Source organism: Microbispora sp. H10836 (genome assembly GCF_012999525.1).
In the GTDB taxonomy this organism is placed as follows: Bacteria; Actinomycetota; Actinomycetes; order Streptosporangiales; family Streptosporangiaceae; genus Microbispora.
Genome location: NZ_JABBWU010000024.1, coordinates 57672 through 112732 on the forward strand (window position 1 = coordinate 57672; position 55061 = coordinate 112732).

At 71.3% G+C, this 55061-nt stretch carries 59 protein-coding genes (2 of these 59 cut by a window edge); 27 read left to right on the forward strand and 32 right to left on the reverse strand.

From position 1 onward, the window contains the following. The 10 genes from HHX30_RS33350 to HHX30_RS33395 all read right to left on the reverse strand — a co-directional run. Positions 1-324 carry the beginning of an ATP-dependent DNA helicase gene (locus HHX30_RS33350; RefSeq protein ID WP_169987147.1) on the reverse strand. It extends 2880 nt beyond the left edge of the window, so 324 of the gene's 3204 nt are visible here — the first part of the coding sequence; its start codon is at positions 322-324; its stop codon lies off the left edge, out of view. A gap of 193 nt (positions 325-517) precedes the next feature. Then, the gene (locus HHX30_RS33355; protein ID WP_211592976.1) at positions 518-928 is read right to left on the reverse strand and encodes a DUF6010 family protein; all 411 of its coding nucleotides are present in this window, start codon (positions 926-928) and stop codon (positions 518-520) included. A gap of 259 nt (positions 929-1187) precedes the next feature. Beyond that, positions 1188-1664: a signal peptidase II gene (locus tag HHX30_RS33360; RefSeq protein ID WP_249350714.1), complete on the reverse strand. Its 477-nt coding sequence runs from the start codon at positions 1662-1664 to the stop codon at positions 1188-1190. 93 nt (positions 1665-1757) lie between these two features. After that, positions 1758-4655 carry a CDP-glycerol glycerophosphotransferase family protein gene (locus HHX30_RS33365; protein ID WP_169987153.1) on the reverse strand — a complete coding sequence of 966 codons (2898 nt, stop codon included), beginning with the start codon at positions 4653-4655 and terminating at the stop codon, positions 1758-1760. A gap of 239 nt (positions 4656-4894) precedes the next feature. Beyond that, on the reverse strand, positions 4895-5206 hold the full coding sequence (locus tag HHX30_RS33370; protein WP_211592978.1) for an MGMT family protein: 312 nt from the start codon (positions 5204-5206) through the stop codon (positions 4895-4897). Next, positions 5203-5571 (reverse strand): hypothetical protein, encoded by a 369-nt coding sequence (locus HHX30_RS33375; RefSeq protein WP_169987157.1) that lies wholly within the window; start codon positions 5569-5571, stop codon positions 5203-5205. Before HHX30_RS33375 ends, HHX30_RS33370 begins: the two co-directional genes overlap by 4 nt. 115 nt (positions 5572-5686) lie before the next feature. Then, positions 5687-6856 carry a S8 family serine peptidase gene (locus HHX30_RS33380; protein WP_169987158.1) on the reverse strand — a complete coding sequence of 390 codons (1170 nt, stop codon included), beginning with the start codon at positions 6854-6856 and terminating at the stop codon, positions 5687-5689. Continuing rightward, the gene (locus tag HHX30_RS33385; protein WP_249350716.1) at positions 6850-7755 is read right to left on the reverse strand and encodes a hypothetical protein; all 906 of its coding nucleotides are present in this window, start codon (positions 7753-7755) and stop codon (positions 6850-6852) included. Before HHX30_RS33385 ends, HHX30_RS33380 begins: the two co-directional genes overlap by 7 nt. A 9-nt stretch (positions 7756-7764) precedes the next feature. Then, positions 7765-9033, reverse strand: a complete 1269-nt coding sequence (locus tag HHX30_RS33390; RefSeq protein ID WP_169987160.1) for a S8 family serine peptidase — start codon at positions 9031-9033, stop codon at positions 7765-7767. Then, positions 9027-9746 carry a hypothetical protein gene (locus HHX30_RS33395; RefSeq protein WP_169987162.1) on the reverse strand — a complete coding sequence of 240 codons (720 nt, stop codon included), beginning with the start codon at positions 9744-9746 and terminating at the stop codon, positions 9027-9029. Before HHX30_RS33395 ends, HHX30_RS33390 begins: the two co-directional genes overlap by 7 nt. 149 nt (positions 9747-9895) lie before the next feature. Between HHX30_RS33395 and HHX30_RS33400 the strand changes: the two genes are divergently transcribed. Both HHX30_RS33400 and HHX30_RS33405 read left to right on the forward strand, forming a co-directional pair. Then, positions 9896-10360 carry a hypothetical protein gene (locus HHX30_RS33400; RefSeq protein WP_169987163.1) on the forward strand — a complete coding sequence of 155 codons (465 nt, stop codon included), beginning with the start codon at positions 9896-9898 and terminating at the stop codon, positions 10358-10360. Further along, complete coding sequence (locus HHX30_RS33405) at positions 10360-10671, forward strand: transcriptional regulator (RefSeq protein ID WP_169987164.1); 312 nt, start codon at positions 10360-10362, stop codon at positions 10669-10671. The genes HHX30_RS33400 and HHX30_RS33405 overlap by 1 nt, the downstream gene beginning before the upstream one ends. Before the next feature lie 61 nt (positions 10672-10732). Here the strand turns inward: HHX30_RS33405 and moeZ are convergent, their stop codons facing one another. Both moeZ and HHX30_RS33415 read right to left on the reverse strand, forming a co-directional pair. Continuing rightward, positions 10733-11911: an adenylyltransferase/sulfurtransferase MoeZ gene (moeZ, locus tag HHX30_RS33410; protein ID WP_169987165.1), complete on the reverse strand. Its 1179-nt coding sequence runs from the start codon at positions 11909-11911 to the stop codon at positions 10733-10735. 98 nt (positions 11912-12009) lie between these two features. Continuing rightward, positions 12010-12924 carry an alpha/beta fold hydrolase gene (locus tag HHX30_RS33415; RefSeq protein ID WP_169987166.1) on the reverse strand — a complete coding sequence of 305 codons (915 nt, stop codon included), beginning with the start codon at positions 12922-12924 and terminating at the stop codon, positions 12010-12012. 393 nt (positions 12925-13317) lie between these two features. On the opposite strand from HHX30_RS33415, the gene HHX30_RS33420 reads away from it, so the two are divergent. The 6 genes from HHX30_RS33420 to HHX30_RS33445 all read left to right on the forward strand — a co-directional run bounded on the left by HHX30_RS33420 (position 13318) and on the right by HHX30_RS33445 (position 19405). After that, on the forward strand, positions 13318-13905 hold the full coding sequence (locus HHX30_RS33420; protein WP_169987167.1) for a hypothetical protein: 588 nt from the start codon (positions 13318-13320) through the stop codon (positions 13903-13905). A 404-nt stretch (positions 13906-14309) separates the two neighbouring features. After that, positions 14310-14918: a hypothetical protein gene (locus HHX30_RS33425; protein WP_169987168.1), complete on the forward strand. Its 609-nt coding sequence runs from the start codon at positions 14310-14312 to the stop codon at positions 14916-14918. 650 nt (positions 14919-15568) lie between these two features. Then, the gene (locus tag HHX30_RS33430) at positions 15569-16042 is read left to right on the forward strand and encodes a hypothetical protein (protein WP_169987169.1); all 474 of its coding nucleotides are present in this window, start codon (positions 15569-15571) and stop codon (positions 16040-16042) included. Positions 16043-16725: 683 nt separating this feature from the next. Then, positions 16726-17256, forward strand: coding sequence for a hypothetical protein (locus HHX30_RS33435; protein WP_169987170.1), 531 nt, complete (start codon positions 16726-16728; stop codon positions 17254-17256). A gap of 650 nt (positions 17257-17906) precedes the next feature. Further along, on the forward strand, positions 17907-18464 hold the full coding sequence (locus tag HHX30_RS33440; RefSeq protein ID WP_169987171.1) for a hypothetical protein: 558 nt from the start codon (positions 17907-17909) through the stop codon (positions 18462-18464). A gap of 641 nt (positions 18465-19105) precedes the next feature. After that, the gene (locus tag HHX30_RS33445) at positions 19106-19405 is read left to right on the forward strand and encodes a hypothetical protein (protein ID WP_169987172.1); all 300 of its coding nucleotides are present in this window, start codon (positions 19106-19108) and stop codon (positions 19403-19405) included. Between the two features lie 206 nt (positions 19406-19611). On the opposite strand, the gene HHX30_RS33450 is transcribed toward HHX30_RS33445, so the two are convergent. After that, entirely contained in the window at positions 19612-20535 is a 924-nt protein-coding gene (locus tag HHX30_RS33450; RefSeq protein ID WP_169987173.1) for a Ku protein, read from the reverse strand. Between the two features lie 104 nt (positions 20536-20639). Here HHX30_RS33450 and ligD (HHX30_RS33455) point away from each other — a divergent pair, with 104 nt between their 5' ends. The 5 genes from ligD (HHX30_RS33455) (at position 20640) to HHX30_RS33475 (ending at position 23736) form a co-directional block, all read left to right on the forward strand. Next, entirely contained in the window at positions 20640-21569 is a 930-nt protein-coding gene (ligD, locus tag HHX30_RS33455) for a non-homologous end-joining DNA ligase (RefSeq protein WP_249350718.1), read from the forward strand. Next, entirely contained in the window at positions 21566-22450 is an 885-nt protein-coding gene (gene ligD / locus HHX30_RS33460; RefSeq protein ID WP_169987177.1) for a non-homologous end-joining DNA ligase, read from the forward strand. Before ligD (HHX30_RS33455) ends, ligD (HHX30_RS33460) begins: the two co-directional genes overlap by 4 nt. Before the next feature lie 67 nt (positions 22451-22517). Continuing rightward, positions 22518-22718 (forward strand): hypothetical protein, encoded by a 201-nt coding sequence (locus tag HHX30_RS33465; RefSeq protein WP_169987179.1) that lies wholly within the window; start codon positions 22518-22520, stop codon positions 22716-22718. A 72-nt stretch (positions 22719-22790) separates the two neighbouring features. After that, positions 22791-23411, forward strand: coding sequence for a TetR/AcrR family transcriptional regulator (locus tag HHX30_RS33470; protein ID WP_169948767.1), 621 nt, complete (start codon positions 22791-22793; stop codon positions 23409-23411). Between the two features lie 94 nt (positions 23412-23505). After that, on the forward strand, positions 23506-23736 hold the full coding sequence (locus tag HHX30_RS33475; RefSeq protein ID WP_169987181.1) for a DUF3107 domain-containing protein: 231 nt from the start codon (positions 23506-23508) through the stop codon (positions 23734-23736). A 509-nt stretch (positions 23737-24245) separates the two neighbouring features. Here the strand turns inward: HHX30_RS33475 and HHX30_RS33480 are convergent. Then, complete coding sequence (locus tag HHX30_RS33480; RefSeq protein ID WP_169987183.1) at positions 24246-24905, reverse strand: ferritin-like fold-containing protein; 660 nt, start codon at positions 24903-24905, stop codon at positions 24246-24248. A gap of 421 nt (positions 24906-25326) precedes the next feature. On the opposite strand from HHX30_RS33480, the gene HHX30_RS33485 reads away from it, so the two are divergent. From HHX30_RS33485 to HHX30_RS33495, 3 genes are all read left to right on the forward strand, one after another. After that, positions 25327-27291, forward strand: a complete 1965-nt coding sequence (locus tag HHX30_RS33485) for a DEAD/DEAH box helicase (RefSeq protein ID WP_211592984.1) — start codon at positions 25327-25329, stop codon at positions 27289-27291. Positions 27292-27597: 306 nt separating this feature from the next. Beyond that, entirely contained in the window at positions 27598-28482 is an 885-nt protein-coding gene (locus HHX30_RS33490; protein WP_169987187.1) for an alpha/beta fold hydrolase, read from the forward strand. Positions 28483-28492: 10 nt separating this feature from the next. Beyond that, positions 28493-29404 carry an oxygenase MpaB family protein gene (locus HHX30_RS33495; protein ID WP_169987189.1) on the forward strand — a complete coding sequence of 304 codons (912 nt, stop codon included), beginning with the start codon at positions 28493-28495 and terminating at the stop codon, positions 29402-29404. Here the strand turns inward: HHX30_RS33495 and HHX30_RS33500 are convergent. From HHX30_RS33500 to HHX30_RS33510, 3 genes are read right to left on the reverse strand one after another with little or no spacing between them, the layout of a single operon-like run. Next, on the reverse strand, positions 29355-30293 hold the full coding sequence (locus tag HHX30_RS33500; protein WP_311922974.1) for a PD-(D/E)XK nuclease family protein: 939 nt from the start codon (positions 30291-30293) through the stop codon (positions 29355-29357). The genes HHX30_RS33495 and HHX30_RS33500 overlap by 50 nt on opposite strands. 4 nt (positions 30294-30297) lie before the next feature. Continuing rightward, entirely contained in the window at positions 30298-31008 is a 711-nt protein-coding gene (locus HHX30_RS33505) for an MBL fold metallo-hydrolase (protein WP_169987191.1), read from the reverse strand. A 14-nt stretch (positions 31009-31022) separates the two neighbouring features. Beyond that, a complete protein-coding gene (locus HHX30_RS33510; RefSeq protein ID WP_169987193.1) occupies positions 31023-31667 on the reverse strand; it encodes a DUF6758 family protein in 645 nt (214 codons plus the stop codon). Between the two features lie 72 nt (positions 31668-31739). Between HHX30_RS33510 and HHX30_RS33515 the strand changes: the two genes are divergently transcribed. Then, positions 31740-32147 (forward strand): NUDIX domain-containing protein, encoded by a 408-nt coding sequence (locus HHX30_RS33515; protein ID WP_311922975.1) that lies wholly within the window; start codon positions 31740-31742, stop codon positions 32145-32147. Here the strand turns inward: HHX30_RS33515 and HHX30_RS33520 are convergent. The 3 genes from HHX30_RS33520 to HHX30_RS33530 all read right to left on the reverse strand — a co-directional run bounded on the left by HHX30_RS33520 (position 32134) and on the right by HHX30_RS33530 (position 37471). Continuing rightward, the gene (locus HHX30_RS33520) at positions 32134-35235 is read right to left on the reverse strand and encodes a hypothetical protein (RefSeq protein ID WP_169987197.1); all 3102 of its coding nucleotides are present in this window, start codon (positions 35233-35235) and stop codon (positions 32134-32136) included. The two genes, HHX30_RS33515 and HHX30_RS33520, sit on opposite strands and share 14 nt — an antisense overlap. Before the next feature lie 135 nt (positions 35236-35370). Next, a complete protein-coding gene (locus HHX30_RS42960) occupies positions 35371-36504 on the reverse strand; it encodes a CPBP family intramembrane glutamic endopeptidase (RefSeq protein WP_169987199.1) in 1134 nt (377 codons plus the stop codon). Between the two features lie 28 nt (positions 36505-36532). Next, positions 36533-37471 (reverse strand): CoA ester lyase, encoded by a 939-nt coding sequence (locus tag HHX30_RS33530; RefSeq protein ID WP_169987201.1) that lies wholly within the window; start codon positions 37469-37471, stop codon positions 36533-36535. A gap of 35 nt (positions 37472-37506) precedes the next feature. On the opposite strand from HHX30_RS33530, the gene HHX30_RS33535 reads away from it, so the two are divergent. Continuing rightward, the gene (locus tag HHX30_RS33535) at positions 37507-37899 is read left to right on the forward strand and encodes a hypothetical protein (protein WP_249350720.1); all 393 of its coding nucleotides are present in this window, start codon (positions 37507-37509) and stop codon (positions 37897-37899) included. A gap of 3 nt (positions 37900-37902) precedes the next feature. On the opposite strand, the gene HHX30_RS33540 is transcribed toward HHX30_RS33535, so the two are convergent. After that, entirely contained in the window at positions 37903-38847 is a 945-nt protein-coding gene (locus HHX30_RS33540; protein WP_169987203.1) for a DMT family transporter, read from the reverse strand. Positions 38848-38932: 85 nt separating this feature from the next. Between HHX30_RS33540 and HHX30_RS33545 the strand changes: the two genes are divergently transcribed. Genes HHX30_RS33545 through HHX30_RS33555 form a run of 3 tightly spaced genes read left to right on the forward strand, consistent with a single transcriptional unit; the run spans position 38933 to position 41786 of the window. Further along, positions 38933-40138 carry a magnesium transporter MgtE N-terminal domain-containing protein gene (locus HHX30_RS33545; RefSeq protein ID WP_169987205.1) on the forward strand — a complete coding sequence of 402 codons (1206 nt, stop codon included), beginning with the start codon at positions 38933-38935 and terminating at the stop codon, positions 40136-40138. Beyond that, positions 40135-40629 (forward strand): DUF1003 domain-containing protein, encoded by a 495-nt coding sequence (locus HHX30_RS33550; protein ID WP_169987206.1) that lies wholly within the window; start codon positions 40135-40137, stop codon positions 40627-40629. Before HHX30_RS33545 ends, HHX30_RS33550 begins: the two co-directional genes overlap by 4 nt. Positions 40630-40646: 17 nt before the next feature. Further along, a complete protein-coding gene (locus HHX30_RS33555; protein WP_169987208.1) occupies positions 40647-41786 on the forward strand; it encodes an Mrp/NBP35 family ATP-binding protein in 1140 nt (379 codons plus the stop codon). Positions 41787-41790: 4 nt separating this feature from the next. On the opposite strand, the gene HHX30_RS33560 is transcribed toward HHX30_RS33555, so the two are convergent. The 4 genes from HHX30_RS33560 to sigE form a co-directional block, all read right to left on the reverse strand. Continuing rightward, on the reverse strand, positions 41791-42138 hold the full coding sequence (locus HHX30_RS33560; protein ID WP_169987211.1) for a sec-independent translocase: 348 nt from the start codon (positions 42136-42138) through the stop codon (positions 41791-41793). Positions 42139-42214: 76 nt separating this feature from the next. Next, positions 42215-43558: a S1C family serine protease gene (locus tag HHX30_RS33565; protein WP_169987213.1), complete on the reverse strand. Its 1344-nt coding sequence runs from the start codon at positions 43556-43558 to the stop codon at positions 42215-42217. Positions 43559-43685: 127 nt separating this feature from the next. Then, the gene (locus HHX30_RS33570; protein ID WP_169987215.1) at positions 43686-44249 is read right to left on the reverse strand and encodes an anti-sigma factor; all 564 of its coding nucleotides are present in this window, start codon (positions 44247-44249) and stop codon (positions 43686-43688) included. After that, positions 44246-44854 (reverse strand): RNA polymerase sigma factor SigE, encoded by a 609-nt coding sequence (gene sigE, locus HHX30_RS33575; protein ID WP_211593026.1) that lies wholly within the window; start codon positions 44852-44854, stop codon positions 44246-44248. The genes HHX30_RS33570 and sigE overlap by 4 nt, the downstream gene beginning before the upstream one ends. Positions 44855-45039: 185 nt before the next feature. Between sigE and HHX30_RS33580 the strand changes: the two genes are divergently transcribed. Continuing rightward, positions 45040-45669: an O-methyltransferase gene (locus HHX30_RS33580; protein ID WP_169987219.1), complete on the forward strand. Its 630-nt coding sequence runs from the start codon at positions 45040-45042 to the stop codon at positions 45667-45669. A gap of 22 nt (positions 45670-45691) precedes the next feature. Here the strand turns inward: HHX30_RS33580 and HHX30_RS33585 are convergent, their stop codons facing one another. Continuing rightward, positions 45692-47140, reverse strand: a complete 1449-nt coding sequence (locus tag HHX30_RS33585; RefSeq protein WP_169987221.1) for a leucyl aminopeptidase — start codon at positions 47138-47140, stop codon at positions 45692-45694. Between the two features lie 78 nt (positions 47141-47218). Continuing rightward, positions 47219-47386, reverse strand: coding sequence for a DUF3117 domain-containing protein (locus tag HHX30_RS33590; RefSeq protein WP_076433904.1), 168 nt, complete (start codon positions 47384-47386; stop codon positions 47219-47221). A gap of 180 nt (positions 47387-47566) precedes the next feature. Here HHX30_RS33590 and HHX30_RS33595 point away from each other — a divergent pair, with 180 nt between their 5' ends. Both HHX30_RS33595 and HHX30_RS33600 read left to right on the forward strand, forming a co-directional pair. Further along, positions 47567-48340 (forward strand): PaaX family transcriptional regulator C-terminal domain-containing protein, encoded by a 774-nt coding sequence (locus tag HHX30_RS33595; RefSeq protein ID WP_169987223.1) that lies wholly within the window; start codon positions 47567-47569, stop codon positions 48338-48340. After that, positions 48327-49121: an enoyl-CoA hydratase-related protein gene (locus tag HHX30_RS33600; RefSeq protein ID WP_169987225.1), complete on the forward strand. Its 795-nt coding sequence runs from the start codon at positions 48327-48329 to the stop codon at positions 49119-49121. Before HHX30_RS33595 ends, HHX30_RS33600 begins: the two co-directional genes overlap by 14 nt. A gap of 88 nt (positions 49122-49209) precedes the next feature. On the opposite strand, the gene HHX30_RS33605 is transcribed toward HHX30_RS33600, so the two are convergent. Next, positions 49210-49788, reverse strand: a complete 579-nt coding sequence (locus HHX30_RS33605) for a DNA-3-methyladenine glycosylase I (protein ID WP_311922976.1) — start codon at positions 49786-49788, stop codon at positions 49210-49212. After that, positions 49785-50186, reverse strand: coding sequence for a hypothetical protein (locus HHX30_RS33610; RefSeq protein WP_169987229.1), 402 nt, complete (start codon positions 50184-50186; stop codon positions 49785-49787). The genes HHX30_RS33605 and HHX30_RS33610 overlap by 4 nt, the downstream gene beginning before the upstream one ends. Before the next feature lie 43 nt (positions 50187-50229). On the opposite strand from HHX30_RS33610, the gene HHX30_RS40950 reads away from it, so the two are divergent. Beyond that, the gene (locus HHX30_RS40950) at positions 50230-50502 is read left to right on the forward strand and encodes a hypothetical protein (RefSeq protein WP_211592988.1); all 273 of its coding nucleotides are present in this window, start codon (positions 50230-50232) and stop codon (positions 50500-50502) included. Here HHX30_RS40950 and HHX30_RS33620 read toward each other — a convergent pair. Together HHX30_RS33620 and HHX30_RS33625 are read right to left on the reverse strand one after the other, a co-directional pair. After that, positions 50499-51077 carry a TIGR00730 family Rossman fold protein gene (locus tag HHX30_RS33620; protein WP_169987231.1) on the reverse strand — a complete coding sequence of 193 codons (579 nt, stop codon included), beginning with the start codon at positions 51075-51077 and terminating at the stop codon, positions 50499-50501. The genes HHX30_RS40950 and HHX30_RS33620 overlap by 4 nt on opposite strands. Positions 51078-51086: 9 nt before the next feature. Next, positions 51087-51833: a TIGR00730 family Rossman fold protein gene (locus HHX30_RS33625; RefSeq protein ID WP_169987233.1), complete on the reverse strand. Its 747-nt coding sequence runs from the start codon at positions 51831-51833 to the stop codon at positions 51087-51089. 122 nt (positions 51834-51955) lie between these two features. Here HHX30_RS33625 and HHX30_RS33630 point away from each other — a divergent pair, with 122 nt between their 5' ends. Both HHX30_RS33630 and HHX30_RS33635 read left to right on the forward strand, forming a co-directional pair. Then, complete coding sequence (locus tag HHX30_RS33630; protein ID WP_169987235.1) at positions 51956-52498, forward strand: hypothetical protein; 543 nt, start codon at positions 51956-51958, stop codon at positions 52496-52498. A 19-nt stretch (positions 52499-52517) separates the two neighbouring features. Continuing rightward, positions 52518-54716: a bifunctional polysaccharide deacetylase/glycosyltransferase family 2 protein gene (locus HHX30_RS33635; protein ID WP_169987237.1), complete on the forward strand. Its 2199-nt coding sequence runs from the start codon at positions 52518-52520 to the stop codon at positions 54714-54716. 75 nt (positions 54717-54791) lie between these two features. On the opposite strand, the gene dapE is transcribed toward HHX30_RS33635, so the two are convergent. Further along, positions 54792-55061, reverse strand: partial view of a succinyl-diaminopimelate desuccinylase gene (gene dapE / locus HHX30_RS33640; RefSeq protein ID WP_169987239.1) — the end only. The gene runs 786 nt beyond the window's last position; 270 of the gene's 1056 nt are visible here — the last part of the coding sequence; its start codon lies beyond the right edge, outside the window; its stop codon occupies positions 54792-54794.

The following is a 55061-nucleotide window of genomic DNA, read 5'->3' on the forward strand; positions in this document are numbered from 1 at the left end:
GGGACCGGTGAGCAGGCGCGGCGGCGGCTCACCGGCCAGCACCGCCTCCCGGCGCAGCAGCGCGTACGCGTAGCTGTGGAAGGTGAGGGCCAGCGGGGTCCTGGTGGTCCTGCGCATCCGGGCGGTGATCCGCTCGCGCAGCTCGCCGGCCGCCTTTCGGCTGAACGTGAGGACGAGCACGCGCTCGGGGTCCACGCCCCGGCGCTCGACCCGGTCGACGACGGTCTCCACGATCGTGGTGGTCTTGCCGGTCCCCGGCCCGGCGAGCACGAGCAGGGGCCCGCTCTCGTGCCCGACGACGGCCCGCTGATGTTCGTCAAGCACGGGAGCCGAAGGGCGCCACACCCCGCCACGCCGTACCAGACGGTAGTTCTGACCACTCACAACACAGCATTCCACCAGATCACTGGGGCAGATCGTGCCCGAACGCCCAGTACAACCGTTTACACAGCCAGACGACGACCGTAGCCGAAGCGAGACAAGGCACCACGAGAATCGTTGGAAGGAAGCACACGCTCTAGGAGGAAATCGAATTCGCCGTGTGCCGCCGGGTGACTCGGGTCCGGACGAGACCGATGAGCGAGGGACCGCCCCAGAAGCACCACAGGGCGATGACGGGATCGCAGATGGCGCAGCCGAAGGACGAGTCGTGGGCGAAGGGAATGATCGGGCTGCCCTTGAGGTGGTGGAGGATGTCCCACCCGGTGTGCAGCAGCCAGGCGATCCCGATGAACGTCCACGACTCCAGGCCGCGGTAGGCGCAGTACGCGACGAGGGCGGTGAAGGGGAACTCCCAGCCGCCGAGGCCCCCGCCGCCGAGGTAGGCGGCCCCCGCTCCGGCCACCATGATGGCGTTGAAGCGACGTCGGTGCGGTTCGGGGATCAGTGACATCAGCACGGCGTAGGCGAGGCCGATCAGGATCGGCATGACAAGACTCATGATCGTGCGGCTTTCTGGAATGGCTCTCGATGGCGCGAGCAGACGGCCGGCACTGCGAACGGTGACGGCGAACCCGCGTCAGAAAGCCAACCAGCCGGCCGGCGCCCCTTCCCAGGGGAATTGACGACATATGCCGACGGGATCCCGCCAGGCGCCGCGGCCAAATGCCGCGCCCTGGGCCGCGTGGAGACGGGCCCGGGGCGTAGCAGGCTTACCGGCCAGGAGGAGAACCGCCGGAGCGGTCCGCCTACGCGGAGGGATGCGCCTTGTCAGGCACGCCCCCGAGGGGGACATCGCGCAGGCTCAGCAGCAGGAGGAGGGCGCAGCCGCCCACGAGCGCGATATCGGCGACATTGCCGACGAACAGGCCGCCGTAGTCGATGAAGTCCACGACATGGCCCTGGGCGAAGGCGGGCGGGCGGAAGAGGCGGTCGAGCAGATGGGATGTGGCGCCCCCGAGCAACGCACCCAGCACGATGGTCCAGGCCGGCGACCGCAGCCGCCGCCCGACGTGCAGGATGCCGGCGACCGCGGCGGCCGCCGTCAGGGTGAACACCCACGTCGCGCCCTCGCCGATCGAGAAGGCGGCGCCGGCGTTCAGCAACAGCCGCAACCGGATCAGCTGCGGGATCACCGTGATGCTCTCACCGCTGGAAAGCGCGGAGATCGCCCAGAGCTTGGAGGCCTGGTCCACGAGAAGAACCACCGCGGCCAGCACGAGCATCCGCCCATACGGCCGCATACCTGGTCTCGTCCCCTGCGAACCTCGTCCGTCCGACACCCCTACCTCGCAATCCGCGACGTTCTGCGGTCTTCGTCAGGACGTGAAGACGTGGTCGATGACGCGGGCGGTGGCCTTGCCGTTGTCGTGCGGCGCGTAGGTCCGCACGAAGGACGCGTAACGGTCGGCCAGCTTGGCGGTCACGGCGTCGATGTTCCGCAGGGCCTCGACGACCTCGGGCGAGGTCTCCAGGCGCGGCCCCGGGCGCTGTGACTCCAGGTCGAGGTACAGCCCGCGGGACGAGCGATACTTGCCCAGGTCCGGCGTGAACAGCACGACCGGCCGCCCGGTCGCCACGAAGTCGAACATCACCGACGAGTAGTCGGTGACGAGCACGTCGGCGATCAGCAACAGGTCGGCGGTGTCGGGGTAGGTCGTCACGTCGATCGCGAAGCCGTCGTGCGCGTTCACGTGCGGGAAGGCCTGCATCATGTGACCGCGCACCAGCACGACGTGGTCGGCGCCGAGCGCCCGCTTCGCGTCGGTGAGGTCGAGCTTGACCACGGCGTTCCTGCGGTCGTAGTCGCGGTAGGTCGGCGCGTACAGGACGACCCGCTTGCCCTCGGGGATGCCGATCCGGCGCCTGATCTCCGCGGCCAGCGCGTCACGGTCGCCGCAGACGAGCAGATCGTTGCGCGGGTAGCCCGACTCCAGGATCTCGCCCTCGTAGCCGAAGGCCTTGCGCAGCACGCCCGACGCCCACGGGCTCTGCGACAGCAGCACGTCCCAGCCGCGCACCTCCACGGCCTGGCGGTGCCACACCGGAGGCCGGGGCTCGCGCTTCATGTGGGCCTGGTCGCGGCCGATGTGTTTGACCGGCGTGCCGTGCCAGGTCTGCAGGCACACCTGGTCTTCGCGGGTGCGGAACCACTGCGGCAGGAAGCCGTTGGAGACGACGTAGCGGGCGCGGGCCAGCGCCTCGTAGTGCTCCCGGCTGCCCTCGCGGACGACCGTGGGCGTCACGCCGTCGCCGAGGCCCAGCTCGCGCGAGCCCGGCGGCACGAACGCGCCGTCCCTGACGACCCAGATGTGCTCGCTCTCGTCGCCGCGCCGCAGCCGCTCCTCGTAGATGGCGCGCGGGTTGTCCGAGTACGCGCGGCCGTCGAAGGAGACGTAGACGGTGGCCTCCCGCAGGGGCCGGGCCCGCTCGGCGGGGTAGAAGGTGCGGCTGAGCGCCCAGACACCCGCCGCGCTCCGCTCGTCACCCGGCCGGTCCTCGGCCGCCACCAGCACCGGCACGTCGTAACGGGTGGCGACGAACCGGTAGACCCGGCCGCCGATGGCCCGCGGGCTCTCGTCCAGGGCGTCGAGGCCGGCGTGGTCGAACCGGGCGGGCACCATGGCGGGGCCGTACCTGCCGGGCGGGGCCACCGAGATGTTCCAGCTGCCCTCGGCCAGCGGCACGGCCGACCCGAAGCGGGGCATCGCGCCGGGCGACAGCCGCACGGTGAACCGGTCGCCGTCGCGCTCGACCGGCACGCGGATCGTGAGCCCGCCCCGGTGCCGCAGCACGAGCTCGCGCGGGCCCTGGTCGGGGTCGGGGTAGCGGCCGGTGAGCGTGATCGACTCGTCGTGCCACTCGGCCGAGGTGATGACGGGCAGGATCTTGTGGCCGGAGATGACGACCCGGTCGCGCCGGTCGCCCTGAACCGTCACCTCGCGCTCGCCGACGAGGAGACGGGTCTCCTCCGCGCCCTCCAGCATCACGGCCGCGGCCGGGTCGCCCTTGGGCTCGACCCACAGCCGCCGGGACTCCGCGTTGAGCAGGGTGCCGACCGCGAGCGACAGCGAGAAGCGGCTGCCGCCCTCGACCGGGGTGAAGTCGGCCGACATGCGGTGCCCGCCGACGCGGGCCTTGCCCTTGGTGATGGGCCGGCCCGGCAGGAAGCCGGTGAGCTCGACGCTGTCGCCGTTCAGCCGCACTCCGGTCAGCTGGGCGCGGGTCGGCTGGTAGACCACCTGCAGCGCCTTGTCGGAGGTCCACACGGGCCGCAGCCACCAGCGCGGGCGCACCTGCAGCCCGGCCGGGCGCTCGGTGCGGCCGATCACCGGACCTCGCAGCACGCCCTTGGCGCGGGCGGCGCGGCTCCAGATCACGATCTCGGCCCGCCAGGTGGTGGTGTCCTGGACGATGTGGCGGCGGCGCAGCACCCGCTTCGTGCCGCGCACCAGGGCCCGCACGCCGGCACGCCAGCGCAGGGAGAAGGGGTGCACTTCGGCCGTGAAGCCCGCCCAGTCGTAGTTGCACCCGGGCTCACGGGCCGCGTGGGTGGCCTCCGGGCGGTAGGTCCTGCGGGTCCTCATCCGGACCCGGGGCAGCCACCGGGGGCCGTGCAGCACGACCGTGGCGCGGTTGAAGCGGCCGCTGCGGACCGACAGGCCCGCGATGTAGGCGTGCCCGGTCACCCGCAGGCGGTTGCCCACCCAGGTGATGTCGTCGATCTGCGTGACCGGCACGAGGTCGGCGGCCCGCAGGCGCAGCAGCGAGGGGTCGGCGACCTCGACCGGCAGGTCGGCGTACCACCGCAGGCCCCGCCTGACCCGGCGGGAGGGCTCGGCCGCCGCGGCGGCGAGCTTGCTCAGTGCGTCGCTCTCGGCGAGCTCGCCCGGGTCCTGGGTCTCGATCAGGTGGCAGGCCACCCGGCGCCCGACCGGAAGCTCCCCCTTGACCTTCGGGTCGACCTCCGCGAGGTACGGCCGGAGCACGTCGATCGCCTGGCGCCGGCGGGCGGGCCCGCGCTTGGCTGCGGCGTCGAGGCGCAGACCGAGGGGACCGGCGATCGCCTCGCGGTCGACCTCCCGGCGCTGCGCGGGGCTGAGCCCCTCCGCGCGTACGAGCGCGACCAGCGCGTCTATCGGCTCGCCCCGGTCGTAAAGCTCCTGGACAGCCCGCAGTCGCTCGGCGACGGCATCGCTCGTGGGTGCGGGTGTCATACGGGAGGCACCACCCTTCGCCAGACCTGTGTTCAGAAAATGGTAATGCCCTCGGAACACTGCCGGACCTGACTCGCGCAAGCCTGTGGATTTCCTGTGAATCACCGGGTGACACCCCTGTGGCACGGGGTGACGAGCGGCACTACGCGGGGACGGAGACGCTCGTCCGACCGATCACGGTGCGGCTTGTCATCCCTCCGGTCAGGGCCGCGGGACGGCTACGGTGATGACCACGACGGTCAGGCGCGGCCGTCCCAGCGCGCCGCGCGCATGTCGGCCCTGGCGCCGCGGACCGGGGTTCCTTCGTCGCGCCAGTGGGCCAGGCACTCGGCCTCCAGACCGGAGGCGGGGGTGCCGTCGGCGTGGATCACCCGCCACCACGGCACGGCTCCGCCCCACAGCGACATGACACGACCGACCTGCCGGGGGCCGCCCTCACCGAGATATTCGGCGACGTCCCCGTACGACATCACCTTGCCGCGCGGGATCCGCTCGACCAGGTCGAGCACCCGCTCCGCGTACGGCGGCGGCTGGCCGCGGCCGTCCCTCAAGCGCTCCACTCGGTCGGCCCGGCCGCGATGATCTCTTCGAGCTTGCCGAACTCGTACGACGACGATCCGTTGATCTGCTCGACGACGCCGTTCCTGATGCCGTACGCCTCGCCGTCCTCGCCCAGGAGCCGGGCCCCCATGAGGTCGGTGAGACGGGCCAGCTGGGCGACCTGCCAGTCCGATCCCGGCTGGCCGAAGAGCCGGCCCGACCAGGTCGCGACCGGGTGCACGGAGTCGCCGTGGCGCGCGACGATTTCGCCCGCCTCGTGCGACCCGCGCAGCTCGAATCCGGCCTGCGCCGAGACACTCGCGAGTTCGGCGTAGGCGAGCGGTGCATCACGCTCTACGCGCAGCTCGTACCCCATGAGCCGCGACCTTAGCGAAACTTGACCCGGCCGTGTCACCGGAAACACCAACATCGGGAGTACCGCGTCCGAAATGCTGCGAAACGGCTGCCAACATGTGATCACCGGCATTCGGTTATCGGCGGAGCAGCGCGACGGCGCCGGCGCAGAAACCGCCTATTCCGAGCAGGACGGCGATGCCGTAGATCCAGAGCCTAACCGGATCCGGCCCCGGGCGCGCGGGGCCCTGCGAGACCGGGCCCTTGCCGAAGTGCGCGTCGTCCTGGACCGCCGAGGCGGGGCCGTATCCGGTCAGTTCTCCGGCCTTCCGCAGGGCCGCCGCCGCGTCCACCACTCCGAATCCGATTTTGTCGTCATAACCCGCGGACGGGTGAGGCCGGGAGGTCGAGGTCAGAGCGCGCGACACCAATTCCGGCGGCAAATCCGGATATTTCGCCTTTATCAGTGCAATAGTTCCCGCGACGATCGCGCTGGCCACTCCGGTCCCCGACACGGTCCCGTGGCGGCCGCCGGCGAGAGCGACCGGCACCCGGTCCCCCGGTGCGGCGACCAGGACCGAGAGGTTGTCGCTGCTGCCCGCGGTCTTGGCGCCCCGGCGGTCGACGGCGGCCACGCCGACCACCCCGGGGTAGCCCGCGGGAAAGGCCCAGTAGGAGGTGCCGTTCTGCCGGGCGTAGGGCGACCGGCCCGCGTCCCCCGCCGCCGCCACGAGCACGACGCCCCTGGCCAGCGCGAAGGAGACGGCGTCCCGCTCCGCGCGGTCCACGGCGTATACGGGGACGGGCAGGCAGATGACCTTGGCTCCCCGGCCGATCGCGTAGCGGATGCCGCGCGCGATCGGGCTGTCCTGCGACTCCCCCGCCGCGCTCTCGGGATCGACGGAGCCGCCCTGCGGCCGCCCGGCCACCACGGGCAGCGACAGCACCCGCGCCTCCGGCGCGACTCCGGAGATCCCCCCGCCGCGCCCACTGCCGGCGATCACGGAGGCCATCGCGGTCACGTCGTCGCCCGAATTCACCGTCTCGTCGCCGAACATCGTGCCCGTCATGTCCGGTCCGCGCTCGACCCGGTCGCCCAGCTCGGGCACGCCGGTGTCGGGCTGCCCGGTGCCGAGCAGGGCGACGGTCACGCCCGCGCCCCTGCTGACCTTCCACGCGGCGGCGGCGCCGACGGCGTCGAGCGCCCACGTCGCGTCCTCGCCGCCCGGCGCCGCCGCCCAGGCCGCCGGCCCGGCCCCCAGGAGGACGGCCGTCAGCGCCGCGCAGAGAGAGACCGGCCTCAGCACACGTTCCCCTGAGTGCAGCGGGGGACGTCCGGGGGCTCTCCGAGGGCGCGCGCGATGCGTCCGGCCACGGTCTCGGCCACGGGCCACATCTCGCTGTTCACCTGTTCCTCCAAGGGGACGGAGGCACGAGTCCTGCCGTCGGTGTACCCCGCTGTGGAGAAGACGATGTACGGCCCCGCGCCCACCCATCCGGTGCGCTGGCGCTGGACCGCGCCGAAGGTGTCGGTGACCGTGCCGGGGAAGGCCACCGGCCGTACGCCCACCCGGTCGTCCACGGGCAGCTCGCCGGCCGCGTCGGCGCGGGCCTGCTCGCTCGGCAGCACGGCGACGCCCACGGTGACGGCGAACGTCGAGGACTGGTCGACGTAGGTGGCGCGCAGCACGGCCTGGCAGCCGTACTTGCGCAGCACCGACGCCACCGGCGAGTCGACCGCGGCCGCGCACGCCGCCTCGGGGGCGATGCCGACCCGGTGCGCGTACTGCTGGGCGCGGCCGAGCGCCGTGTAGGGAAGCTCCTCGGGGAAGACCATCCCTGCGGGCCACGCGCGCCATCGGCGGGCCACGTCCTCGGCCACGTAGCGGGCGCGCTCGGCGTCCGTGAGCGGCCGGGACCTGTTCTCCTGGATCAGTCCTACCGATCCCAGCAGCACGTTCACCGCCGCGACGGCGAGGACGACACCCATGATCGTGAGGTAGAGCGAGCGAAACCGGACGCCGCGCTCGAGCTCGGCCCGTTCCCTGGCCGCCCGCGCGGCGGCGGCGCGCCCTCTGGAGGCCGTCCAGGGCCGTGCGCGGGCGCGGCGGGCTGACGCGCCGAGCGGCAGTGCCCGCGGGCCCGCCCGCCGGAGGCCGGACGGCGTCCGTGCCGTCTTCGGGGTGCGGGACTGCTCGGGCGGCATACCTCGATGCTACGTCGGCAGGCCCGTCGGCCAAGGAGCCGGCGGCAGCGCGTCGTCCTCCTCCCGCTGCCGTCTGCGCGCGCGCCGTGTGAGCACGAGCAGCACGGCCAGACCCGCGCCGGAGCCGGCGAAGGCGCCGAGCGCGATGCCGCCGTAGAGGAGGATCGCCCCGGTGTCGCGCTGGACGACCACGATCGGGTCGTGGTCGTCGGTGGCCGAGCGGACGGGACGCGAGGGGCTCTGCACGCCGGCCCCCGACGCCGTGGCGCTGTGGCGGGCGAGGGTGGCCGCGACGCTCAGCGCCCGGTGCGCGTTGACCACCCCGAATCCGGTGCCGGTGTTGTACGGCCCCCGGCGGGCCGGCGACGACGTGAGCGCCTGCGCGACCAGGGCGGGCGACATGCGGGGGTAGCGCGACTTGATCAGCGCGGCGACGCCGGAGACGAGCGCGGTCGCTTGGGAGGTCCCCCGGCCGACCCAGTACTCGTCGCCCGGCCCGGCCCCGAGGACGTCGACGCCCGGGGCGGCCACCATGACCGAGGAGTTGCGGTTGGAGAACGAGGCCCGCCGCAGCGTGGACGTGACGGCGGCCACCGAGATCACGCCGGGGATCGAGGCGGGGTAGGAGTACGGCGCGGTCCGCTTGCCCGCGCCGTCGTTGCCGGCCGCGGCGACGAGGACGACGCCCTTGGAGATCGCGTAGCGGATCGCCGTGCGCTCGTCCTTCGTCGGCATGTCCTTCGACAGCGACAGGTTGATCACCTTCGCGCCGTGGTCCACGGCGTACCGGATGCCCTTGGCGACCACGGCCTCGTACCGCGTGTCGGAGTTGAACGTGCGGAACCCGGGCTCCTCGTCCTCCAGGATCACCCGCACGGACAGCACCTTGGCCTCCGGCGCGATGCCGATGATGCCGTCGGCGCCGCCCGGACCGTGCCCGTGCCCGGCGATGAGCGAGGCCATGTACGTGCCGTGCAGGCGCACCGGCTGCACCCCGCGCGGGTTCGCCCCGACCGTGAAGTCCCTCCCGGTGACGACCGACCCGGCGAGGTCGCGGTGGTCGGGATCGACGCCGGAGTCCAGGACCGCGACGGTGACGCCCCTGCCTCTGGTGAGCCGCCAGGCGTCGTCGACGTCGAGGGTGCGCAGCACGTCCTGCTGGCTGAGCCGTACGTCGTCGGCCCTGGCCGGGCCGGTGGCGAGGAACGCGCCGGCGGGCGGGGCGAGCAGCGCCGCGGCCGACGCGGCCAGGACCTTCCGCCGGAGCGCGGTCAGCACCGCCACTCCTTGGCGGTGCAGTCCGGGGACGCCGGGGCGGTGAGGATCGCGCCGACCTCCTCGGCCAGGTCCTCGGTGAACGAGAACATGGTGTCCCGTTGCTCCCCGAGCGCACGGGCCGGACGCCCGTCGACCTGCCCGGCCGTCGTCATCACGAGGTACGGCCCGGCCGCCCGCAGGGTCAGCGCCTGGCGTCCGCCCGCGGTGAAGCGGTCGGTCACCGTACCGGGGAACGCGAGGGCGCGCAGTCCGGGGGCGGCCGACCCGTCGCTCGGAAAGATGGGGATGGCCGAGCGCGCCCCGAGCGCGTCGGGGAAGGCCGCCACGCCGATCGTCACCACGATGCCCTGCAGGGCGTCGAGGTAGGTGGCCCGCAGGATCGCCCGGCAGCCGGCCGCCCTCATCTGGCCGGCGATGGCCGCGTCGACGGCGCCGCGGCAGTCGGTGCGCGAGGAGATGCCCACCCGCCGCGCCAGCTCACGCCCGCCCTGCTCGCTCGTGTACACCAGCGTGGCAGGGAAGATCCGGCCGGCCGGCCAGCGCTCCCACCGCAGCGCCGTCTCGGCCGCCTGGGCCTCGCGCAGCTCGGCGACGCTCGGTCCTCTGGTCAGTTCGGCGACGGCGGCGCTGGCGGCGATCCCGCCCACGATCGCGAAGACGAGGGTGATCGCGGAGGCCACGGCCACGGCAGGCCAGGTCCGCGTCTCGCCCACTGCGCCTCCGTCCCGTCGTGGCCTCCCTCCTTCAGTGACCTTAACGCGACCTACCGACCGGCATCCCCACAAATGCCATGGAAAGTACTTGACGCTTCGGAAAGAAGAAAGTACTTTCCACAGTGGAAAGAGTTTTGGAAGGGAGCCCCATGAACCCCGAGGAAGCGGCGCAGAGCCTGGCGGCGATCCGGCAGACCCAGGCGAAGGCCGTCAGATCCCAGCCCTGGTTCCCGGCCTGGTATGGCGTCGGGGTCGGGCTGTTCGTCACCGGCGTGCAGTTCGTCACCGAGCCGGGCACCCCCGTTCCGGTGACGGTTATCACGGGTGTCCTGCTGTGCGCCGGCATGGGTGCACTGATCGCCGTCTTCGTCCGGACGCGCACGATGACGACCCACCGCAGCCTGATGCGTGCGGACGCGCTCGCGGTCTTCACCGTCTGGCTCTTCCTGAGCATCGGGATCTGCTTTGCCGTCGCCTTCCGCCTGGGCTCGGCCGAGGTGGCCTACGCCCGCACCTACGCCGGCCTCGCCATGACGGCGTTCCAGCTCGTCACCGGGCCCTTCGTCGGGCGCTGGGTCTCCGCGCTGCTCGCCCGCGGGATCGAGAACCGCTGATGGAGCTCGATCCGGTCATCCACGCGCCGGCTCGCTTGCAGATCGTCTCGCTGCTCGCGGCGGCCGAGGAGGCGGAGTTCGCGTTCGTCCGCGACACCGTCGGCGTCAGCGACTCCGTCCTGTCCAAGCACGGCAGCGCGCTGGAGGCCGCCGGGTACGTCGCCGTTCGCAAGGGCTACGTGGGCAAGCGGCCCAAGACGTGGTTCAAGCTCACGAATGAGGGACGGGCGGCGTTCACCGCGTACGTCGAGAACCTGCAGCGCATCGTCGCGCCCAGCGGCCTCACGGTCGTGCCGGACAGACACGAATAGGGCGCGCCACGACGGACGGCCGCCGCCTCGTCAGGAGGCGGCGACCGTCATCGGTTCCGCCTCAGTAGGTCGGCAGGCTGGGGTCGACCGTCTTGATCCAGCTCAGCACGCCGCCGCCCACGTGGACGGCGTCGGAGAAGCCGGCGTTCTTCAGGACCGCGAGGACCTCGGCCGAGCGGGCGCCCGACTTGCAGTGCAGCACGATCTTCTTGTCCTGCGGCAGCGTCTCCAGGGCCGAGCCGTTGAGGAACTCGCCCTTGGGGATCAGCACGGCGCCGGGGATGTTGACGATCTCGTACTCGTTCGGCTCGCGGACGTCGATCAGCATGATCTCCTCGCCCCGCTCGCGCATCGCCTCGAGCTCGGCCGCGGTGATCGTGCTGCCCGCGGCGGCCTGCTGCGCCTCGTCCGAGATCGTGCCGCAGAACGCCTCGTAGTCGATCAGCTCGGTGATCGACGGGTTCTTGCCGCACAGCGGGCACTCGGGGTCCTTGCGGACCTTGACGTCCCGGTACTTCATCTCGAGGGCGTCGTAGATCATCAGGCGGCCGACGAGCGGCTCACCGACGCCGGTGATGACCTTGATGGCCTCGTTCACCTGGATGGAGCCGATCGACGCGCACAGCACGCCGAGGACGCCGCCCTCGGCGCAGCTCGGGACCATGCCGGGCGGCGGGGGCTCGGGGTAGAGGCAGCGGTAGCAGGGACCGTGCTCGGCCCAGAAGACGCTGGCCTGCCCGTCGAACCGGTAGATGGACCCCCACACGTACGGCTTGCCCAGCAGCACGGCCGCGTCGTTGACCATGTAGCGGGTGGCGAAGTTGTCCGTGCCGTCCACGATGAGGTCGTAGCCGGAGAAGATGTCCATCACGTTGTCGGTCGTGAGAGCGACGTTGTGAATGATGACGTTGACCAGCGGGTTGATCTCTCGCACGCTCGCGGCGGCGGACTCGGCCTTCAGGCGGCCCACGTCCGACTGCCCGTGGATCACCTGGCGCTGCAGGTTCGACTCGTCCACGACGTCGAAGTCGACGATGCCGAGCGTCCCGACCCCGGCCGCGGCCAGGTACAGCAGCGCGGGAGAGCCCAGGCCGCCCGCGCCCACACACAGCACCTTGGCGTTCTTCAGGCGTTTCTGACCCGCCATGCCGACGTCGGGGATGATCAGATGGCGCGAGTAGCGGCGCACCTCGTCAACCGTCAGCTCTGCTGCCGGCTCTACCAGCGGTGGCAACGACACAGTTCCACTCCCGTTTTCGTGCCAATGTCGCGCTCGGCTCCATGGGCCCATCACAAGCTCTTCTCACAACTTAACCGGGGTAGCCCCGCATTCCCCAATCAGGCTGTTCGGCGCAGAGATCCCCTGGTGTAGGCGAGCAGGCGTCGCGCCTCCCGGGCCACGAGCTCGGGATACTCCATTTGCGCCACGTGACCGGCGTGCGGAAGTGTGACCAGGCGCACGTCGTGGAAGACCCGTCCGGCCCGGTGCGCCATGCGGGCGTGGACCAGCCGGTCGCGCAGGCCGTATACGACGAGGGTGGGCGCGGAGACCCGCTCGGCCTGCCGCCAGAGGTTGTCGGGGCCCAGGCGGAAGTACTCCCGCACGATCGCGCGGGCGCAGCCCACCATGGCCGCCCCCGCGTGCGGCAGCCCGTCGCGGCGGCGCAGTTCCTCGACCGCCTCGCGCAGCCGCTCCGGGTGGACGCGCCCGACGTCGGCGTAGCACATGCTGAGCGTCGCATGGATGCGCCGCTCCGGCGGCAGCGCGCTGAGCCAGCGGGCGGCCAGCTCGCCCAGGCGCGGGGCGGCCGACATCGCGATCCTGGCCGGGCCGTACCTCGGCAGCAGGTCGGGCAGCGCCGGCGAGACCAGCGTCAGCGACCTGACGAGGTCGGGCCGTGTGGCCGCGACCCTGACCGAGACCGCGCCCCCCATGGAGTTGCCGAGAAGGTGGACAGGCCCCTCCCCCAGGGTCTCCACCAGACGGACCACCGCTCTGGCATGGGCGGGGACCGAATAGTCGCCGTCCGCCGGCTCCGGGGAGTGTCCCGCCCCGGGCAGGTCGAGGGCGACCCCCCGCACGTCGTCGGCGAGCTCGCCCATCAGGTCGGTCCAGTTGGTCGCCGAGCCCGCCAGGCCGTGCACGTATACGGCGGTCTCCGGCGGCCCCTCGGGGGTCGTCCGCACATGGATGCGCGCGTCCCCCAGATCGATGAGCCGGCCGGGCCACGGTGGAATCGGCTCGACACCCACGCGTCCTCCCCTGTTCGCCTCGCGTTTCTCGACCATAACCCCGCCCGTACGCCACCTCGCCGGGCACTCCCGCTACCCCGGGGGCGTGGGATCGATCATCCGGGTTCGCCCCGATCAGCGAGCGCGACATAGGGCCAATATCACCCCTATTCGGACATTTCGAAATGCGGATAGGAATCACAATTCGGACCAATGTGATGCTACCGGTGTCAACGATGCCAATAAAGCGATAAGTGAATGGCAAAAGCCGCTGATCGCCGTTTGTCGCTCGGACGGTGAGGAAAACAAGACAATGCAGGGATGATCCACCAAGGGTCATCAGTAAGGGCATTTTCCTAGCGACTTGGAAAACGCCGGAGTGTCGGGGCAACAATCCTTCAAGGAGGACATGAAATGCCCAAGTTCAACAACCTGGTCGGGATCCTCGCGATCAGCGCCGCGCTCACCGGCGGCGCCGTGACCCTGGGTACCGCTGTCGCCGCCACCAGCGCGAACGCCGCTACCGTCATGGGCGGCTACGTGGGCGGCGGTGGCTACTACCCCTACGTGAACTACAACCGCAACCGGAACGGGCAGCGGCAGAAGAACAAGGCCCTGAACGGCAACAAGAACAAGAACAAGAACAAGACGAAGCAGTGGCAGCACGAGCGGCAGAACCAGGCCCAGAACCAGTTCCTGCTGCGTGACTTCACGCTCGTCCTCACGCCGTTCCAGAAGACGGACACCGACGCGCGGGCGCTTCCGTACAACTGGCAGTACGGCAACACGCAGTCGTACCCGTACACGCGCACGAACAGCTACAGCGACCAGTTCAACAACCCGCGTCAGGGCCAGGACTCCCTGGCCGAGCCGAAGACGAACACGGCCACCGAGGTCAACCCGCGCATCAAGAAGAAGGAAATCGACGCGGACATCGACGTGGACATGCAGAAGGAGAAGGAGAAGAAGGGCGACGACCTCGATCCGCAGATCGCGCGCTGACCGGATCCGCACGAGCGGCCTCGGTGAACGTGCCGGCCACGGCGGGTGACGCGGCAACCGACGGCCACCCGTGACTCGTGACCGGCGGCCTCGCCTGAGCCGGATCCCGCGAGCGACTGAAGAAACACGCGAGGGATGGAGCGGCGGACACCGCCCGGCGGGACGGGCGGCGACCGGATGACCGCGAGACACGGCACCGGCGCCACCCGCGTCCGCCGCTCCGTCCGCAGTCCAGAGAGCAGTTGAGAAAGCAGAGCACCGGCGGCGTGTTCGAGGAGAGGACCGCCGGTGCCGGGCGAACGCATCGCGCCGCGTCACACACGACGGCGCCGAACCACTACCACCCGCCCCGGTTCCTCACCGGACCGGGCCGGGGTCGCGATATTCAGAGGAGAAACACCCAAATGTCCGCGTTGAAGAACATCGCCGGGCTTCTCGCCCTCGGCACCGCGCTGAGCGGCGCGGCCATCGCGCTCGGTGGCGCCACCGCCGGCACGGCAAGCGCAGCCACCGTCATGGGCGGGTACGTTCCCGCTCCGTCCGGCGGCGTCCGCTACGTCCGGCCGAGCTACAACCGCAACTACAACACCAACCGGCAGGCCCAGGGGCAGAAGGGCCGTAACAAGAACAAGAACAAGAACAAGAACAAGAACCACGAGTGGCAGCACGCTCGTCAGTCGGAGAACCAGAGCCAGTTCCTGCTGCGTGACTTCACGCTCGTTCTGACGCCGTTCCAGAAGTCGTCGAACGGCTCCGCCGCGGTTCCGTGGAACGCCCAGTGGTCGCAGAACTCCACGATTCCTTACACCAACACCAGCGACTACAACCAGATGCACAACCGGCCCTGGCAGGACCAGTCCTCGCAGGCCGACCCGCGCACGAACACGGCCACCCAGATCAACCCGCAGGCCAAGACCAAGGACGTCGACATCGACGTCGACGCCGACATCAAGAAGAAGGAAGAGGAGAAGAAGAAGGAGCAGGGGCCTAGCTACGAGGACGCGAGGCCCTGATCCGGGTCCTACCGCGCCGCCGGCTGACCGGCTGCGATGAGAACCGGGCCGCGGGCCCGGGGATCGATTGACGGGCGCCCGTGCTCACCGCGTCCGTGGACCTGTCCACGGACCTCCGGGGAGCACGGGCGCTTCTCGCTGCCCCGCCATCCCCTGTCCCCCACCACCCTGCCCGGCCGCGGGGCGCCCCCACGGGCGGACTACAGGCACGTTCTCCAGCGCCAGATCCGGCCGGGCGGACTTCAGACATGCATGTTCCCCCCAGCGGACCCGGAACAGGCCAGGCCGCCTCACGGCTCTCTCCGATCGGCACGGCGCTCGCCCGAATCTGCCATCCCAGACCCCGCTCCGGCGCCGCCTTCCACGACGCGTCCGCCGCGCGGCCTCACTCCGTCCGCCTGTGCCCCCGCCGACTCAAGATGGAAATCGGACATTCCAGGACAAGTCGCCCTTTATTGCTCTAAGTCCCGCCATAAAGCCCTAATAGCCGATCAAAAGCTACAGGAGGGCGTTTGTCGGGCTCACGCGTCGGACATCAACGTATCGCAGGAACCCGGCCCACGGGGGGCCATAGAGATATCTCTCGCGAATCTCCAGCGAGAAATATCGGAGGATGCGGGGAATTCCAATCCTTTTCAAGGGGGACAGCAATGCCTAAGTTCAAGAACGTTCTCGCCGGCCTCGCACTCGGCACCGCGATCGCGGGGGGCGCGATCGCCATGAGCGCCACGGCCGCGAGCGCCGGCTGTGGAGACGGCTTCTTCGGTCTCGGCGGTATGCCGCCCCAGAACAACTTCGTTCCCATCGGACTGGGCAACAACAACAACAACAACTGTGGCAACGGCTTCAACAACAACTGCAACAACAACAACTGGTGCAACAACAACCAGAACAACAACTTCTGGAACAACCAGAGCTTCTGGAACCAGAGCGCGTTCTGCGACAACCTGGACAGCGACTCCAACTTCGCCATCGTCGGCCCCTGCGCCACGATCGCCTTCAGCGACAAGACCAACCGCGAGAGCAACTGGTTCAACAACGGCTGGTTCCAGAACAACAACTGGTGGAACAACAACCAGAACAACTGCTGGAACAACAACAACAACAACAACTTCTGCAACTGAGAAAGGCGGGGCCGGCAACGGCCCGCGAGACGACCGCGCCGCTCGGAATCCTGACAGGTGAAGGGATGACGGAAACGGCCGGCCACACCGTCCTCCACCGCCTCGACAGGAGAACGGCGCCCTGAGGCGCAGTTACGTTCCCGCGGCGTCACAAGCTCCGTGAGCACTCCGCGCTCCGGGAACGGCCGTTCTATCCAGCAGAGACAAGGGCTCCGGCGAGACTCTCGCCGGAGCCCTGACTTTTTCACCGATACGGCGGACTCGGGCGCGGCACCCGAGGCGACGGGCTCGCGTGCGGCTTCCGGCGGCGAGAGGCCCGCCAGGACGCCTTTCCCGGCCCGGCCGGGCCGCATCAACGGTACGGGCCCGACGGCGCCCACAACGCCACGCCCGCTCCGGCCGCCGCCTCCGCATCCCTCTCCCTGCCGAGCTTCGATGCGTGAGCAACTCACTCGGCAAATCGGTCAATTGAGACATTTCTCTTCTAATACCTCTAAGTCAGTTCATAAGACTCTAACTAGTGATCAAAAGGCTTAGATGCTCGTTTGTAGGGCCAGCGCGCTGGAAATCATGACAGCACAGGAAGTTAGGGCTCAATTGGGGGCCCGAAGGGCATTCCTCACAATATTGAGAAATGCCCTAAACAAATTCAGGGATACTGAATCCTGTCAAGGGGGACACGCATGTCCAAGCTCCACAAGGTCATCGCTGGTATCGCGCTCAGCACCGCCGCCGTCGGCGGGGCGCTCGCCCTGGGCGCCGGTGCCGCCGGCGCCGCGACCGGGACCAGCGACGTCGACCGTCCCATCGTCCGAGACGGCCTGGCCAACGGCGTCGACGACAGCACAGGCGGCATCGCCCAGGGCAACCGGGGCATCGGCGAGCGCGGTGATCGGGAGAACGTCTTCCCTGTCTTCTTCAACCCGAACAACAACAACAACTTCGATCGCAACGACCGCAACCAGAACCTCAACCAGAACAACAACAACAACTGGTGGAACAACCAGAGCTTCTGGAACCAGGGGGCGTTCTCCGACAAGCGGGACGACTTCTCCGGCTTCGGCCTCGTCGCCAAGGACGTCGCGATCGGCTTCCAGGACAAGACGAACAAGGACAACACCTGGTTCAACAACGCCTGGTGGAACAACAACAACTGGTGGAACAACAACGACAACAACTGGTGGAACCACAACAACAACGACCGCGTGAACTGAGAAGGCAGGCTCAGCGGCTCCTGCGAGACGATCGCGCCATTCCTCCAAGGTGACGGATCCGGAGAACCTTTCACGAGGTCTCCATCCCCGGCACACGGACTGGCGCCGTTGGATGCAGAGACACGTTCCTCGACCGGCCGGCCGCTCGCTCACCGAGCGACGGCAGCCTGAACGGGAACGGCCGTCAATCCTCCTACAGTGACAACCAAGGGCTCCGGCGGGAAGGTTCCGCCGGAGCCCTGCTCTTTTCCCTGACCCACGTCATCGCCACCACCGGCCTCCCTCCACGCCTTTCCCCGCCCGCGATCGCAGCCGCTCCCGGACCTCCCCGGCCCGCCCCACCCCATCGCGACGCGGGTGGGCCGGCACCGTCGCTCTCCGAGCATCAGAAGGCGGCCGCACCAGAGGGGCAAATCGTACCTATCACTACATAAGGCGCATTATCCATCGAATCAAGCCTATACGCAGCTAATCATTAACTAAAAGCAGCAGACGTCAGTTTGTCGGGCCGCCCGGCAGGAAATCACCACTAGCGTCGGAAGCAAGGCTCAATAAGAGCCACGAAGGAATTCCCGTCCACAGCAGGAGGACGGGAAATGCCGACAGACGCAGGGCAATTCGAAATCGAATCCTGTCAGGGAGGAACCATAATGCCCAACCTCAAGAAGATCTTCGCAGGGCTCGCGCTGAGCACCGCGGTCATCGGCGGGGCCGTCGCCATGGGCGCCACGGCCGCCAGCGCCGACGACAACCCCTTCTTCTTCAAGAAGAACGAGGACCGCCCCATCGTCAAGGACGGCGCGGCCAACGGCGTCGACGACAGCACGGGCGGCATCGCCCAGGACAACAAGAAGGGGAACGACTTCTTCCCGCAAACCTTCTTCCCGAACAACAACAACAACAATCGGGAGCGCAACGACCGCAACCACAACATCAACGACCGCAACCAGAACAACATGTGGGACACCAACAACTGGTGGGGCCAGAACCTCTACAAGGACGACAGGGCTGGGCACGACGCCTTCGGCCTCGTCGCCAAGGACGTCGCCTTCGGCTTCCAGGAGAAGGACGACCGGGCGTTCAACTGGCTCAACAACAACTGGTGGGCCGACCAGAACTGGTGGGACAACAACAACAACGACTGGTGGAACCGCAACGACCGCGAGCACAACAACAACGGCAACAACGCCAACAGGAACAACGTCTGATCCGCGAGGTGTGACGCCTCGCGCGACACCGCGCCGTCCGGCCGGGTGAGGAAGCCGTTGGGCGGGACCGTCCACGCGGGCCTCTCCACCAGCGACCGGGGACGACGGCGCCGGTGAGTGCAGCCAGGAGTGTCCAGCGCATCCGCGCACCGAGCGACGGCAAGCCTGGACACGCCTTCCACCGGATGGCATGAGACAAGGGCTCCGGCGAGATCCTCGCCGGAGCCCTGACCTTTGCGCGCCCGGTCCCGCCCCGCCACCACCTCACCAGGCGGGTGAAGCGGTTCGCGCCGTCCCGCCCCACACCCCGCCGCCACCCTCCCCCGGACAGTGGCGCGACAGGGACGAAGCGCACGAGAACCGGGGATTGGGAACACCGCGCCGCGGACCAGGAGTCCGCCGTACCCCGCATCCCGCCGGAACGCGTCAGGCATGAACGTCGATCAGGTCAGCGGTCGCCTAACGTGAGACATCGCAGCACAACGCCGGCCCAAATCCCCTCCGGCCGAGTTTGCCGGCAGGCCACATCGGCAATTAAGACGCCACGGGCGATAGTCGGACATACGGGACATCGCTCGGACATTTCCGACAGACCCTGGAAATGTCGTACTCGGGCACTCCATCCTTCGAGGAGGACCTCAATGCCCAAATTCCGGAACGTCATCACCGGTCTGGCGGTCAGCACGGTAATGGCCGGCGGCGCGCTCGCCCTGAGCGCCACCGCCGCTCACGCAGCCGCCCCTGGCACCCCGACCATCACCAGCAACTGGGGCCACGGTGACCACTACGGACGTCGCGGGCGCGGCTGCCGTAACGCGGCCGTCAACCGCAACGACTTCCGCGTCTTCAAGCTCAAGAAGGAGAAGAAGGTCCACCGCAAGAACGTGGCCTTCGCATCCGGTGACGCCGTCATCGAGATCGACGGCGACGACGACGACTGACACTGACGGGTGACACCCACGCGTACAGGGCCGTCAGCGCGAAGCCGCGGTGTCCGGGCTCGCCCTGATCACGCCTCCGCCACCTTCGTGGCGATCGGGCGGCGGTGAACGGGCGGCCGAGAGCTCGCGGCCCTGTACGGATCGCCCACTTCCGTACCGTGAAAAAAAGCCCCGGCAGCCCGCCGGGGCTCCTCCGAACAGCCGGTTCAGGCGGACCGGCGGGTCTTCCGCTTCTTGGGCGCCTTCTCCTCCTCGTCCGCGCCGTCCGACGCGGCCTTCCTGGCGCCGGTCCCGGAGGAGGCTGCGGCCTTGGCCTTGGCGGCCCTGCCGGGCGCCTTGGCCTCCGTGGCGCCCTGACGCTCCCGTTTGGCCGCTTCGACGCTGGCCCGCAGCGCGGCCATGAGGTCGACGGCGGGGCCGGCCTCCGCGGGGGCCTCGGGGGCGACGAGCTCCTTGCCGGCCACCTTGGCCTCGATGACCTCCTGCAGCGCCTCCCGATAGGCGTCCTTGTACTCGGTGGGATCGAAGTCCGCGACCATGGTCTCGATCAGGGACTCGGCCATCTTCAGCTCCTGGGGACGTACGTCGACGTCCTCCTCCAGGAACCCGAAGTCGGCCTCGCGGATCTCGTCGGGCCAGAGCATGGTCTCCAGCACGAAGACGCCGTCACGCACGCGGAGGGCGGCCAGCGACTCGCGCTGCCGCAGGGCGATCTTCACGACCGCCACCTGTCCGGATCGCTCCAGCGCGTCCCGCAGCAGCACGTACGGCTTGGCGCCCTGTCCGTCCGGCTCCAGGTAGTAGGACTTCGCGAAGTAGATGGGGTCGATCTGCTCCGCGGGGGTGAACTGCAGCACGTCGATCCTGCGGGAGGTGGTCAACGGCAGGTCGGAGAAGTCCTCGTCGGTCAGCACGACCATCTCGCCGGTCGCGAGCTCGTACCCCTTGGCGATGTCGGAGTACGGCACCTCTTCCCCGTCGACCGAGCAGATCCGCTTGTACTTGATCCGCCCGCCGTCCTCCCGGTGCACCTGGTGGAACGCGACGTCCTTCTGTTCGGTCGCCGAGTACAGCTTCACCGGGATGGTGACCAGACCGAACGAGATCGCGCCTTTCCAGATGCTGCGCATAGCCACATTCTCGTCTCTGTGTTCGAACAACGCTATGGTGGGATTCAAGGGAGTTACCTGATGGGCAGGTACCCACTATGGCGGTGCCGTATCCGATCGAGCCGATGCTTGCCATTCCAGGAGAAATCCCCCTCGACCCCGAGGCGTACGCGCTGGAGGTGAAGTGGGACGGCATCCGCGCGCTCGCGTATGTCGACGGCGGCGTGCGGGTGACCGGGCGGCACGGCGCCGACTTCACCTCCCGGTATCCCGAGATCTCGGCCGCCATGGCGCCGCTGGCCGGCCGCAGGGCGGTCGTCGACGGCGAGGTGGTGGCCTTCGACCCCGAGGGCCGGCCCAGCTTCGCCCGGCTGCAGAAGCGCATGCACATCACCGATCCCGCCGGGGCCCACCTGCTCGGCCGGCTGCCGGTCTCCTACCTGCCCTTCGACCTGCTCCATCTCGACGGGCACACGCTGCTCGACCTGCCGTACCGGGACCGGCGGGCGCTGCTCGACTCGCTCGGCCTGGGCGCGCCGCCGTGCTTCCCCTGTGAACCGGCCGTGCTGGAGGCCACCAGGCGGCAGGGGCTGGAGGGCGTGGTCGCCAAGCGTCTCGATTCGCCGTACCGGCCGGGACGCAGGGCGGACTGGTGGATCAAGGTCAAGAATCTGCGCACCGCCGACGTGGTCGTCGGCGGCTGGCGGCCCGGCAGGGGCCGCCGCGCGGGCGGCGTCGGCTCACTCCTGCTCGGCGTGTACGCCGGGACCTCCCCTGCCGAGTTCCTCTTCGCCGGCCACGTGGGCACCGGGTTCACCGACGCGATGCTCGGCGACCTGCTCCGGCTGATTGAGCCGCTCGAGATCGGGCAGTGCCCCTTCTCGGACGGGCTGCCGAGGGAGATCTCCAGGAACGCCCGATGGGTCCGGCCCGAAGTGGTCGGCGAGGTGGCGTTCACCATGTGGACGCGCGACGGGCGGCTGCGCAACCCCGTGTGGCGGGGCGTGCGCGCCGACAAGGTCCCCGCGGACGTGCGGCGGGAGGAGCAGGGATGACCGAGAAGGTGCGGGTGAAGGTCGAGGGCCGCCTGCTGGTTCTGACCAATCTGGACAAGGTCCTCTATCCCGACACCACGTTCACCAAGGCCGAAGTGATCGACTACTACACCCGGATCGCGCCGGTCCTGCTGCCGCACCTGAAGGGGCGCCCGCTCACGGTCAAGCGTTACCCGAACGGCGTCGAGGGCCAGTTCTTCTTCGAGAAGAACGCCCCGGAGCACACGCCCGACTGGGTCCGTACGGTGACCCTGCCCGCGCCGGGCAGCACCAAGAACCGCGAGGAGATCGACTTCGCGGTCGTGGAGGACCTGCCGACCCTGGTCTACTACGCCAACCTGGCCGCCCTGGAGATCCACGTGCCGATGTGGCGGGTGGCCAAGGACGGCGAGCCGCAGCCGCCCGACACCCTCGTCTTCGACCTCGACCCGGGCGCCCCGGCCACCATCGTGGACTGCTGCCGCGTCGCCGTCCTGCTGCGGCAGGCCCTGGCGGACGACGGCCTGGACTGCTTTCCCAAGACCAGCGGGCAGAAGGGCATGCAGCTCTACGTCCCCTGGGACCGGGGACCGGGCACGTCCGACTACGCCAAGGCGCTCGCCCGGCGGATGCAGGCGGAGCACAACGAGTTCGTCACCAGCGTGATGGCGAAGAAGGAGCGGCCGGGCAAGGTCTTCATCGACTGGAGCCAGAACAACCCGGCCAAGACGACCGTCGCGCCCTACTCGCTGCGCGCCGCACGGCGGCCGACCGCGTCCGCTCCCCTGCTGTGGGGGGAGGTCGAGGCGTGCGACAGCCCGGACCAGTTGGTGTTCACCGCTCCTGACGTGCTGGAGCGGGTGGCGGAACACGGTGACCTGTTCGTACCCCTCACCGCTTAGCCCGGCCGCCGCCCTGGCCGTAGTGTTGAACCTGTCGCAGCCGACCTTCGAACGGAAGGACACGCAGATGCCCGAGATGGACCCCCTCGACGAGACGGTCGAGGAGATCTCGATCGAGGCGCCGGAGGCCGACGCGGTCGAGCAGCACCAGCTCCTCAAGGTCCCCGACGACCGGCGCTGGCCCGAGCACGTTCCGTTCGACGCCGACCCGGCCGACGTGGCCGAGCAGGAGCGCACGGTCGACATCGACGACGACGACTATCGTTGACCCGAGTTACCCACGCGTAGGATGAGGCCCCGGGGCGGGAGCCCCCGATGCGCATCTGCCAAGGAGACTGCCGTGACCGCTACCCCGGACGCCAAGCCCCGGGGCACCCGGCTACCCCGGATGGCCCGCCGCCGCCAGTTGCTGAGCGCGGCACAGGAAGTGTTCGTGGAGAACGGCTACCACGCGGCGGCGATGGACGAGATCGCCGAGCGGGCCGGTGTGAGCAAGCCGGTGCTCTACCAGCACTTCCCGGGCAAGCTGGAGCTGTATCTGGCGCTGCTGGACCTGCATGTCGACGACATGGTGACCCGGATCCGGCAGGCACTCGAGTCCACCAGTGACAACAAGCAGCGGGTGCAGGCCGCCATCGGCGCCTTCTTCGACTTCGTCTCCAGCCAGGGCGAGGCGTTCCGGCTCGTCTTCGAATCCGACCTGCGCAACGTCGCGCCCGTACGGCAGCGGATGGAGCGTTCGCTGCACGAGAGCGCCGAGGCGATCAGCCAGGTCATCCAGGAGGACACCGGCTGCTCCAGCGACGAGGCGCACCTGCTCGGCGTCGGCCTGGTGGGCATGGCCGAGGTCAGCGCGCGCTACTGGCTGAGCAGTCACGGCTCGATCCCCAAGGAGGCGGCGACCCAGCTGATGGCGCGCCTGGCATGGCGTGGCATCAGCGGTTTCCCGCGCACCGGCTGACCGGAATCCTGTTCGCTTGACGCGATCACAGGGCGCACCGCTCCCCAGGAGGACGACGATGGGTGAGAACCAGCCCTCGCGAAAGGGGAGCCCGATGGAAATAAAGATCGGTGTGCAGTCGGTGCACCGTGAGCTCATCGTGGAGACCGACCTGTCGGCCGAGGAGATCGAGGAGGAACTCCGCAACGCGCTCGCCTCGGAGAAGGGTGTCTTCTCGCTCACCGACACCAAGGGCCGCCGAGTGGTCGTCCCCGTGGCCTCGCTCGGGTTCGTCGAGATCGGCGAGGACGAGACGCGCCCCGTCGGCTTCGGCGGGACTCTCTAGCCCACCGCGGCAACCCACCGAGACGGTCCCCCGAGACCGCCCTCCGCGGCCTTCACCGGCCCGCCGGCGGCGCGCGCCCACCACGCGCGCCGTCCCGGCGGCTGACCGTGAGGTCCGATCCGGGCTCCATCGATCGGCCGCCCGGGAATCGCCGCGGGCTCAGCTGCGTCCGTAACCGCATCCGCGGGGACGGCGGGTCAGATCCGCGTGATGGGGATCCCGCCTCCCGCTGATCGTCGGACAGCCCGCGCTTCCTCTCCGCAACACCGCACGCGGAGTCCAGGTGTTCGGCCCACATCTCGTCAAGGAACTGCCGTAGCGGCGCGAGGCCCTCATGCTCGCACCGTACATCCGTTTGGCACGTGCGCGACCCATGAACGCCGGACCGGCCGCCGCGCGGGGCTGCCTGCCGTACCTCCCGGTCCCCGCCGCCCCAGGAGTCTCGCCAGGTCAGCGGACCGGCCGGCGTACAGCACCGGTGCCCGCGACAACCGCGGAACCCGTGAAGACTACGGACCCGGCGTGAGGCCGAGGGCCGCCATCCGCTTGCCGTGCTCCTCGGTCAGCCGGGCGAACATCCGCCCGACCTCGGCCAGGTCCTCACCGTTCTCGCCCACCAGCAGGGCGGCGAGTTGCGGCCGGGCCGCGGCGAGCCGCTGCCCCTGGCTCAGCGCCTCACCGACCATGCGGCGCGCCCACAGCGCCAGGCGGCCGCACAGCCGCGGATCGGCGTCCAGCGCGGCGCGCACCCGCTCCACCGCGAACTCCCCACGGCTCTCGTCGGTCAGCACCTCGTCCACCAGGGCGCTGATCGAGGGATCGGTGTGGCGTGCCGCCTCACGGTAGAAGTCCCCCGCGATCCCCACACCGACGTACGCCTTGATCAGCGCCTCGTACCAGTCCTTCGGCCTGGTCTGGGCGTGCCAGGCGTCGATCGCCTCCACGAAGGGAGCCATCGCCTCCTCCGCGTCGACGCCGAGCGAGGCCAGCCGGTCACGCAGCACCCGGAAGTGCCCGTACTCCGTGGCGGCCACGTCCCCGAGGGCGGCCCTGTCGTTCAGCGTCGGAGCCAGCAGTGCGGCGTCCTCGGCCAGCCGGAGGAAGGCGGTGAGCTCGGCGTACGCGAGGACACCGAGCAGGTCCACAGTCCCGGGAGAGGAATCACTCATGGGTGCAGCGTACGGCTCCCCGGCTCCTCGATCGGAGCGGCGCCCGGCCCCCGGCCCCCCGGCGACACAGCAAGAGCTTTTAGCGAGAAGACGCAGAAATCGGTTCCGTGTTGTGGTATCGAGTAGACTGCTTCGTGGAAGTGCGACCGCACTGTGCCGCTCACTGTGTCGATCCGGGGTCATCTCCCCGGACCCCCAGGAACCACTGAATGCAGCGGTCGCTGATCACGACGAGGGCGCGACTGTCCGCGAGGACCCGGACCGGGAAAGATCTGCCGGCCGGATGTCCCGGTAGGCCGCCCCTTCGCACTGATTGAGGCAGGCCACGCTGACAACGACGTTCCGAGACCTGGGAGTCATCCCGGAGATCGCCGATGCGCTCGAGACCGAGGGCATCACTTCACCATTCCCGATTCAGGAGATGGCGCTCCCGCTGGCGCTGGCCGGCCAGGACGTCATCGGACAGGCGCGCACCGGCACCGGCAAGACCTATGCCTTCGGCGTCGCCATGCTGCAGCTCGTCGGCAAGCCGAGGAAGAACCGCAAGAAGCCGCGCGGTCTCGTCCTCGTCCCGACCCGCGAGCTGGCCCTCCAGGTGACCGAGGACCTGGTCCTCGCCGCCGGCAAGCTGGGGTCGCGCATCCTCACCGTGTACGGCGGGCGCGCGTACGAGCCGCAGATCGAGGCGCTCAAGAACGGCGTCGACGTGATCGTCGGCACGCCGGGGCGGCTGCTCGACCTGGTCAAGCAGAAGCACCTCGACCTCGGCCAGATCACCATGCTCGTGCTGGACGAGGCCGACCGCATGCTCGACCTCGGCTTCCTGCCGGACATCGAGCGGATCATCAAGCTGGTGCCGGAGAGTCGGCAGACCATGCTGTTCTCCGCGACCATGCCCGGCGAGATCGTCAACCTGTCCCGCCGCTACCTCACCCGGCCCACCCGGGTCCGGGCGGAGAGCGGCACGGCCGAGGCCGAGACGACCACGCTGACCACGCAGCACGTGTACCGCACACACCGCATGGACAAGATCGAGATTCTGGCCCGCCTGATGCAGAGCAGGGGCGCCGGGCTCACGATGGTGTTCTGCGAGACCAAGCGGGCCTGCGACATGGTCGCCGAGCAGCTCAAGGACAAGGGCTTCGCGGTGGCGGCCGTCCACGGCGACCTCGGCCAGGGCCAGCGCGAGCAGGCGTTGCGGGCCTTCCGCAACGGCAAGATCAACGTGCTGGTGGCGACCGACGTCGCGGCGCGCGGCATCGACATCGACGACGTCACCCACGTCGTCAACTACGACTGCCCGCAGGACGAGAAGACCTACGTCCACCGGATCGGCCGTACGGGCCGGGCGGGCCGCACCGGCGTCGCGGTGACCTTCGTCGAGTGGACCGAGCTGACCCGCTGGAAGGTCATCAACAACGCCCTCTCGCTGGACTTCATCGATCCCGTCGAGACCTATTCGAGCTCCCCGCACCTGTACACCGACCTCGACATCCCCGAGGGGACCAAGGGCGTGCTGCCGCGCGCCCAGCGGTCCCGGGCGGGCCTGGAGGCGGAGGAGATCGAGGACCTCGGCGAGACGGGCCGCACCCGGTCCCGCGGCAAGTCCGGTCGCGGAGACCGGGAGGAGCGTCGTGAGCGCCCCGCCCGCACCCGCGAGCGGCGGCGCACCCGGGCTGGCCGTTCCCAGGACTCCGACACGACCTTCTCGGGGGAGACCGAGGCGGCGGCTCCGGTGGAGGCTCCTGTGGAACCGCCTCTGGAGACCACCCCGGAGGCCCCCGCCGAGGCCGCGCCGGGGCGCCGCGGACGCAGGGGCGCGAACACCGCGGCCCTGACCGGCGCGCTGGCCGACGTCGCGGCCGTGGGGTCCCGTGAGGACGGCTCGGAGGAGCAGGCCGAGTCCCCGGTGAACGGGGAGGCCGCGCCCTCCGGCGACGGGCACGAGCCGAAGGCGGCGGCCACGCGCAGGACCACCCGCCGCAGGACCCGCGCCGCCACCGACGCCGCTGACGCCACCAGCGACATCGCCGCCGACGCCGACGCCCGCGACCAGGTGCCAGTGGCCGAGGAGCCGGCGGAGGAACCGGCGGAGGAGCGCCCGGCGCGCCGCCGCAGGACCCGCGCCGCCGACGCCCAGCAGACACTCCCGATCGAGGAGCCGGCCGTGGAGGCGCACGTGAGCGAGGTCGCCGCCGAGGAGCCCGCCGAGCGGCCGGCGCAGCGGCCGGAGCCGGAGCGGATCATCCCGGCCAGCCCGTTCTCGATCGTGTTCAGGTCTCCCGACATCGCGACCGACGACGACGACCCCGCGCCGTCCGCCGCGAGCGAGCGCGCCCAGCAGCGGCGCCGCCCGCCCCGGCCGCGGCCCCGCCGTACGGGGTGAGGGGCCGGCACAGGCCCGCTCGTCGGTGAGCACGACAGCACAGGGGCAGGGAGAGCGCCGGACGGCCGGCGCTCGCCCTGCCCCCGTCGCGTCGGGGGCCGGTTCGCCCGCAGTGGGTATGACCTGGACAGGAGGCATGCGCAATGACCATCCGAAACCCGCGTAGTCGCTTCGGCAGTGTCGTCGGGATCTTTCCTGGGTATCGTGATGCCACGTGAGTGAGCGAGCCTTCAGCAGACGGTCCAGGACGTGGGGCCGGTCCGGCCCATCGGTTCCCGGGATCCGGGGTGAGGTGGAGGAGGCCTCGTGAGCACGCCACGGTTCCTGACCCTTCCGCCGGGTGTCAGCAGTGAGCAGATCGAGACGCCGCTGGGCTCGTTCGCCGCCCTCGAAGCGCTTCCGGTGAGTGGTGTCCCGGAGCGCTGGCCCGCCCTTCTCGTCCCCGGTTTGACGGGGTCGAAGGAGGACTTCATCGCCGTGCTGCAGACGCTCGCGCAGGCCGGCCGCCGGGTGATCGCGGTCGACATGCGCGGGCAGTACGAGACGCCGGGCCCGGACGACCCGGCGGCCTACACGTGCGCGGCTCTCGGCGCGGACATCGACGCGATCGCCGCGGCCGTCGGTCAGGGTGAGCCCGTCCACCTGCTGGGACACTCCTTCGGCGGGCTCGTCGCCCGGGACGCGGCGCTGAACGGCGGTGCCAGGCTCGCCTCGCTCACGCTCATGAGCTCGGGGCCGGCGGGCATCGTCGGGCCCCGGGAGCGGATGGGCCGGGTCCTGCTGGCCGAGCTCCCGGAGTACGGCCTGGACTACATGTGGTCGAACAGGCTGGAGCCCGAGGCGCTGGCGGCGGGCGTCCCCGACGACATCGTCGCGTTCCTGCGCAAGCGGCTGCTCAGCAACCACCCCACCGCCCTCCTGGCGATGGCGGAGGAGGTCCTGGGCGCCCCGGACCGCTGCGAGGAGCTGACCCAGTGCGGGCTCGACCTCCTGGTCCTGTACGGCGAGCACGACGACGGCTGGCCGCCGCTGCTGCAGGCCGAGATGGCCCGCAGGCTCGACGCGGAGTGCGTCGTGGTGCCGGGGGCGCTCCACTCGCCGGCCGTCGAGGCCCCCGAGACCACCGCGGCGGCCCTGACCCGCTTCTGGAACGCCGCGGAGAGCCGGCTGCTCCAGCACCAGCACGGATGAGCCGGTCGTCATGCCCGGCGCCAGCGGCCTGACCGCCCAGCCTCCGGAGTCCGCGACCTGGCTGGTCCACGTCGACCGGACCATGTGGGTGGGCGGCGTGCGCGGCCTGATGCTGCAGGCCCTGCATCCGCTGGCGATGCGGGGCGTGTGGCAGAACTCCAACTTCCGGGAGGACCCCTTCGGGCGGCTGCGCCGTACGGCGGACTTCGTGGGCCGGGTGACGTACGGCAGCCCCGAGGAGGCCGAGGAGATCGGCAGGCGGGTGCGCGCGATCCACCGGGCGTTGCGCATCCGCGATCCCGACACGGGCCGGACCCACCGCGTGGACGATCCCGAACTGCTGCTGTGGGTCCACTGCGCGGAGGTCATGTCCTACCTGGAGGTCGTCCGCCGCGCGGGCGCCCGGATCACCGACCGGCAGGCCGACCAGTACCTCGCCGAGCAGCGCGACAGCGCCGCATACGTCGGGCTCCACGCCGAGGACGTGCCCGGTTCGGTCAGTGAGATGGACGAGTATTTCGCGCGGATGCGGCCGGTCCTGCGGGTCATCCCCGAGTCGGCCGCCGCCGTGCGGTTCCTGCTCTGGCCGCGCCTGCCGGGCGACATGCGCTTCCTGTCCCCGGCCAAGCCGGTCTACTTCCCGTTCGGGGCGCTGTGCTACTACACGCTGCCCGACTGGGCCCGCAGGATGTACGGCGTGCTGCCCGAGGTGCCGCAGATCACGGTCACGGCGGCGTTGCGGGCCTTCCGGCTGACCATGAACACGATCCCCGACTTCGTCCACCAGCAGGTGCTGGACGAGCGCACCAGGGCCATGCTGCGGGCCTCGCGGGAGCGCCTGGGCGCCGCCGGATACGACGTGGGCAAGGGCCTCAGAGCCCTGGTCGACCCTCGCCGCCGTCCCCGCCGTACGACGGGCTGAGGCCGGGCGAGCCGGGCGTCTCCGGCAGGCCGTCCCAGGGGAGCTTGTCGGGGGAGGCGGCCCGCCCCTCGGGGCAGTGGCGGCGGAAGTCGCACCAGGAGCAGATGGGGCCCGGTTCGGGCGGGAACAGCCGGTCGACCTCGGGCGGCACCTCGACCCCCACGGCGCGGTCCTCCCGCCTCGGGGCCCATGCGCGGTAGGCGTCGTCGGCGTCGGCCGCCTCCGTCGCGATGTCCTCGGCCCTGCTCAGGTGGCGGGCGAGCGTTTCCTCGCTGTGCTCCCACTCCGCGACCGTCCCACTGGGCAGGTGGTGTAACTCCACCCGGCGGCAGGCCCGGCGCATCATGCGGGACGAGGCGATCGCGTAGACGGCGAGCGCGATCGAGGAACGGGCGTCGTCCGAGGTCGGCGGGCGGCGGCCGGTCTTGTAGTCGACCACGACCAGTTCGTCCCCGCGCCGGTCGAGCCGGTCCACCCGGCCCGAGACGGCGATCACCGACGTGCGCGTGGCGACGGTGCGCTCGACGCCCACCGGCTCGTCGCCGGGATCGAGCGTGGCGACGTAGGAGGAGACCATCGCGCGGGCGCGGTCACGCCACGTGGCCGACTGCTCCTCGTCCCTGAACCCCTCGCGGATCCAGCCGTTGGTGAGCAGCACGGCCGCCATGACCGGCGTACGCCGGTCGTACGGCTCCCGCCACCAGGCGGCCAGCGCGTTGTGGACGGAGGCCCCCACGCTGTTGTGCGCCCATGGGGGCCCCTTCTGCGGAGCGGGCCGGTCGAGGTAGGTGAAGCGGTAGCGACGCCGGCAGTCGAGCCAGGTGTTCAGGCGCGACGGGGTGCAGGTGTAGAGCCGCCTCGGCATGCCGTCGAGGCCGAGCTGCTCCACGGCCCTACTCGTCGAGGTTCAGCTTGATGCCGGACGCCCGGGTGCCGTCCACGAGCGGAGGCTCCGGGTCGGCCTCCTGGGCGCCGGTCAGCGACCCCGACAGCCAGCGGTCGAACTCGGGCTCCAGGTCACCGATCCTGCCCTCCTCGCCGTGCGCGGGCAGCACCCTCGTCTCGTGCGGAAGCGTGAACAGCCGCTCGCCGATCGAGGTGAGCTGGTCGGCGAGCGCGGGGTACTCCCCGCCGAGCTTGCCGGGGCCGTCCATCAGCAGGGTCTTGCCGGTGAAGACCGCGCCGAGGCCCTCGCAGTAGAGCGAGACGCCGCCCGGCGTGACCCCCGGCGTGGAGAGCACTTCCAGCTCGACGTCGGCCACGGAGAACAGCCCCTCGTCCTCCATCTCGATGTCGGGCCAGGTCTCCTCCCAGGTCTGCCGCCACAGGCGCTTGTCCTTGGCGTGCACGGCGATCACGGCCTCGTCCCTGGCCGCCACCTCGATCGCGGCGCCCACGTGGTCGGGCAGGCCGTGGGTGCAGATGACGGCGAGGACCTCGCGCTCGCCGACCTGCCCCAGGATCTTGTCGGCGTCCCGCGCCGGGTCGATGACGATCACCTCGTCGTCGTCACCCAGGATCCAGGTGTTGTTCTCGACCTTGTGCTCGTCGCCCTCGTAGTCCACCAGGCCCGAGGTCACCACTCGTTCGATGCGCGCTGTCACGGCTCAGAACCTTACTATCCCTCTCCGTCCAGACGCGGCGAGAAGGCACCGAAGGGCAGGTCGAGCGCCTGGTCCTGGTCCCGCAGATCGCGCAGCGACAGGTTGGCCAGCGCGATGAAGCAGCCGGCCTCGACGGGCCAGGCGACCGTCCACAGCCAGTTGCCGAGAGCCTCGCCCACGTAGACGGCCCGGTCCCCCGGCACCTCCCGTCCCGCGCACCACAGCGCCGTGGGGTGGCCACGTGCGTCGACCTTGGCGTGCGGCGGCCCGGCGTCGAACCCCGCTCCCGGGTCCGGGCCCGGCAGCCCGGCGTACGCGGCCCCGAGACCGATGCCCGGCTCTTCCGCGATGAGCAGCATGTCGGCGGGGCCGTGCGTGACCGACGGGCCGGCGAGGGCGACGACGCTGGCCCTGACACCGGTGCGCTCGTCACCCACCTCGGCGAAGCCAGTCACCAGCCATCCGGAGGGGAGCGGCCACGGGAGCCAGACGGGCACCCTGGCCGTTACGCAGAGGGCCTCCAGCGCGGCCTGCGAGGGCCGCCGGGGCGGCTGGAAGGGCAGGACGTCCCCATGGGCGTCGCAACGCCAGGAACTCGACCAGACATTCGGTTCATGCAGCGGCCCGAAGCACCGCGGACAAGTTGGCGCGGTTCTCACAAATATTCACGGTGCGTCCGTGATGTCCGTACGTCAAGAGTCTGCCCGTTATCTAGTCGTAATCTTGGTGATGTGCGGTGTATCAGATGTGTGGGCGCGATCGTCGCCGACGCCGAGGGACGGCTCCTGCTCGTGCGGCGGGGCCGCCCTCCCGGCGAGGGGCTGTGGTCCCTGCCCGGCGGCAGGGTCGAGCCCGGCGAGACCGACGAGCAGGCACTGCGCCGTGAGCTGCGAGAGGAGACCGGCCTCGACGTCACCGTCGTACGGCTCGCCGGGACCGTGCTGCGGCCCGCCCCCGGCGGCGCGACCTACGAGATCCACGACTACGTCGCGACGGCCTCGGGCGTGCCGATGGCCGGGGACGACGCCGCCGACGCCCGCTGGTGCGCGCCGTCCGACCTGGCACGGCTCCCGCTGACCGACGGCCTCGCCGACGCCCTCGCCGGATGGGGAATCATCCCCGGGGTCATCGTTCCGTGACCGTGCTGCGCCAGATCGTCAGATGGTCGTCGGCGTGGCCGGCCGACCTGCCGACGGCCACGACCCGGCTGCCGGAGACCGCCACCGCCCCGAGCCACTGCGCCCCCTGGCCGCCGAGGCCGTCCTGGGTGAGCGCCTGGCGCGACCAGTCCACCCCGTCCGCGGAGACCCAGGCCGCGCTGTCGCCCTCACCGCCCTCCGCGGACGACCGGTGCGACCCGACGGCGACGAGTCCCCGCCCGGTCGCGGTCACGTCGAGGACCGAGGCGGCGGCGTCGGCGGGCAGCGTGCCGTACTTCCACTCGGCGCCGTCGTCGGTGGACAGCGCCGAGAACGGGCGGGGGCCGTCCTCGGTCATCGCGGTGCCCACGACCACCATGCCCGCCTCGGTCGCGACCACGTGGCGCAGCCCGGCCGAGGTGGCGTCCGGCGGCAGGACCCGGCCCCGGGCGTTCCAGTTGAGGCCGTCGGAGGAGACCCAGACCACTCCCGTCTCCCGGTCGGCGGTGCCCGACCCGCCGACGGCCATGAACCCGTGGGGGGTCGCCGTGACGTCGTACAGGCGCACACCGGCCCCACCGGCCGGCATGCTGCCCGGCGAGGAGCGGGTGAAGCGCTTGAGGTCGGGGCTGAACCACAGGGCGGGCAGCGTTCCCGTGGCCGAGCGGTCCTCCCCCGCGAGGACGTAGCCCTTCGGCCCGGCGGCCGCCACACCCGGCGCGAGCAGGAAGTGGCCCGCGGGCACCTCGATCGCCGGACCGGGCCGCCAGTTCCTCCCGTCGGCCGAGGTGACGACCAGCGGGCGGGTCACCGCCGGGTCGGTCGTCGTGCTGCCGACGGCGAGCCATCCCCTGGGGCCGTGCGCGACGCCGCTGAGGGCCTGGCGTCCCGGTCCGCCCAGCAGGTCGGGGAACGCCGCGTCCTTCCAGTTGGCGCCGTTGTTGCCGCTCGTCCAGATCGCGGCGTCGCCGTTGGCCGAGCCCACGGCGACGAACGTGCCGCCGGCGGCGGCGAGGTCCGCGGTGTCCCTGGCGAGCCGGTTGAGCCCGGCGATCTCCCTGAGCGGCACGCCGCGCGCCGCCTCGCCCTTCTTCGCGCTGATCAGCACGGGAAGGTTCTCCACGTCGCCGGGCCCGCGCTTGTCGCCGCCCGCCACGAGCACGCCCGCGTCGGTGACGGCCAGCCCGCGCAGGGTGCCCGGGATGCCGCCGAGATCGGCGCTCCTGGTCCACTCGCGGCCGTCGCGGCTGGTGTAGACGGCGTACCGTTCCCAGGCCGACTCGGCGACCGCCGCGATCCCCGCCGCCGACGCGGCCAGGCCCCGCACGCCGGTCCCCTCCGCGCCGAGCGGCCCTATCGTGCCGCACTGGGTCCAGTCGGCGCCCTCGGGCGAGCAGTAGACCCGCACCTCGCCGCCGTCCGACTTCTGCCGGGTGGGCACGAGCACGAAGCCCTTCGCGGTGACGGCCAGCGCGCCGGGCTCGGGCCGTACGTCCGCCAGGGCCGCGGCCGTACGCAGCCAGGTGCGCCCGCCGTCGTCGGAGCGCAGGACGACCGAGACCGAGTCGCCCGACCCCGGGTCGGCGAGCGCCACCACGCGGTCGCCCCGGGCGGCCACCGCCCGCATCGCGCGGACCTTGTCGGGGGTGCCGATCTGGTCGGTGTCCACCCTCGTCCAGCCGACGCCGTCGGGTGACACCCAGGCGACCGGGCCCGCCGTGCCGTCCCGCAGGGTCGTGGCGCCCACGGCCAGGAAGCCGGTCGCGGTCCGCGCCACGTCGGTGATCCTGTCCTGGCTCCAGAACGCGGTCAGCCGCGCGGGGTCCACCGCCGTCCAGGACCGGCCGTCGGAGGAGACCCACATGCCGCGCGCGGCCGGGCCCGCCGAGCCGGGCGCGTCGGTCCCGACCGCGAGCCAGCGGCCGTCGCCACCCGCGACCCTGCCGACCGCCCCGGGCTCGGACTCGTACCCCGGGGCGTCGGCGACCCGGCCCGTCTGCCAGTGCGCGCCGCCGTCGGCGGACACGAGGAACAGCGGCCGGGTGAGCGGGCTCGTCGTGTCGCTGCCCGCCGCCACCACCGTCGCGCCCGCCGCCGCGAAGGCGTTGAGCACCTGGCTGGAGCCGTTGCCCGGCAGCCCGGGCGCCGCGAACGCCGCGTCGCCCGACTGGCCGTCGCCCGCCGCGAGGCGCAGTCCCGCCGTTGACGGGCCGCCGGCCCATTTGACGACGGCCACGCCCAGCACGGCGGCGGCGACGAGGACCACGGCGATCACCGCGGGAGCGACCAGCCGGGGTAGGCGCGGCGGGAACCGCCGGACCGGCAGCACCCGTCTGTGGCGGCGTCCGCCGCCCGCCCGGGGCGGGCCGACGGCCACGAGCGTGTCGGGACGCGCCGGACGGCCTCCCGGCGGGCGCCCGATGCGCTCGACCGGCTCAGGCGGCGTGTGCGTCCACACGTGCTCCCCCCGCCCGCCGGGGTCCTCCTCGCGCAGCGGCCCCGACGGCGGGGTGTCGATCTCAGGGGCGCCCGGCCCGTCGGGGTTCTCGCGCGGGATCTGGGCGCGCCGCCGCCGTGGCGGCCCAGAGGCGACCAGCTTGTCCGGCCGGTTCACGATGCGGCGTCCCCGGCCCTCCTGGCCGGAGGACGCCGCCTCCCCCGCCGACCCGGCACCCTCGCCGTGCCGGGGCGCGGGGGAACCCGCGGGACCGGGCGGACCCGTCGCGCCCGCGCCGCCGGGCCTAGCGCGGTCCTCGGAGCGGCTGTGGCGCGGTTCCCCGCCCTCGTAGGGCGCCGCGTACGGCCTGCGGCCCGTCCGGGGTCCGCGGTCGCGCGGCGCGTCCTGCTCGGGGCGCGGCGCCCATGTCTCCGGCACCGTGTCCGGGCTGCCGCCGCGTAAGTCCGGGTCGCCCGAGTCCGGGTCGCCCGCGTCATCGGGCGCGTCGTCCGGCACGGGGGCGGCGAACGGAGGCAGCGCCCACGGGGACGGACCGGGCGGCCGGTGGTGTAACTCCGGCGGGGGCGAGGGAGGGGTCGCCTGCTCGTCTGCGGCGTGCCGGCGGTCGCGCTCGTGGGGGCCCGAGGCCACGCTCAGTACCTCCTCCCCGGAGAGGTCGATCCGGACCGTTCCACCTGTGGTACGGCAAAGCGATCACAGTGATACCCCATCACGGATCCAGAGCAACACGGGAAGAGCCCCGGGGCCATACCTCTCTAGTGAGATTTATCGGGAGAGGGTCTGAATTGCCCACTTTCGGGCGATTATCAGCACGCCGACCCCGAAAACCGCGAACTGCACGGCCGATCCGATCAGCGCCTCCCAGGGCACCTCGCCCTGTTCCATCGCGCTGCCCATGTCCCCGGAGGCCGCGACGACTCCGAACGCCACGACGTTGTTGGTCACGTGCAGGGCGATCGGCGCCTCCAGCCCGCCCGTGCGGACCGCCAGCCACCCCATGAGCATGCCGAACGCGAAGACGTAGACGATCCCCCAGCCCGTGTAGCCGTGTGAGGCGGCGAAGGCCGCCGCGCCCACCAGGATCGCCGGCCACGGATTTCGCAGGTACGCCCCGAACCCCTGGATGATCCAGCCGCGGTAGGCGTACTCCTCGGCCGCCGACTGGAACGGCACCAGCAGCAGGATCACGACGATGGCCGGGAGGAACCGCTCCCAGCCCGCCCAGCGGAGTCCGGGATCCACCCCCGCGGACATCAGCGTCACGGCCTCGACGGCCTGCCCGAGCACGACCGCAACCAGCGCGACCAGCAGGCACATCCCCAGCCACCGCCACCGCAACCGCAGGGCCACCGACGACAGCGACCCCGGCGGTCGTCGCTGGAACAGCCACGCCGCGCCGAGCACCAGCGGCAGCAGCAGCGCGATGACCCCCAACTGGAACCCGAGGTCGACGACGGGATCGGCGAACAGCCGGGTTCCCGAGCGCACCATGGGCACCCCGGTGACCAGCGACACTATGAAGGCCACCAGGCCGGCGGCGATCGAGAGCGCCAGGAAGGCCACGATGATCGCGAGCGTGCCCGCGATCGGCCGCCACCAGCGGTGCGACGGCGTACGCGCCAGGCGGTCGTACCGGGTGCCGGGCGGGGGCGGAACGTCCCAGCGGGCACGCGGCGGCGGCCCCCACGGATAGGGACCGGGATAGGGGCCGGGGTACGGCCCCGCATATGGCCCCGCATATGGCCACTGCGGCCGGGCCGCAGGGTGTGGCGGCGGCTGCGGCTGCGGCGGACCGGCCGGCCAGGCCGTCCCGCCGGCGTACGGTCCCGGCGCCAGATAGGGACCGGGCAGCTGGGGCGGCCCGGCGGCCGGATCCGGGCCCGGCTGTGGTTCGTTCATATGTCCATTCTTCGCGTACCGCGGCCGATCAGCTGGGCGGGGTGAAGGAGCTGGAACGGGGAAGTCCGGCGGCGCGGCCCTTGGCCGCCACCACCAGGGCCATCTTCCGTGAGGCCTCGTCGATCATCTCGTCCCCCAGCATGACGGCGCCCCGATTCTCGACCGTCGTGTAGTACTCGTACGCGTCGAGGATGAGCTCGGCGTGGTTGTAGTCCTCCTGGGACGGCGCGAACACCTCGTTGGCCGCCTCCACCTGCGACGGATGGAGCACCCACTTGCCGTCGAACCCCAGGGCGGCCGACCGCATCGCCACCCGGCGGAAGCCGTCCAGGTCGCGGATCTGGAGGTACGGCCCGTCGATCGCCTGGAGGCCGTGCGCGCGGGCGGCCATCAGGATGCGCATGAGGATGTAGTGGTAGGCGTCCCCCTCGCCGTATCCGGGGGGCTGCTCGCCCACGACCAGCGTCCGCATGCCGATCGAGGCCATGAAGTCGGCCGGGCCGAAGACCAGCGTCTCCAGCCGGGGCGAGGACGCGGCGATGTCGTCGGCGTTGACGAGCCCCCGGGCGTCCTCGATCTGCGCCTCGACGCCGATGCCGCCCTCGGGCAGGCCGGTGGCCCGCTCGATCTGGCCGAGCAGGGTGTCGAGCCAGACCACGTGGGAGGCGTCGGAGACCTTCGGCAGCATGACGCAGTCGAGCCGGTCGCCGGCGCCTTCGACGACCTCGATGACGTCCCGGTAGGTCCAGCGCGTGGTGAGGTCGTTGACCCGGACGACGACCGTCTTGCCTGTCCAGTCGCCCTCCCTGAGCGCGGCGACGACGTTGCGGCGCGCCTCGTCCTTGGCGCCGGGGGCGACGGAGTCCTCCAGGTCGAGGAAGACCTCGTCCGCGGCGAGGCCCTGGGCCTTCTCCAGGAAACGGGGGTTGCTGCCGGGCACCGCCAGGCACGAACGTCGAGCGCGCATGGGCCAACGGTAGCGCGGTGAATAGGCTGTGCCTCATGACCCTGGCGGTGATCGAAGAGGGCGCGAAGAAGTCCGGTGTGCTGTGGCTCGGCCTGCCGTCCGGGCCGCGGCTGGCCTGGCACGTGTGGCACGACGGGGCGCTCTACGTGGTGACCGGCGGCGAGGAGCGGTCCCTGCCCGGCCTGGCCGAGATCGCGGCCGAGCGCGGCGAGATCGAGGTCGTGCTGCGCAGCAAGGACAACGGCGCCGAGCTCGTCCGCTTCCCGGCCGTCGCCGAGGTGGTGGACCAGGCGGCCGCCCCCGAGGCGGTGGCCGCGCTGGCCAAGGAGCGCCTGAACGCCCGCGAGGCCGCCGGCCTGACCGCCCGCTGGGCCGAGCGGTCCACGGTCGTGCGGCTCACCCCCGCACCTGAACCAGCCGGCGCCTGAGCCTCACACGCGTACGGTCTCCGTCACCTCGACGGCGTGGCGCTCCGGGCCGATCCTTGCGGTCGCGGTCTGGGCCAGCAGGGCCCCGGCGAGCACGATCAGGCCCCCGGTGATCTGGGCGGTCCCCAGGCGCTCGCCGAGCAGCACCCAGGCGATCACCGCCCCCGCGATGACCTCCACCGACGCGACCGTCGCGCCGACCGCGGCCGACAGCCGCCGCACGGCGGTGACCCCCGTCGCGTACGCGATGACCGTGGCGACCACGACCAGCACCACGGCGGCCGCGGCGACCGGGATCGTGTGCCCGGAGACGTCGACGGCGCGGGCGAACGCCGCCCAGTCGACGGCCCAGGGCCGGGCGACGGGCAGCAGGACCACCGCCGCCCCGAGCATGCCCCAGGCGATCAGGCCGAGCGTGTCCACGTCGTCGCCGAACGAGTCGCTCATCAGGAAATATCCGGCGCAGCAGGCGGCGGCGACCAGGGCGAGCAGCAGCCCGAGCGCGTCGAGGCGCAGCCCCTCCCAGACCTGCACGACGATCGCCAGCCCGACGACCGCGATCAGCGCCCCCAGGTAGGCCGAGCGCGGCAGCCGTAGCCGCCGGACGAATCGCACCCACAGGACCACCATCACCGGAGAGGTGTACTCGATCAGCAGCGCCACACCGACCGGCAGCCGGGTGATGGCCACGAAGAACAGGGCCTGCACGGCCGCCACCGCGATCACGGCGTACGCGGCGAAGAACAGCAGGCGGTCGCGGGGGATGCGCAGCGCGCGCGGCCTGAAGACGGCCAGGACCGCCAGCAGGAGCACGCCGGCCCCCGCCATGCGGACCCATACGGCCTCCAGCGGCGCGAGCCCCGCCGCGCCGAGGATCTTCGCCATCGGTCCCGAGAACCCGAAGCAGAAGGCCGAGACGCCCGCGATCGCCAGGCTGGCAGCCCTCATCGTCACCTGCCCATGTAATGACCAATAAACGGCTTGGATCCTGTCATAACACCGAGCGGTGCGCATCCTTGCGTAACCTGACAGAGTGGATCGGATCTTCGTGGCCCGCCTGGCGGGGCTGGCGGTCTTCGACCCGGCCGGCGACCAGATCGGCCGCATCCGGGACGTCGTCGTCTCGCTGCGGGGGCCGCTGCTCCCCCGGGTCCACGGCTTCGTCGTCGAGGTCCAGCCACGCCGCCGGGTCTTCCTGCCGATCACCAGGATCACCAGCATCGAGGCCCGCGCCGTCATCTTCACCGGCAAGCTCAACATGCGCAGGTTCGAGTGCAGGGACGCCGAGACGCTCGCCATCGGGGAGATGCTCGACCGCGCCGTCGACTACAAGGGCGAGCGGGTGACCGTGCAGGACCTGGCCATTGAGCAGCCGCGGCCGTCCGACTGGCTCATCACGAAGGTCGCGGTCCGCCGCGGGACGCGCCGCAGGGGCGAGACGCTGATCGTGGACTGGGACGAGGTCACCGGCTTCGCCGGGATCCAGAAGGACCAGGGCGCGGCCAACCTGCTCGCCGTCTTCGAGGCGCTGCGCCCGGCCGACCTGGCGAACATGCTGCACGAGCTGCCCAGCAAGCGGATGGCCGAGGTCGCCGCGGCGCTGGACGACGACCGGCTCGCCGACGTCCTGGAGGAGCTGCCCGAGCGCGACCAGGTGCTCGTGCTGAGCCGGCTGCACCGGGAGCGCGCCGCCGACGTGCTGGAGGAGATGAGCCCGGACGACGCCGCCGACCTGCTGCAGGAACTGCCCGCCGAGCAGGCCGAGGGGCTGCTGCGGCTCATGGTGCCGGAGGAGGCCGCGCCGGTCCGGCGGCTGCTGACCTACGGGGAGTACACCGCCGGCGGCATGATGACGACCGAGCCGGTCATCCTCCCGCCGACCTCGACCGTGGCCGAGGCCCTCGCGCACATCCGCCAGCAGGAGCAGACCCCGGCCATCGCCGCCCAGGTGTACGTCACCCGCCCGCCGACCGAGACCCCGACCGGGCGCTTCCTGGGGGTGGCGCACTTCCAGCGGCTGCTCAGGGAGCCGCCGTCGACGTTGCTCGGCAGCGTGATAGACATCACCGTGGACCCGATCAGACCCGAGCTGACGGTGCACGAGGTGGCGTCGTACCTCGCGACGTACAACCTGGTCGCGGTCCCCGTCGTGGACGAGCTGTCCCGCCTGCTGGGCGCGGTGACCGTCGACGACGTGCTCGACCACATGCTGCCGGAGGACTGGCGGGAACGCCCATGACAGAACGCCTCGACCAGCCGCGTGAGCTGACCCCCCGCCTGCGGCTCTACTACGACCCCGAGGCGTTCGGCGAGTTCTCCGAGCGGTTCGCGCGCTTCCTCGGCACCGCGCGGTTCATCGTCTACATGACCGTGTTCGTCGGGGTGTGGCTGCTGTGGAACGTGTTCGCGCCGGCCAAGTTCGACCCCTATCCGTTCATCTTCCTGACCCTGATGCTCTCGCTCCAGGCGTCGTACGCCGCGCCGCTGATCCTGCTCGCGCAGAACCGGCAGGCCGACCGCGACCGCGTCCAGTACGAGCAGGACAAGACGACGGCCGAGCGCAACCAGGCCGAGATCGAGTACCTCACCCGGGAGATCGCCGGCCTGCGCATGGCGCTCGGCGAGGTGGCCACGCGCGACTACATCCGCTCGGAACTCCAGCGCCTGCAGGAGGAGTTGAGCGAGGCCGCGACGAGATCGCCCGGGGCGGGTTCGGAGGACACCCGCTGAGTCCATAGCATGGATTCATGGCACCATCCCCTGAACTGGTCATGGCCGCGCTGGCGACGGTCAACGACCCCGAGATTCGCCGGCCGATCACCGACCTCGGCATGGTCGACAAAGTGGACGTCTCCCCCGACGGGGTGGTGCGCGTCGGCGTGTTGCTGACCGTCGCCGGCTGTCCGCTGAAGGACAAAATCACCCGCGACGTCACCGAGGCGGTCTCCAAGGTCGACGGCGTCACCCGCGTTCAGGTGGACCTGGACGTCATGAGCGAGGAGCAGCGCAAGGGGCTGCAGACGAAGCTGCGCGGCGACCGCGGGCCGGAGAAGGAGATCCCCTTCGCCAAGCCCGGCTCGCTGACCCGGGTGTTCGCGGTCGCGAGCGGCAAGGGCGGCGTCGGCAAGTCGTCGGTCACGGTGAACCTCGCCGCCGCGATGGCCGCCCAGGGCCTGAAGGTCGGCGTCGTGGACGCCGACATCTACGGCCACTCGGTGCCGCGCATGCTCGGCGTGAGCGAGCGTCCCACCAAGGTCGAGGACATGATCATGCCGCCGGTGGCGCATGACATCAAGGTCATCTCGGTCGGCATGTTCAAGCCCGAGGGCAACACGCCGGTGGTGTGGCGCGGCCCGATGCTCGACCGTGCGCTGTACCAGTTCCTGACCGACGTCTACTGGGGCGACCTCGACGTCCTGCTGATGGACCTGCCCCCGGGCACCGGCGACATCGCCATCTCGGTCGCCCAGCGCATGCCCACGGCCGAGATCCTGGTCGTGACGACCCCGCAGCAGGCCGCCGCCGAGGTGGCCGAGCGCGCCGGGTCGATCGCCGCCCAGACCCACCAGCAGATCGCCGGCGTCATCGAGAACATGGCGTGGCTGCCCTGCCCGCACTGCGACGAGCGCATCTCGGTGTTCGGCGAGGGCGGCGGCCAGACCGTGGCCGACGCGCTGACCCGCACGCTGGGGGCGCGGGTGCCGCTGCTCGGTCAGGTGCCGATCGACATGCGGCTGCGTGAGGGCGGCGACGAGGGCAAGCCGCTCGTGCTGACCGACCCCGACGCCCCCGCGGCGGCGGAACTGCGCCGGATCGCGTCCGGTCTCGGTAAGAAGCCGAGCAGCCTCAAGGGCCTGAAGCTCGATATCTCACCGGTCAAGCACTGACCGGTCAGGTCGCCTCGTTGTCGTACGGCGGGATCTCCCCCACGCCCAGCTCCGGCATGGGGGAGGCCGCCGGCTCCGGCTCCACTCCCGGGGTGGCGTTCCAGTCCTTCTCGACGTCGTCGAGCAGGTGCTTGCGCACGAAGTTCTTGGGGTTCAGGTCGGCCGGGTCGAAGTTGGCGAACTCGGGCCCCATGTTGGCCTGAAGGTCCTCTTTCGCGCTGTTGGCCATCTGCCGCAGTTGCCGGAGCGTACGGCCCGCCTGCGAGGCGGCCTGGGGGAGCTTCTCCGGCCCGAACACGAGCAGGGCGATCACCACCAATGCCAGGGCCTCTGCCCAGCCGAGTCCGAACATGGTGATCTCCTCCTGCGCGTACGACTGAAATCAGACTAATGCCCGCGCCCCAAGCTGTGGACAGGTGATGGCCTGTTCACGAGGGACGTGCGCTGGGAACCGGTGCCGCGCCGACCGTGACCGTCGCCGTCCGCACCTCACCGTCGTGCCGGAACTTGATCCGCACCTTGTCGCCGGGGGCCTTGCTGCGGATGGTCACGATCAGCTCCCGGCTGTCGCCCACCGGCTGGCCGTCGACCTCGAGGATGACGTCCCCCGGGCGCAGCCCCGCCTTCGCGGCCGGTCCGCCGGGGGTGACCGGCAGGGCGCCCCCCGCCGTCTGGGTGGCGATCCGCACCCCCTGGCCCTGGTAGGTCTGGTCGATCGTGATGCCGATCCTGGAGGTACGGGCCGCCCCCGTGGTGATGAGCTCCTGGGCGATGCGGCGCACCTGGTTCACGGGGATCGCGAAGCCGAGGCCGATACTGCCGGACTGCTGGCCCAGCAGGGAGCCGCCGACCGTGGCGATCGCCGAGTTCACCCCGATCACCTCGCCCGAGGCGTTGACCAGGGGGCCGCCCGAGTTGCCGGGGTTGATGGCGGCGTCCGTCTGGATCGCGTTGATGAGCGCGTAGTCGGACCCGGTGCTGCCGCCCGCCTCGACGGGACGGTTGAGCGAGCTGATGATGCCGGTGGTGACCGTGCCGCTCAGGCCGAGGGGCGAACCGACCGCGATGACCGGGTCGCCGACGACCGCGCCGTCGGAGTTGCCGAGAGGGAGCTCCGGCGCTCTGATGGGCGCGTCGGGCTTAACCACCGCGATGTCGGAGTTCGGGTCGCGGCCGACGACTCGCGCGCCCGAGGAGGTGCGGTCGTTGTAGCGGACGCGGATCTCACCCACCTGTCCCGCGACGGCCACGACGTGGTTGTTGGTGACGATGTAGCCGCCCTTGATGACGAAGCCCGAGCCGGTGCCGGCCTCGCTGTTGCCCTTGACCTCCAGCGAGACCACGCTGGGCAGGACCTTGGCGGCCACCCCCGCCACCGACCCCGGCGGACGGGCCGTGGGCTGCTTCGACGGCGCGCTGAGCGAGTATCCGGGGTCGATGCCGGATGCCGGACGGGTCAGCAGGAAGGTCCCCCAGCTCGCCACCCCGCCCGCCACGAGCGCGATGACCACGGCCAGGGCGGCGTACAACGCGATGTTGGGGCCGCGCGGCTCGCTCTGCGCAGCGGCGGGATACAGCGGCGGCGGCGCCCAGCCGGGACCCATGCCGTACGCGCCGGTGGGCGGCGGAGGGCCGCCCGGGGCGGTCTCCTGCCCGGGAGTGCCCCACGGGCCCGGAGACGGCTCCTGGGAGGGCTCCTGAGGGGGCTCCTCGCCCGCGGGAAGGAACTCGGGCCGGTCCGACGCGCCGAAGGAACGCGTGTTGTCGGTCATCGCGGCACTCACTCCTCGCGCCCGGGGTCATCCGCTGGCAGCCACGCGGTACCGGCACCATGCCGGAAACCCTGAGGACAACGGCACACGACGGCTGCGGTGTCCGATCGTATGCCGTCTCCTCGGCTCAGCGCGAAAGCCCCCTGGTGACGCTCGGTGACGGGCTGGGCGACACGCTCACCACGGGCGCCCTGTTCTGGGCGGGATGCTGTACGAACATCTGCCCGGGCGTCGGATTCGGGGTGGCGGTGGATCCGCCGGCCATGAGCATGGTGCCGAGGGCGACGGCGGCGCCGGCCATTCCCACGGCGACGTATCCCGCGCGTCTGATCCTGCCGGGCCGCCCGGGGCCCGATCGTCCGCCGTCCCTGCCCCTGGGCCGGTTGTCCATCGGCCCGGCGGCGTGCATTCCGGGAAGCCGCCCGGCGCCGAAGGCCGGATGGTCGGGAAAGGGCCGCATCCGCGGCGGCAACGGCCCTCCCGGCTCCGCCATCCGCAGCAGCGACATGGTGAGGTCCGCCGGCATCGCGGGCGGGTCCATGGACCGCAGACGGGTCTTCAGCGCCCGCATCGCCTCGACCTCCGCGCGGCAGTCCGCGCAGAACGTCAGGTGCGCGAGCGCGCGTTCTCGCTCGTTGTGACTGAGTTCGCCGTCGATGAGCGCGGAGACGCGCTCGCCAAGATGACTCACAGTCCCTCCCTGCTGAATGAAGGGGGGGTTTGATCGCCGTTCCGGTTCGCCGAGGGCGCCCGGTGGTCGAGCGCCTCCCGCAGTTGGGCGCGGCCGCGGTGGATGCGGCTGCGCACCGTGCCGAGTTTCACGCCGAGCGTCGCGGCGATCTCCTCGTAGGACAGTCCCTCGATGTCGCACAGCACCACGGCCGCCCGGAACTCCGGCGCCAGGGCGTCGAGCGCGGCCTGGATGTCGGGCTCCAGGTGCGCGTCGTCGTACGCCTGCGCCGGGGACGGTTCACGCCCGTGCAGCCGCTCGGCGGCGTCGTCCGCGAGTCCCTCGAAGCGGATGCGCTGCTTGCGCCGCGCCATGTCGAGGAAGAGGTTCGTCGTGATCCGGTGCAGCCACCCCTCGAACGTGCCCGGGGTGTAGCTCGACAGGGACCGGAAGACCCGGACGAAGACCTCCTGAGTGAGGTCCTCGGCGTCGTGGACGTTGCCCGTCAGCCGATAGGCCAGCCGGTAGACCCGGGCGGAATGAGTTCGGACGACCTCCTCCCATGTGGGAGGCGTCCAGTCGGACACCGAAGTCTCCGCCTGGTGGTCGTGCTCGTCCACCGGCATTCCTCTCTGCAGGATCGTCGCTACAGCCATAGTGCCTGGTTTCGCCCCTTCCTGCGCACCGCGGGCCGAGCGGTCTCGAACAAAGACCGTTCAAAGCGTGCAACGTCCCCGTTGTGGCGTGAGTTCCCGTTCCGGTCCGACTCCCCTAGGCTGCGACCAAGATGAAGCAGGGGAGGGAGAGGCCGATGGCGACACCGGCCAGCCTGGAGTACGCGGAGGAGTTCGTCCCGGAGGACGACATCCTGCGGACCGCGCGCCGGCGGGGCATCGAGGTCGGGGCGCACCCGATCCTGCCCGGGTGCGGAGCGGCGCTCTGCTTCCTCGCCACCGTGGTGAACGCGCGCTCGGTGGTGGAGGTCGGCACCGGGTGCGGGGTCTCCGGCCTGTGGCTGCTGCGCGGGATGCGCCCGGACGGCACGCTCACCAGCGTGGACGTGGAGCCGGAGCACCAGCGCATGGCGCGCCAGACGTTCGCGGAGGCCGGGTTCTCCGGCAGCCGGATCCGCCTGATCGGCGGCCGCGCGCTCGACGTGCTCCCCCGCCTCGCCGACGGCGGCTACGACATGGTCTTCTGCGACGCGGCCAAGCAGGAGTACATCGACTACCTCACCGAGTCGGTACGGCTCCTGCGCCAGGGCGGGGTCGTGGTCTTCTGCGACGCCTTCTGCGGCGACCAGGTGGCCGACCCGACCCAGCGCGACCCGGACACCGTCGCCATCCGGGAGCTGGGCAAGCTCGTCAGGAACGACGAGCGGCTGCGCCCGCTGATGCTGCCGCTCGGCTCCGGCCTGCTGGCCGCCGTGAAGCTGACCTGAGGCACACCGCCCTGAGCGGGCGTCAGGCGGTCAGATAACGCAGGAGCAGGCGGACGCCGAAGCCGGTGCCGCCCTTGGTGATCTCCCCCTCGTCCGAGCCGGCCCGCGCGGGCCCCGCGATGTCCAGGTGCGCCCAGGGACGCTCGCCGGTGAACTCGCGCAGGAACAGCGCCGCGGCGATCGACCCGGCCGCGCCCGACATCGCCTTGTCGACGTTGGCCAGGTCGGCCACGTCGGAGTCGAGCATCCCGCGGTAGTCCTCGACGAGCGGCATCCGCCACAGCCGTTCCCCGCTGGCCTCACCGGCGTCGACCAGCGCGGCGGCCAGCGAGTCGTCGGTCGAATAGACGGCCGCGAGCGACTGGCCGAGCGCGACCTTGGCCGCCCCGGTCAGCGTCGCGATGTCGACGACGACGTCCGGGTCCAGCTCGGCGTCCGCGTACGCCAGCGCGTCGGCCAGCACCAGACGGCCCTCGGCGTCGGTGTTCAGCACCTCGACGGTGCGCCCGCCGTACTGGGTGATGACGTCCCCGGGCCGCTGCGCCGAGCCCGAGATGGAGTTCTCCGCGCACGCCACGAGGCCGGTGACCCGCACCGGCGCCTCGAAGGCCGCCAGCGCGCTCATCGCGGCGATGACGGCGGCGCCGCCCGCCATGTCCGTCTTCATCGCCTTCATGCCCTCGGTGGGCTTCAGGGACAGGCCGCCGGTGTCGAACGTGATGCCCTTGCCGGCGAGCACCACGTGGGCGCGCGGGTTCTCCGGCGTGTAGGAGAGCTGCACCAGCCGCGGCGGGCTGATCGACCCCTGCCCGACCGCCCTGATGCCGCCGAACTCGCCGAGCTCGGACTCCTCCCACACCCGTACGGCGAGCCCGGACTCGGCCGCGACCGCCTTCGCCTGGTCGGCGAGCCACGCGGGCGTCTTCACCGAGGACGGGGTGTTGACGAGGTCGCGGGCGAGCGCGGTGGCCCGCGCGACCGCCTCGCCGCGCTTCAGCTCCCGCTCGTCCCCGCCGACGAAGACGATCTCCCCCACCGGCTTGGTGCGGCCGTTGCCGATCGTGAACGTGTACGCCGCGAGCAGCGCCCCCTCGACCAGGGCGGCGGCCTCCCCCTCGGACGGGACGACGACCGACAGCGAGGCACGGCCCTTCGCCCGCCTCGCGACGGACGCCCCGGCCTTGCGCAGCGCGGCGGCCGAGCCGTCGCCGGTGCCGTACAGCAGGACGCGGCGGACGGCGCCGTCCCTTGCCACCGGCACCTCCACGACCTCGCCGGGCTCCCCCTTGGCCTCGTAGTGCGCGAGCAGCGCGTCCACCGGCACGGGCGACTCGAGCCAGGGCGCCGCGGCAGGGGTCAGATCGGGGCCGAAAGGCACGGCCACCAGGTCGGCGTCCGGCGCGGGCCCGGCACCCCGACTATCGTGAGCACCTCGAGGACCGGCGAGCACCGGCGTGGTCTCGATGGGCACGTCCACCTCCAACAGGGCGGCCCCGGGGCGGGATCACCCGCCGCCAGGGCCGTGAATCGAACAGGTCGGCTGATCAGATCAGCCGACCACCTTCTTCAGCGCGTCACCGAGGGCGCTGGCCTCGTCCGCGGACAGCTCCACGACGAGTCGGCCGCCACCTTCGAGAGGGACCCGCATGACGATGCCCCGTCCTTCCTTGGTGACCTCCAGCGGACCGTCACCGGTCCGCGGCTTCATCGCCGCCATGCGTGTATCCCTTCCCGCGTTGTCGGCCGCCCCGGAGGGTAACCGGCGTATTCACGTTTCTGTGATGTTCTATTATCCCGCCTCCGAGCTCAAAAAGGTAACGGCCCGGCTCCGGTCAGTGGATCAATGCGGGGCGGCACGCGTTGTGGACGGACCGGACGTGACCCCACACTGGGTGGGGTGAACGCCCGAGCCGCGCTTTTCGATCTCTATGGGGACCACCTTCGCACCCGTGGCGGCCGCGCCTCCGTGGCCGCGCTCGTGAGGCTGCTCGCGCCGCTCGACATCGCGGCGCCTGCCGTGAGGACCGCGATATCCCGCATGGTCAGGCAGGGCTGGCTCGACCCCGTACGGCTGCCGCAGGGACCGGGGTACGCGGTCACCCCGAAGTGCGAACGCAGGCTCGACGAGACGGCGGCCCGCGTCTACCGCGGGGGCGACGCACCGTGGGCCGGGCGCTGGCACGTCCTGGTGCTCGACCCGGTCAGGGACCGGGCACGGCGCGAGCGACTCCGTGCCGACCTCGCCTTCCTTGGATACGCGCCGCTGTCGGAGACGACCTGGATCGGCCCTCGGCCCTCGCCGGAACTCGACGCGTTGCGGGTGCCCGGCCATCGGTTCGACGCCGCGTACGAGGGCGACCCGCGTGACCTGCTCGCCCGCGCGTGGGACCTGGACGCCATCGGCGACGCGTACGAGGATTGGCTGGCCAGCGCGGCCGACCTGGTCGGCTCGCTGCCGGACGACGCCCCGGACGACCGGGTCTTCGCCGTCCGCAGCAGACTGGTGCACGGCTGGCGCAACTTCCTGTTCCGCGACCCCGGACTGCCCGCCGATCTGCTGCCGCCGGGCTGGCCGGGCGACAAGGCCCGCGCCTTCTTCGAGCAGGAGGCCGCGCGGCTGCTGCCCGCCGCCGCCGCGTTCGTGGACCGCACACTGAATGGAGCCACCTGAGATGACCGTGACCTACGACGTCGACGAAGCCGTCGCCACGATCACGCTGAACCGCCCCGACGCGATGAACTCGCTGACCGTCGCGATGAAGACCGACCTGCTCGCGGCCGTGCGGCGCGCCGCGGACGACGCGTCGGCGCGGGCCGTGCTCCTCACCGGCGCGGGCCGGGCCTTCTGCGCGGGACAGGACCTGCGCGAGCACGCCGACAACCTCGACCGGGGTCTCGGGCTGGCGAACACCGTGCGCGAGCACTACAACCCGATCGTGCTGGCCATCGCCACGATGGGCAAGCCCGTCGTGGCCGCCGTCAACGGGGTCGCCGCGGGGGCGGGCGCCTCCCTGGCGTTCGCGTGCGACTTCCGGGTGGCGGCGGAGGGCGCCAGGTTCTCGATGGCGTTCACCGGGATCGGGCTCGCGCCCGACTCGGGCGCGTCGTGGACCCTGCAGCGGCTCGTCGGTCCCGCGCGCGCCCGGGAGATGCTGCTGCTCGGCGACGTCGTGGACGCCGCCAGGGCCCTGGAGCTCGGCCTGGTCGCCGAGGTGGTGCCGGCCGACCGGCTGGCGTCCGCCGCCCGCGACCTCGCCGTACGGCTCGCGCAGGGGCCCACGCGGGCGTACGCCGCCACGAAGGCGGCGCTGGACCACGCGGCGTCCTGCTCCCTCGCCGACGCGCTGGAGCGGGAGGCGGAGCTTCAGGACGAGTGCGCGGCCACCGCCGACCACGCGGCGGCGACCAAGGCGTTCCTCAACAAGGACAGGCCTGCCTTCGAAGGCCGATAGGCGCTTCGAAGCAAGCAAACACAGCGAAGGCCGATAGGCGCTTCGAAGCAAGCAAGCACAGCGAAGGCCGGTAGGCGCTTCGATGGCGTCAAACACGGCGCAGGGCGCTGACGGCCTCTCGGACGTGGCAGTCGGCCACATGGTCGTTGACCAGGCCGATGGCCTGCATCAGGGCGTACGCCGTGGTGGGCCCGACGAAGCGGAAGCCGTGTCTCTTGAGTTCCTTGGCCAGCGCCGTGGAGCCGGCGGTGCTGGCCGGGACGTCGGCGAGGGTGGCGGGCACCCGCCCGGGCTCCTCGGCGTACCGCCACACCAGCGCCGACAGCCCGCCCGGCACCTCCAGAGCGGCGCGGGCGTTGGCGACGGCCGCCTCGATCTTGGCGCGGTTGCGCACGATGCCGGTGTCGGCGAGCAGCCGCTCCACGTCGCTCTCGCCGAAGGCCGCCACCGCCGGGATGGAGAACCCGGCGAACCCCTTGCGGAAGTTATCCCGCTTGCGCAGGATCGTCAGCCACGACAGGCCGGACTGGAACGCCTCCAGGGTGATCCGTTCGAAGACCAGGTCGTCTCCGCGGACCGGACGGCCCCACTCCTCGTCGTGGTAGGCGACGTAGTCGGACGTCGTGCCCGCCCACCCGCAGCGGACCAGCCCGTCGTCCGCCGTCACCACGCCTCCTCAGCCTCGGCGCGGTCACGCTCGGCCCGGCTCTCGTCGGCGTCGTCGGTCTGCTCCGCCTCGGCCTGGCGCGTTTCCTGACGCACCTGCGGCCGGGCGTACGATAACTCGGCCACGCGCTGCTCCAGCACGGCGATGCGGGTGTCACGCTCCCCCAGCGCGACCGAGACACGGTGCAGGGTCTCGTCGACCGCCTGGGTGCTGTAGCCCACGAAGCCGATGGGGAGCTGAAGCGCGATCAGGTCGGCGGAGGTCACCTGGCCGGCCGCGGGCAGATCGAGCGGCGGCGTGTCAGGGGGGAACTCCGCCATCTCGCCGCCGTGTCCCAACGAGACCATGACCACGCAGACGATCACGGCGAGCCCGGCGATGACGAGTACGACCAGCACATACGAATCGTGCCACAACTCTCCGGCGTGCGAGCATGGAAGCATGACGCGCGTGATCGGACCCGACGACGAGACCGAGCCCGGCTGGGTCGAGGCCGCCTCGCTGCCGGAGGTGTCCGCGCTGGCCCGGGCGGGACGCACCGTCGTGGTGACGCTCCCCGGCGACGAGACCGAGGCCGTCGCGGCCGCCGCGGCGTTCGCCTGGGCGGGCGCGAGCGTCTTCCGGACGTCCCACGACGTACGGCAGGCCCTCGACATGACCGAGGCCCTGCTGGGCCGCAGGCCCCCCGCCCTGACCCGCCGCGGCCTCGCCTAGCTCTCGCCGAGTTCCTCGCCCGTGGGGCTGAGGCGGAGCGCGGGGCGCTCGATCATGTCGAGCGCCTCCTCCACCGTGGTCGCCCACGAGATCGCGTCGAACACGTTCGGCCGGGTGAAGCCCTGCTCGTACATGCCGTCGACCAGGTCGCGCAGCGGCCCGTACAGGCCCCACGGGTCGAGGACGACCAGCGGCCGTTCGTGCAGGCCGAGCACCCGGGTGGTCCAGATCTCGAACAGCTCCTCCAGCGTGCCGATGCCGCCGGGAAGCACGAGGAAGGCGTCGGACCTGGCGTCCATGACGCCCTTGCGCTCGCGCATGTCCGCGGTGACGATCAGCTCGCCGGAGGCGGTGTCGGCGATCTCGACGTCGACCAGGGCCTGGGGGATCACCCCGACGGTGTGACCGCCGCCGGCCCGGACGGCCCGGGCGACCTCGCCCATGCAGGAGACGATCGCGCCGCCGCTGACGAGGCCGTGGCCGCGGTGGGCCAGTTCCGTCCCCACCTCCCGGGCGAGGTCGAGGTACTTGCGGTCGATCTTCTGGCTGGACGAGCAGTACACACAGACGAACACAGGGCAACCCTACTGAGTGGCGGCCCGCCGGTCGGCCTCCACGATGATCCGCACGGCCTCGTCGGGGTCGTCGGTGACCGAGATCAGGTCGACGTCCTGCGGCGAGATCTTCCCGGTGGCCACCAGCGTGTCGCGGATCCAGTCGATCAGCGGCGACCAGAACGCGACACCCATCATGATCACCGGGAAGTAGGTGACCTTCCGCGTCTGGACCAGAGTCAGCGCCTCGAACAGCTCGTCGAGCGTTCCGAAGCCGCCGGGCAGGGCCACGAACCCGCTGGCGTACTTGACGAACATCGTCTTGCGCACGAAGAAGTAGCGGAACTCGATGCCGAGGTCCACATAGTCGTTCATGCCCTGCTCGTGCGGCAGCTCGATGCCGAGGCCGACCGAGACGCCACCGGCTTCGAGGGTGCCCTTGTTGGCCGCCTCCATCACTCCGGGGCCGCCGCCGGTGATCACCGCGTAGCCGGCCTTGGCGAGCGCCGAGCCGACCTTCACCCCGAGTTCGTACTCGGGGCTGTCGGGACCGGTGCGGGCCGAGCCGAAGACGGTCACGGCGGGGGGAAGCTCGGCGAGGGCGCCGAAGCCCTCGACGAACTCGGACTGGATGCGCAGCACCCGCCAGGGATCCTCGTGCAGCCAGCCGGTGGGACCGCGGCGGTCGAGCAGGCGCTGGTCGTGGGTGGATTCGGGGACGAGGCCGCCGCGGACCAGGGACGGACCCTGCCGGCGTTCGGGTCGGGTGTGGTTCATGACGGTCACGCTAACGGTCGGAATCGGTAACGGTGCAAGTCACGCGAAGTACCCGATTAGTTATGCCCCAAACGTCATATTGCGTCCCAATGATCAGCCCAGCCTCAATAGCATCGGAGCCCGTGAGAGAGCCACACCCCACAAGCACAGCCGTCTTCGTCGACCACAGCGGACGCAGGAGCAAGGTGCTGACCGTCACCGCGATCGTCACCGGGGTGCTGGTCATGGCTCTCACGGTGACTCTGCTGGTCGGCGTGCTCGGAGGCATGGTCGGCGGCTCCGGGCTCCCCGCTCTGAACTGGCCGGGGCAGGCTGGCCGACCGGACGCGGCGCATCCGCAGCCGCGCTCGCCCAGCCCCTCCCGCTCACCGAACACGAGCACCTCCGCCCAGCCTCCGGCGCCGACGCCCGCCGCCCGCCCCACGCGGACGGCCACCTCGCCCGTCGCTCGGCCGTCCGCCTCCCGGCCGCCCCGCGCGTCCGCCTCCCCATCCTCCGCCCCGTCCCGCCTCCCCTCCTCGGTGCCGACCCGGCGGCCCTCGCCGTCCGAGACGGCGGAACCACCTGCGGAACCGTCGCCCGAGCTCACGGAAGCGCCGGCGGCGAACCCCGGCCACGGCGGCACACCGCCGGGTCAGGTCGACCGGACGCGCGGACCCAGGTGAAGAGGGTGAGCACACGGTGATGGCAGGACGACGCGGCAAGCGGGCCGACCCCCGCGGCCACTGGTTCCTCGTGGCGATCGCGGCCCTGCTGACGACCGGCGCGCTGATGCTCAACGGCTTCGCGCACAACGTCGTCGGCGAGACGCACGCGCCCCCTGCCGCGGGCGAGGAGCACTCCGCCGAACTCGACCGGGTGCGCTCGGGCGGGCCGGTCGTGAACGCTTCGGGGCCGCACCCTCGCAGCGTACGGCCGGCCGCCCGGACGGTCGCGCTGACCTTCGACGACGGCCCCGACCCGAAGTGGACCCCTCGGATCCTCGACGTGCTGCGCAGGCACGGTGCCAAGGCGACCTTCTTCGTGGTGGGCGCCCACGCGGCCGAGCACCCCGAGCTGGTCCGCAGGATCCTCGCGGAGGGTCACGAGCTCGGCAACCACACCTACACCCACGCCGACCTGACGACCGCCCGGGTCTGGCGCACCCGGCTGGAGATGTCCCTCACACAGAAGGTCCTCGCGGGCACGACGGGGGTGCACACGCGCCTGGCGCGCCTGCCGTACTCCTCCTCGCCGTCGGCGGTCGGCGGCGCCCAGCTCGCGGCCATGCACGCACTCGGGGACGAGGGATACCTGGTGGCACTCACCGACCTCGACTCGCGGGACTGGAGCCGTCCCGCCGTCGACCGGATGGTGAGGGACACGCTCCCGCGCCGTGGCCGGGGCGCGGTGGTCATGTTCCACGACGCCGGAGGCGATCGGAGCCGGACCGTGGCCGCCGTCGACGCCTTGCTGGACGCGCTGAAGAAAAGGGGCTACTCGGCCACCACACTCACGAAGGCCGCCGGGCTGCCCTCGGCCCACACACCCGCCGGGACCATCGAGCGCTTCCTCGGGAGCGTTCTCGCCGTCGCCCAGCGGGTCTCGGCCGTCTTCACCGGCTCACTGGGCTGGATCCTCTCCGTCGCCGGGGTGCTCACCCTCGCCCGCCTGGCGTTCTTCGTCTCGCTGGCCTGGGTCCACGCCCGCAGGACCCGCCGCAGGCGCCCGGAGAACACCCCCAGGCGCAGGCGCGACCGCGTTCCCGTATGGCCGGCCCCTCCGGCCGTGTCCGTGATCGTCCCCGCGTACAACGAGGAGGCGGGGATCGAGGCGACCGTCCGCTCACTCGTGACGACGGACTACCCGGGGCAGATCGAGGTGCTGGTCGTGGACGACGGCTCCAGCGACCGCACGGCGGAGATCGCCGCCTCGCTGAATCTGCCCGGCGTACGCGTCATCCGTCAGCCCAACGGCGGCAAGCCCGCCGCGCTCAACACCGGCATCGCCCACGCCTCACATGACATCCTGATCATGGTGGACGGCGACACCGTCTTCGAGCCGTCGACCATCGGGAACCTCATCCGACCGCTCGCCGACCCCTCGGTGGGCGCGGTCAGCGGCAACACGAAGGTCGGCAACCGCCGCGGCATGATCGGCCGGTGGCAGCACATCGAGTACGTCATCGGGTTCAATCTCGACCGGCGCGCCTTCGACCTGCTCGGCTGCATGGCGACGGTGCCAGGCGCGATCGGCGCCTTCCGCCGGCAGGCGCTGCTGTCGGTCGGCGGCGTCAGCCTCGACACCCTCGCCGAGGACACCGACCTCACGATGGCGATCTGCCGGTCGGGCTGGCGGGTCGTCTACGAGGAGCGGGCCCGGGCGTGGACCGAGGCGCCCACCTCGCTGCGACAACTGTGGCGCCAGCGTTACCGCTGGTGCTACGGCACCCTGCAGGCGATGTGGAAGCACCGCGGGGCGGTGCTGGAGCGAGGACCCTTCGGCCGCCGGTGCCTCGGGTATCTCACGCTCTTCCAGGTGATCCTGCCGCTGCTGGCCCCGGTCGTCGACATCATGGCCGTCTACAGCGTGGCGGTGGCAGACCCGCTGCCCGTCGTCGCGGTGTGGGCCGGATTCGTCACCGCCCAGGCCCTCAGCGGGTGGTACGCGCTGCGTCTGGACGGAGAACGGGCGTCGGCGCTGTGGGTGCTCCCCCTGCAGCAGTTCGTCTACCGGCAGCTGATGTACCTGGTGGTCATCCAGTCCGTCGCCACGGCCGTTCTCGGGGTGCGCCTGCGCTGGCACACCGTCCGGCGGGAGGGCACCTTCAACACTCTGAAGAATCTTGAAAACATTCCCGCGAACGTGGAACCGGTCTTCGCCGAGGCTCCGTCTAAGAAATGAGGGTGCTGCTCGGGACGAAAGTGGCTTTCCCCGCCAAATGGCCGGCGAGGAGAGCCACTTTCTTCTATCTACGGGTTATTCGGTCAGCCAGGCCGTCATGCGGCGCTCGCTCTCGACGATCTTGGCCAGGCTCACGTTCTCCCCGGCCGTGTGCGCGATGTCGGGGTTGCCCGGGCCACAGTTGACGGCGGGCATGCCGAGGGCAGAGAACCGCGCGACGTCGGTCCAGCCGAGCTTGGCCCGGGGCGTGCCGCCGATCGCGGCCGCGAACGCCGCGGCGACCGGGTGGGTCAGCCCGGGCCGCGCGCCCGGCGCGCCGTCGGTGAGGCGCACGTCGAAACCGTC

What these genes read in the sequence shown, in the direction of transcription:
- HHX30_RS33355 (WP_211592976.1), bottom strand. Translation starts at nt 928, where the DNA reads ATGCCGATCCTGATCGGCCTCGCCTACGCCGTGCTGATGTCACTGATC.
- HHX30_RS33420 (WP_169987167.1), top strand. Translation starts at nt 13,318, where the DNA reads ATGCCCAAGTTCAACAACCTGGTCGGGATCCTCGCGATCAGCGCCGCG.
- HHX30_RS33465 (WP_169987179.1), top strand. Translation starts at nt 22,518, where the DNA reads ATGCCCGAGATGGACCCCCTCGACGAGACGGTCGAGGAGATCTCGATC.
- HHX30_RS33445 (WP_169987172.1), top strand. Translation starts at nt 19,106, where the DNA reads ATGCCCAAATTCCGGAACGTCATCACCGGTCTGGCGGTCAGCACGGTA.
- HHX30_RS33530 (WP_169987201.1), bottom strand. Translation starts at nt 37,471, where the DNA reads ATGCGCGCTCGACGTTCGTGCCTGGCGGTGCCCGGCAGCAACCCCCGT.
- HHX30_RS33580 (WP_169987219.1), top strand. Translation starts at nt 45,040, where the DNA reads ATGGCGACACCGGCCAGCCTGGAGTACGCGGAGGAGTTCGTCCCGGAG.
- HHX30_RS33430 (WP_169987169.1), top strand. Translation starts at nt 15,569, where the DNA reads ATGCCTAAGTTCAAGAACGTTCTCGCCGGCCTCGCACTCGGCACCGCG.
- HHX30_RS33540 (WP_169987203.1), bottom strand. Translation starts at nt 38,847, where the DNA reads ATGAGGGCTGCCAGCCTGGCGATCGCGGGCGTCTCGGCCTTCTGCTTC.
- HHX30_RS33560 (WP_169987211.1), bottom strand. Translation starts at nt 42,138, where the DNA reads ATGTTCGGACTCGGCTGGGCAGAGGCCCTGGCATTGGTGGTGATCGCC.
- ligD (WP_249350718.1), top strand. Translation starts at nt 20,640, where the DNA reads ATGCTTGCCATTCCAGGAGAAATCCCCCTCGACCCCGAGGCGTACGCG.
- HHX30_RS33590 (WP_076433904.1), bottom strand. Translation starts at nt 47,386, where the DNA reads ATGGCGGCGATGAAGCCGCGGACCGGTGACGGTCCGCTGGAGGTCACC.
- HHX30_RS33555 (WP_169987208.1), top strand. Translation starts at nt 40,647, where the DNA reads ATGGCACCATCCCCTGAACTGGTCATGGCCGCGCTGGCGACGGTCAAC.
- HHX30_RS42960 (WP_169987199.1), bottom strand. Translation starts at nt 36,504, where the DNA reads ATGAACGAACCACAGCCGGGCCCGGATCCGGCCGCCGGGCCGCCCCAG.
- HHX30_RS33495 (WP_169987189.1), top strand. Translation starts at nt 28,493, where the DNA reads ATGCCCGGCGCCAGCGGCCTGACCGCCCAGCCTCCGGAGTCCGCGACC.
- HHX30_RS33625 (WP_169987233.1), bottom strand. Translation starts at nt 51,833, where the DNA reads ATGAACCACACCCGACCCGAACGCCGGCAGGGTCCGTCCCTGGTCCGC.
- HHX30_RS33475 (WP_169987181.1), top strand. Translation starts at nt 23,506, where the DNA reads ATGGAAATAAAGATCGGTGTGCAGTCGGTGCACCGTGAGCTCATCGTG.
- HHX30_RS33365 (WP_169987153.1), bottom strand. Translation starts at nt 4,655, where the DNA reads ATGACACCCGCACCCACGAGCGATGCCGTCGCCGAGCGACTGCGGGCT.
- sigE (WP_211593026.1), bottom strand. Translation starts at nt 44,854, where the DNA reads ATGCCGGTGGACGAGCACGACCACCAGGCGGAGACTTCGGTGTCCGAC.
- HHX30_RS33375 (WP_169987157.1), bottom strand. Translation starts at nt 5,571, where the DNA reads ATGGGGTACGAGCTGCGCGTAGAGCGTGATGCACCGCTCGCCTACGCC.
- HHX30_RS33385 (WP_249350716.1), bottom strand. Translation starts at nt 7,755, where the DNA reads ATGCCGCCCGAGCAGTCCCGCACCCCGAAGACGGCACGGACGCCGTCC.
- HHX30_RS33400 (WP_169987163.1), top strand. Translation starts at nt 9,896, where the DNA reads ATGAACCCCGAGGAAGCGGCGCAGAGCCTGGCGGCGATCCGGCAGACC.
- HHX30_RS33635 (WP_169987237.1), top strand. Translation starts at nt 52,518, where the DNA reads ATGGCAGGACGACGCGGCAAGCGGGCCGACCCCCGCGGCCACTGGTTC.
- HHX30_RS33480 (WP_169987183.1), bottom strand. Translation starts at nt 24,905, where the DNA reads ATGAGTGATTCCTCTCCCGGGACTGTGGACCTGCTCGGTGTCCTCGCG.
- HHX30_RS33425 (WP_169987168.1), top strand. Translation starts at nt 14,310, where the DNA reads ATGTCCGCGTTGAAGAACATCGCCGGGCTTCTCGCCCTCGGCACCGCG.
- HHX30_RS33405 (WP_169987164.1), top strand. Translation starts at nt 10,360, where the DNA reads ATGGAGCTCGATCCGGTCATCCACGCGCCGGCTCGCTTGCAGATCGTC.
- HHX30_RS33535 (WP_249350720.1), top strand. Translation starts at nt 37,507, where the DNA reads ATGACCCTGGCGGTGATCGAAGAGGGCGCGAAGAAGTCCGGTGTGCTG.
- HHX30_RS33450 (WP_169987173.1), bottom strand. Translation starts at nt 20,535, where the DNA reads ATGCGCAGCATCTGGAAAGGCGCGATCTCGTTCGGTCTGGTCACCATC.
- HHX30_RS33360 (WP_249350714.1), bottom strand. Translation starts at nt 1,664, where the DNA reads ATGCTCGTGCTGGCCGCGGTGGTTCTTCTCGTGGACCAGGCCTCCAAG.
- HHX30_RS40950 (WP_211592988.1), top strand. Translation starts at nt 50,230, where the DNA reads ATGACGCGCGTGATCGGACCCGACGACGAGACCGAGCCCGGCTGGGTC.
- HHX30_RS33565 (WP_169987213.1), bottom strand. Translation starts at nt 43,558, where the DNA reads ATGACCGACAACACGCGTTCCTTCGGCGCGTCGGACCGGCCCGAGTTC.
- HHX30_RS33600 (WP_169987225.1), top strand. Translation starts at nt 48,327, where the DNA reads ATGGAGCCACCTGAGATGACCGTGACCTACGACGTCGACGAAGCCGTC.
- ligD (WP_169987177.1), top strand. Translation starts at nt 21,566, where the DNA reads ATGACCGAGAAGGTGCGGGTGAAGGTCGAGGGCCGCCTGCTGGTTCTG.
- HHX30_RS33435 (WP_169987170.1), top strand. Translation starts at nt 16,726, where the DNA reads ATGTCCAAGCTCCACAAGGTCATCGCTGGTATCGCGCTCAGCACCGCC.
- HHX30_RS33440 (WP_169987171.1), top strand. Translation starts at nt 17,907, where the DNA reads ATGCCCAACCTCAAGAAGATCTTCGCAGGGCTCGCGCTGAGCACCGCG.
- HHX30_RS33550 (WP_169987206.1), top strand. Translation starts at nt 40,135, where the DNA reads ATGACAGAACGCCTCGACCAGCCGCGTGAGCTGACCCCCCGCCTGCGG.
- HHX30_RS33485 (WP_211592984.1), top strand. Translation starts at nt 25,327, where the DNA reads ATGGCGCTCCCGCTGGCGCTGGCCGGCCAGGACGTCATCGGACAGGCG.